Source organism: Flavobacterium sp. W22_SRS_FP1 (assembly GCF_052113685.1).
Lineage (GTDB): Bacteria > Bacteroidota > Bacteroidia > Flavobacteriales > Flavobacteriaceae > Flavobacterium.
Genome location: NZ_JBGQOE010000009.1, coordinates 57672 through 115342, shown reverse-complemented (window position 1 = coordinate 115342; position 57671 = coordinate 57672). Strand labels below are relative to the sequence as shown.

Annotated in this window: 35 protein-coding genes and 2 tRNA genes (1 of these 37 only partly in view); 16 read left to right on the top strand and 21 right to left on the bottom strand. The window is 34.5% G+C overall.

Annotated elements, in window-relative coordinates; all coding sequences use genetic code 11:
* Positions 1-99 precede the first annotated feature (99 nt).
* Positions 100-645, bottom strand: a complete 546-nt coding sequence (locus ACEN2H_RS07395) for a hypothetical protein (protein ID WP_441731681.1) — start codon at positions 643-645, stop codon at positions 100-102.
* Between the two features lie 110 nt (positions 646-755).
* Here ACEN2H_RS07395 and ACEN2H_RS07390 point away from each other — a divergent pair, with 110 nt between their 5' ends.
* Entirely contained in the window at positions 756-1667 is a 912-nt protein-coding gene (locus ACEN2H_RS07390) for a helix-turn-helix transcriptional regulator (RefSeq protein ID WP_441731680.1), read from the top strand.
* Between the two features lie 30 nt (positions 1668-1697).
* Here ACEN2H_RS07390 and ACEN2H_RS07385 read toward each other — a convergent pair whose 3' ends face one another.
* The 11 genes from ACEN2H_RS07385 to ACEN2H_RS07335 form a co-directional block, all read right to left on the bottom strand.
* Complete coding sequence (locus tag ACEN2H_RS07385) at positions 1698-2126, bottom strand: hypothetical protein (RefSeq protein ID WP_441731679.1); 429 nt, start codon at positions 2124-2126, stop codon at positions 1698-1700.
* A 5-nt stretch (positions 2127-2131) separates the two neighbouring features.
* Positions 2132-5143, bottom strand: coding sequence for a type I restriction endonuclease subunit R (locus ACEN2H_RS07380; RefSeq protein WP_441731678.1), 3012 nt, complete (start codon positions 5141-5143; stop codon positions 2132-2134).
* Between the two features lies 1 nt (position 5144).
* Positions 5145-6968 carry a DUF262 domain-containing protein gene (locus tag ACEN2H_RS07375; protein ID WP_441731677.1) on the bottom strand — a complete coding sequence of 608 codons (1824 nt, stop codon included), beginning with the start codon at positions 6966-6968 and terminating at the stop codon, positions 5145-5147.
* Positions 6969-7056: 88 nt separating this feature from the next.
* A complete protein-coding gene (locus ACEN2H_RS07370) occupies positions 7057-9081 on the bottom strand; it encodes a hypothetical protein (RefSeq protein ID WP_441731676.1) in 2025 nt (674 codons plus the stop codon).
* 11 nt (positions 9082-9092) lie between these two features.
* On the bottom strand, positions 9093-10391 hold the full coding sequence (locus ACEN2H_RS07365) for a restriction endonuclease subunit S (protein WP_441731675.1): 1299 nt from the start codon (positions 10389-10391) through the stop codon (positions 9093-9095).
* Between the two features lie 3 nt (positions 10392-10394).
* Positions 10395-12113 carry a type I restriction-modification system subunit M gene (locus tag ACEN2H_RS07360; protein WP_441731674.1) on the bottom strand — a complete coding sequence of 573 codons (1719 nt, stop codon included), beginning with the start codon at positions 12111-12113 and terminating at the stop codon, positions 10395-10397.
* Between the two features lie 224 nt (positions 12114-12337).
* On the bottom strand, positions 12338-13045 hold the full coding sequence (locus ACEN2H_RS07355) for a PP2C family protein-serine/threonine phosphatase (protein WP_441731673.1): 708 nt from the start codon (positions 13043-13045) through the stop codon (positions 12338-12340).
* 43 nt (positions 13046-13088) lie between these two features.
* Positions 13089-13664, bottom strand: a complete 576-nt coding sequence (locus ACEN2H_RS07350) for a matrixin family metalloprotease (RefSeq protein ID WP_441731672.1) — start codon at positions 13662-13664, stop codon at positions 13089-13091.
* Positions 13665-13672: 8 nt separating this feature from the next.
* Positions 13673-14074: a hypothetical protein gene (locus tag ACEN2H_RS07345; protein ID WP_441731671.1), complete on the bottom strand. Its 402-nt coding sequence runs from the start codon at positions 14072-14074 to the stop codon at positions 13673-13675.
* 145 nt (positions 14075-14219) lie between these two features.
* The gene (locus tag ACEN2H_RS07340; protein ID WP_441731670.1) at positions 14220-14927 is read right to left on the bottom strand and encodes a hypothetical protein; all 708 of its coding nucleotides are present in this window, start codon (positions 14925-14927) and stop codon (positions 14220-14222) included.
* Between the two features lie 346 nt (positions 14928-15273).
* Positions 15274-16371, bottom strand: a complete 1098-nt coding sequence (locus tag ACEN2H_RS07335) for a tyrosine-type recombinase/integrase (protein WP_441731669.1) — start codon at positions 16369-16371, stop codon at positions 15274-15276.
* Between the two features lie 50 nt (positions 16372-16421).
* Between ACEN2H_RS07335 and ACEN2H_RS07330 the strand changes: the two genes are divergently transcribed.
* The 4 genes from ACEN2H_RS07330 (at position 16422) to ACEN2H_RS07315 (ending at position 39064) form a co-directional block, all read left to right on the top strand.
* Positions 16422-16495, top strand: a tRNA-Met gene (locus ACEN2H_RS07330).
* 709 nt (positions 16496-17204) lie between these two features.
* Complete coding sequence (locus ACEN2H_RS07325) at positions 17205-21755, top strand: LamG-like jellyroll fold domain-containing protein (RefSeq protein WP_441731668.1); 4551 nt, start codon at positions 17205-17207, stop codon at positions 21753-21755.
* Positions 21756-22468: 713 nt separating this feature from the next.
* Positions 22469-27031, top strand: a complete 4563-nt coding sequence (locus ACEN2H_RS07320; RefSeq protein ID WP_441731667.1) for a LamG-like jellyroll fold domain-containing protein — start codon at positions 22469-22471, stop codon at positions 27029-27031.
* A gap of 435 nt (positions 27032-27466) precedes the next feature.
* Positions 27467-39064, top strand: coding sequence for a PKD-like domain-containing protein (locus tag ACEN2H_RS07315; RefSeq protein ID WP_441731666.1), 11598 nt, complete (start codon positions 27467-27469; stop codon positions 39062-39064).
* A gap of 271 nt (positions 39065-39335) precedes the next feature.
* Here the strand turns inward: ACEN2H_RS07315 and ACEN2H_RS07310 are convergent, their stop codons facing one another.
* Complete coding sequence (locus ACEN2H_RS07310; protein ID WP_441731665.1) at positions 39336-39788, bottom strand: DUF4442 domain-containing protein; 453 nt, start codon at positions 39786-39788, stop codon at positions 39336-39338.
* 196 nt (positions 39789-39984) lie between these two features.
* Here ACEN2H_RS07310 and ACEN2H_RS07305 point away from each other — a divergent pair, with 196 nt between their 5' ends.
* The 5 genes from ACEN2H_RS07305 to ACEN2H_RS07285 all read left to right on the top strand — a co-directional run bounded on the left by ACEN2H_RS07305 (position 39985) and on the right by ACEN2H_RS07285 (position 44317).
* Complete coding sequence (locus tag ACEN2H_RS07305) at positions 39985-40440, top strand: DUF4870 domain-containing protein (RefSeq protein ID WP_441731664.1); 456 nt, start codon at positions 39985-39987, stop codon at positions 40438-40440.
* A 149-nt stretch (positions 40441-40589) separates the two neighbouring features.
* Positions 40590-40919: a PadR family transcriptional regulator gene (locus tag ACEN2H_RS07300; protein WP_441731663.1), complete on the top strand. Its 330-nt coding sequence runs from the start codon at positions 40590-40592 to the stop codon at positions 40917-40919.
* Positions 40920-40924: 5 nt separating this feature from the next.
* Positions 40925-42652 (top strand): PspC domain-containing protein, encoded by a 1728-nt coding sequence (locus tag ACEN2H_RS07295; RefSeq protein WP_441731662.1) that lies wholly within the window; start codon positions 40925-40927, stop codon positions 42650-42652.
* Positions 42653-42654: 2 nt separating this feature from the next.
* Positions 42655-43395: a head GIN domain-containing protein gene (locus ACEN2H_RS07290; protein ID WP_441731661.1), complete on the top strand. Its 741-nt coding sequence runs from the start codon at positions 42655-42657 to the stop codon at positions 43393-43395.
* A gap of 88 nt (positions 43396-43483) precedes the next feature.
* The gene (locus ACEN2H_RS07285) at positions 43484-44317 is read left to right on the top strand and encodes a GIN domain-containing protein (RefSeq protein WP_441731660.1); all 834 of its coding nucleotides are present in this window, start codon (positions 43484-43486) and stop codon (positions 44315-44317) included.
* A 106-nt stretch (positions 44318-44423) separates the two neighbouring features.
* Here ACEN2H_RS07285 and trxB read toward each other — a convergent pair whose 3' ends face one another.
* A complete protein-coding gene (trxB, locus tag ACEN2H_RS07280) occupies positions 44424-45371 on the bottom strand; it encodes a thioredoxin-disulfide reductase (protein WP_441731659.1) in 948 nt (315 codons plus the stop codon).
* 134 nt (positions 45372-45505) lie between these two features.
* Positions 45506-45580: transfer RNA gene (locus tag ACEN2H_RS07275), tRNA-Pro, on the bottom strand.
* 442 nt (positions 45581-46022) lie between these two features.
* Between ACEN2H_RS07275 and ACEN2H_RS07270 the strand changes: the two genes are divergently transcribed.
* The 6 genes from ACEN2H_RS07270 to ACEN2H_RS07245 all read left to right on the top strand — a co-directional run bounded on the left by ACEN2H_RS07270 (position 46023) and on the right by ACEN2H_RS07245 (position 51382).
* On the top strand, positions 46023-46790 hold the full coding sequence (locus tag ACEN2H_RS07270; RefSeq protein ID WP_441731658.1) for a ParA family protein: 768 nt from the start codon (positions 46023-46025) through the stop codon (positions 46788-46790).
* Positions 46791-46794: 4 nt separating this feature from the next.
* Entirely contained in the window at positions 46795-47694 is a 900-nt protein-coding gene (locus tag ACEN2H_RS07265) for a ParB/RepB/Spo0J family partition protein (protein ID WP_441731657.1), read from the top strand.
* On the top strand, positions 47694-48254 hold the full coding sequence (locus ACEN2H_RS07260) for a DUF5683 domain-containing protein (RefSeq protein WP_441731656.1): 561 nt from the start codon (positions 47694-47696) through the stop codon (positions 48252-48254). The genes ACEN2H_RS07265 and ACEN2H_RS07260 overlap by 1 nt, the downstream gene beginning before the upstream one ends.
* 47 nt (positions 48255-48301) lie before the next feature.
* The gene (dapB, locus tag ACEN2H_RS07255; RefSeq protein WP_441731655.1) at positions 48302-49030 is read left to right on the top strand and encodes a 4-hydroxy-tetrahydrodipicolinate reductase; all 729 of its coding nucleotides are present in this window, start codon (positions 48302-48304) and stop codon (positions 49028-49030) included.
* Positions 49031-49096: 66 nt separating this feature from the next.
* Positions 49097-50671: a signal peptidase I gene (lepB, locus tag ACEN2H_RS07250; protein WP_441731654.1), complete on the top strand. Its 1575-nt coding sequence runs from the start codon at positions 49097-49099 to the stop codon at positions 50669-50671.
* 87 nt (positions 50672-50758) lie between these two features.
* Complete coding sequence (locus tag ACEN2H_RS07245; protein WP_441731653.1) at positions 50759-51382, top strand: WbqC family protein; 624 nt, start codon at positions 50759-50761, stop codon at positions 51380-51382.
* On the opposite strand, the gene ACEN2H_RS07240 is transcribed toward ACEN2H_RS07245, so the two are convergent.
* From ACEN2H_RS07240 to ACEN2H_RS07215, 6 genes are all read right to left on the bottom strand, one after another.
* Positions 51374-52420 carry an endonuclease/exonuclease/phosphatase family protein gene (locus ACEN2H_RS07240; RefSeq protein WP_441731652.1) on the bottom strand — a complete coding sequence of 349 codons (1047 nt, stop codon included), beginning with the start codon at positions 52418-52420 and terminating at the stop codon, positions 51374-51376. The genes ACEN2H_RS07245 and ACEN2H_RS07240 overlap by 9 nt on opposite strands.
* Positions 52421-52480: 60 nt before the next feature.
* Positions 52481-53344 (bottom strand): rhomboid family intramembrane serine protease, encoded by an 864-nt coding sequence (locus tag ACEN2H_RS07235; protein ID WP_441731651.1) that lies wholly within the window; start codon positions 53342-53344, stop codon positions 52481-52483.
* A 43-nt stretch (positions 53345-53387) separates the two neighbouring features.
* Positions 53388-54134 (bottom strand): rhomboid family intramembrane serine protease, encoded by a 747-nt coding sequence (locus ACEN2H_RS07230; RefSeq protein ID WP_441731650.1) that lies wholly within the window; start codon positions 54132-54134, stop codon positions 53388-53390.
* The gene (gene mutL / locus ACEN2H_RS07225; RefSeq protein ID WP_441731649.1) at positions 54131-55981 is read right to left on the bottom strand and encodes a DNA mismatch repair endonuclease MutL; all 1851 of its coding nucleotides are present in this window, start codon (positions 55979-55981) and stop codon (positions 54131-54133) included. The genes ACEN2H_RS07230 and mutL overlap by 4 nt, the downstream gene beginning before the upstream one ends.
* Before the next feature lie 374 nt (positions 55982-56355).
* Positions 56356-56931, bottom strand: coding sequence for a 6,7-dimethyl-8-ribityllumazine synthase (gene ribH, locus ACEN2H_RS07220; protein WP_441731648.1), 576 nt, complete (start codon positions 56929-56931; stop codon positions 56356-56358).
* Positions 56932-57037: 106 nt separating this feature from the next.
* A protein-coding gene (locus ACEN2H_RS07215) for a tetratricopeptide repeat protein (RefSeq protein WP_441731647.1) crosses the window boundary here: on the bottom strand, positions 57038-57671 show its 3' portion. The gene runs 140 nt beyond the window's last position; only the last 634 of its 774 coding nucleotides appear in the window; its start codon lies off the right edge, out of view; the stop codon is at positions 57038-57040.

Genomic DNA, 57671 nt, shown 5'->3' with positions numbered 1-57671 from the left:
TTCTGAGCTATCGTAAATCAATTTACAGTAAAGTTTAAGTCAAAAAGAAAACAGCCCCTTTGTAGGGCTGTATTTCATATATATCGACTTTCAAAAATATTACTTTATAAACTTTACGAGCTCTGATTTTTTAGTATCATAATCTTCTTTTGAAATTAAGCCCAAGTCTAATTTGTCTTTTGATTTTTTTAGTTCACTTAAAGCTTCATCGCTAGTCATACCATAAGATTTTAATTCACCATTCAAAACAGCATTTTCAAAATCTACATTGTAATTACCAATACCATAAGGACTTTTCGCTTTTAACCAAATAGTAAACCCAGCTCTTCTAGTTCCTGATATTCTAAATTTCATAATTTCAGCTTTCTGACCGCTAACTCCAATTGAAAGCGGTACTAAAGGCATCATTATTCCATCACCTGAGGAAAGAAATGCAAAAGTTTTATTACTAGAAGGAACACCAATTGTGATTTTATCCCCAACTTTATAAATTGAACCGTCTTTTGCAATATACTCCGTAATGTCGCCAGCATAAGATGGTCGCTCTTTGGCATTAGTAATTTCTTCATAAGTAGCCTTGATAGTTTCTTGACCTAAACCAACATAACCAACTAACAAAACCGCACATAGTAATAATTTTTTCATAATAGGTGTTTTTAATTTTTATCAAAGTACCTCTACTATTTTGACAACTAAGGTCAATCGCTTGTTTATGTTGTTTTAATTGACCTAATTTGTCAATAAATTATTACTTCATGCTGAATCAACATAAAATACTTCGAGTTTTACAGCTCATTTCATTACTCAAAAAAGAACCACCTAAGTCAATTAAATTTCTTGCAGGAATATTGGAGAGTACTGACCGAACCGTATATCGCTATTTGGATTTAGTAAAAGAATTGGGATTTGATTTACAAAGAGATTCCCATAACCATTTTTTTATTGTGAGTGAAGTGGATAATGAAACTATCGATTTCACCAATGAAGAAGCCTCACTGCTTAGAGATTTATTGTTGAGTAGTGGAACGAAAAGCAATCTCAAAGATGCTCTTTTGAGAAAAATTTATTTAAAATCTGAAATTGTAATTCAGGGAAATAATTTGCTTAATGCCAATTTAGGAAAGATAGTTTCCGATTTAAGCAAAGCCATAGGTGAACATAAACAAGTAGTATTGAAGAAGTATCAATCGGCTAATTCCAACACCATTACAGACCGTTTGGTGGAGCCAATTAGTTTTACCGACAACTATACTTCATTATGTGCATTTGAAGTGGAAACAGCAAAGAACAAGTACTTTAATATTGAAAGGATTACCGAAGTTGAACTCTTGCAAAAACAGAGTGAATTTGAATCTCAACACCATTTAGATACTCCCGATGCTTTTGGTTTTACAGCTCTGAATGGCTTGCCTTTTGACATAGATATTAGGCTTAATTTAAGGGCTTTTGTGCTACTCAAACAAGAATATCCTACCGTAGTTACATTTGTAAAACAAGAGCCTAAAACAAGTAATTACAGACTAAAAATGAATATTAATAATCCTAAACCTGTTATTCGTTTTGTACTCGGATTACTGGATGATGTAGAAATTATTGGCTCTGTTGCATTCAAAGATTATATAAAGAATTATGTCTTTGCAACTTTAGAAAATAACTATCAGTTTTAATTTTTTACAGTATAATTAGATAATCGAAACTTATTTGAAAATCTTTCCGCTAGTTAAGACTTTAAGTTTATTCATAAATGCTTTAAAATTTCTTGGATAAGCTTCATAACCATGAGATACTAATTTAAAATCATCAATCCAAATAGTACAATCCCAGCCTGTACCATCACAAACTTCATAGTCTTGATATTCGGTGTCCCATGATTTACAGTATCGAGTAATGTATTTGTAAAAATTATTTTTTCGTTCTTCTGAAATAATTAAATCAGCATCTAACGAATCCATTGAAAAAATTGCGACATTTTCAAAATGATAATCATTTTTAAATACAGGATTAATAGTAGTGATTTGACTTTCAGACACATCTGCTCTGTACTCGAAAATTCCTTTTTTATACTTCAAAGAATAACTATCTCTAAAATAACCATCAATACTAAATTCAAATTTCTTTATTTTCATAAATACTACTTAATCAACCTATTATAAACCTTCTTCAACATATAACTTTTTACAATATTCCCAAAATCCTTATCATCCATCATCTTAGAAAATATATCCTGATTTTGTTCCATTCTTGCAATAAGCTTATCCATAAACAAGTCGTCAAAACCAAACTTGAAATTCTCAATTGGATTGCTCTTTGCTTGTTCTGCTAACTTCAAATCGGATGCTAATTCTTCTTCTATTTGGTCAAAGAATAATTTATCAGCGGTATTGAACTCCGTTGAAAATTTCTTATTTAAAACCTCTATTATTTCAGATAAAGCCACTTGGTCTTCTTTGGATAATCTGATTCCAGCTTCACCACCGCCTTCTAATTCATATACACCTTGGTCTTCCATTACAATAGTATTTTCCGCTATCTTTTGAAGTCGGTAATATTCCAATGAAACTTCATCACCTAATTTAAATTTATCCTGTTCGCTTGTTCTTGGTAATTTCTTATAAAGGAATTTAGTATAGGTAAATAGCTTTTCCAAATCTACATCCGAAAACGGCATAATTTGGGTTAAAAACGAATACGTTCTATTGAAGCTTTGAAGTGTGTTTTTAAAATCTTCCTGTGTTATTTCTGTTCCAATTACATTGTCTTTTGAGTTTTCTTTAGGCAATTGTTTGAATCGTTCCACCGCTGGGTCAATATAAGAATTCAACTTGCCTTGCTCTGAAACTGATAGTGTTTTGGCAGATTTGAAAAACACATTACAGAAATTATTGATTTCCGATTCCCAAATCACATTAGCTTTCTCAATCTCTCCTTTTAAATCATACAAATGATTAGGGTCTGAGTTTTCTTTGATGGATGTAAGCTCATAATACGGCTGAAAAGAATTAAGAATATCTTCAGTATCATTAGCAAAATCCAGTACAAATGTGTCCTCTTTTCCAGCACACATTCGGTTTAATCTGGAAAGAGTTTGAACTGCTTTCACTCCAGATAATTTTTTATCTACATACATGGTATGCAATAAGGGCTGGTCAAATCCTGTTTGATATTTATCAGCAACCAATAACAATTGGTATTCATCAGATGCAAATTTCTTTGGGAGCATTTTTTCACTAAAACCATTCAATTCTACTTCCGTTACTCCTTCTGGTGCAAATTCATGGATTACTTTTCCAGAAAATGCGACAATTGTTTTTATATCAGTATATCCTTTTTCTTGGATGTATTTGTCGAATTCCTCTTTGTATCTTACTGCGTGAAGTCGAGAGCTACTCACCACCATTGCTTTGGCTTTACCACCAATTTTTTTTGAAACCACTTGTCTAAAGTGCTCCACCATTACTTCTGTTTTTTGCGATAAGTTATGTGGATGCAACGACATAAACCTTCCAATTGCTCTAGCGGCTTTTTTCTTATTTACTTTGGGGTCATCTTCAATTTCTTTCGATAATTTGAAGTAGGTTTTATAAGTGGTGTAGTTTTTCAACACATCCAAAATAAACCCTTCTTCAATAGCTTGTTTCATCGAATATAAATGGAATGGTTCTGGTTTGCCATTGCTTCCCATTGTACCAAATACCTCAACTGTTTTAGGTTTTGGTGTAGCTGTGAATCCAAAGAAACTTAAATTGGTTTGTTTCCCACGTGCCAACATTGATTTTCTTATTTCATCTTCGGCATCTTCTTCCAATCCTGAATACGCTTCGTCTTTTTCAGCTTCTTCCAATGATTTAGCAGACAGCACTTCTTTCATTTTTTTTGTTGCTTCACCACCTTGCGAGGAATGGGCTTCATCAATAATTACCGCATATTTTCTGGATGGTAGTTCTCCAATTTTATCGAGAATAAATGGAAACTTTTGAAGCGTTGTGATTATAATATTGGAACCAGCTGAAAGTGCATCGGCTAGTTGTTGTGAATCTTTGTCTATTTTCTGAACAACTCCATCTTTATGGTCAAACTGATAAATGGTATTTTGCAATTGGGAATCCAATACTTTACGGTCAGTAATTACAATTACCGAATCAAATATTCGATTGTTTGCATCATCGTGTAGACTGGATAAGCGATAGGATAACCATGCAATTGAATTGGATTTACCAGAACCAGCAGAATGTTGAATCAGGTAGTTTTTACCAGCTCCATTTATTTTTGCATCAGTGGTAGTTTTTCGTACCACTTGCATTTGGTGAAATCTTGGAAAAATGATGGTTTCTTTTTTCTTTTTAACTCCATTCATTTCAAATTCTTCCACGCTTAGGTGAAGGAATTTCCCAATAATATCCATGAAGCTTTCTTTAGTCCAAACGTATTCCCATAAATAAGAGGTTCTGTAACCTTCTTTATTCAAAGGATTTCCAGCACCATTATTGCTTCCTATGTTAAATGGCAAATATCGTGTTCGTTTTCCATCTAATTTGGTGGTCATAAAACATTCATCAGTATCAACGGCAAAATGTACCAGTGTTCTTTTCTTGAATTGAAAGATGGGCTCACTGGCTTCACGGTCATACACATATTGCTTTTTGGCATTGTCAACAGATTGTCCTGAGAATTGATTTTTAAGTTCTATGGTGGCAATTGGAAGACCATTCAAAGACAATACCATATCCAATGAATTCTTTCCAACACGCTCATAATAAAGCTGTCTAGTAACTGATAAATGGTTGGTTAAATACAATGCTTCCGCTTCTGGATTCAGTGTGCTTTCAGGCTTAAAATAAGCCATTTGAAACTTCACACCATAATCTGTAAAACCATTTCTGATAACATCCAAAACACCTCTAAGGTCAATTTCTTTGATTAATCGAATAACTACTTTTTTCTCAATTTCATCTTTGTGGATGTTGTATAATTTCTCCCATGATTTTGGTTGAGATGCTTTAAGGAAGTCGATTATGTATTTTGGAAACAAACCCAATTGTGCATCAAAATCTTCTGAAAACCCTTTAGTATATCCGCCTGTTTCTAGCAATGAAATTTCAATTGCAGATTCAAAAGTTAGCTCTGTATGAATGCCTTTAGCCATTTTAAATTATATATTTTTTAATATTGTCTATATTCCAAATCGCTTTTGCAATTTCAAAGTAAAGATTTTGTCTTTCCTTAATTGTTTCCTTGCTAAAATCACTACTTGAATTGAATTTCAAATTATAGGTTGTTGCAAACTTTAGAAAATTTGGATTGTTTTGGTAACAGTTTTCATTTAGTGAAGAAACTAATAAATTTTGCCCAAAATATTTTGGAAGTTTCTTTGCATATTCCGAATCATTCAAACTTCTATTTATGTCTTGTGGAAGTAGAACCAAATCACCAAACATATTTCTGGTTCTTTGAAATTCTTCTTCTGTATCAAATCCTTCTGAATATCTATCATAATGGTCAACCCAAATATGTTCAATATCGTAAGGGTTTTTAATTGTTCGATTAACATACACATCAAATTTGGTGTCTCTTCCACTTTGTTGTTCAACAAAATGTGTAAGTCTCGCCAATTGATGAAGCATGTATCTTTTTGTCCAGCCACTTAAATTAAATCGGTCTATTCCATCTAGCTTAAATTCCATGACTCTAATTTCATCCGTCAAAATTTCAGCCAATTCTGAAGGTGATTTTCTTCTTATTTTTTTTGCCATCATAAACATAGCATAAGTCATAGCGGAATAATCAAGTGTTTTGAAATTGAAAATTCTAATCGATATGAACTGGTCTAAATAACATGAAACAATTCTAAGTTTAGAATCAATTATGTCTTTAGTGTCATTTTTATTCAAACTAGCTAAAAGTAACAAGGGCTGAAGGGTAAAATTTCTGTCCGCATTATAAAAAATATATTCAAAACCTTCTGTGAGCTTAGTAGAATACTCAGAAATCCGCATATAAGTATTTGAAAATAGTATAAATTCTTTCTGAACTAAATCACTATAATCAATTGATTTTTTCAATCCAATATCACTTGCATTTTCTCTAATCCATTTGTGGAATGCAGTTCCTATTACATCAAAATCCCCTGGTAATGCATTCTTTTTTCTCTCTCGAATTGTTTCCCCATATTGAGACCTAATCCATGTTTTGATACAATCGCTTTCTTGTTCTTTTCCTAGGGCTTTTAAATCTAGCATTCTAGACTTCCATAATTCATTTGCTTTTAAACGTTCATCATTATCAACAATTTCAGATAATAAGAAACCTTTCAACATTTCAGATGCGGTAAGGCTAAGACCACGGTCATTCATTGAAACAAATATCTTGTGAGCATCCTGTTCCGTTTGTGCAACAATTTTGATAAATTGTACATTGTCGATTAACCAATCTTTGAAAAATGGAAGAGCTTCCTCTGGCACAGCATCTGTCATCAATTCGATAATGTCATTATATCTATGCCAAATATTTTGTACACTTTCTGGATTTCCTTCTGGTTCAAAAACTTCATCATTAATTATAGATTCTAAACATTTTGTTCTTTCTTCAACATTAATATTAAAGGTTGTTTTCCCGTATTTTTGAGAATAAATAAGGTTTAAAACTTCTGCTTTATCATTTGAATCTTGTAAATGCTTTGTTACATAGAGAAGCAACAAGCTCAATGATGTTAATCTTTGTTGACCATCAATTATAGCATTCTCATCTTCGGTTAGGACAACTGAACCCATAAAATAATGACCGTATTTTTCAACGTCATTGCGTTCATGAGTTTCAGAATAGTATTCCATAAACTCACCCGTAAGGTCTTCTATAAGCTCTTCAACTTGTTTGCGTTGCCATTGGTATTCTCTTTGATAATAGTGAATGCTGTATTTGACTCCTGTAAATAATTCTCTAATGCTTTTTGGTGCTCCTAATATTTTTTTCATTTTTTTATTATTTTCAAACTTGACAAGGTGATAGATTTATATAAACTAACTTTCAAATAACAAAAGACCACCTATTTTAAATCTGCTATTACTGCTTACTATTTATTTCATTTTGAAGTTCCTCAAATTCTTCAATATTAAAATTGAATTTTTTGTAATTTTTAAAATATTCATTATTTTTCTTAGAAATCAAGTGATTTTCTAGTGCTTTTAAAGGTTTAATTTCCTTTTCAGTTATCAAAAAATAAAAAATAAAAATAAATGTTGGTGTGAAACCTATAAAATACGAATACTTGTCAAAGTTTTTCCAATCTATAAGAAATATAAAAAAATATGCACAAACAAATGATAAAACAAATAAAATGGCTAATATTATCTTATAATAATTGTATTTCTTTTTAGCAATTTTATCAATAGGCTCCTTAATTTTTTTTAAAACTTTAAACTGTTTTGTTTTTTCTATAATAAATAATTCTTTTGATTCTTTTAAATCATTTTCTAATTCACTTTCTGATTCCTCTTTTTTAGCAAGCTTAATTTTTAAGTCTGCATTTTCAGAAGAATGTTGCTCAGCCTTAGATTTAAAATGTTTTTGTTCTTCAATGAATTTATCTAAACTATCTTCTGTAATTACTTGCAACACATCATCAATATTGTCTTTTACTATATCTTCGGGTTTTCTAACATTATTTTTTAAATCGACAAGTCTTGCTTTTACTTGTTCTTCATTTAGTTTTCCCTGTTTAAATTGTTCTTGCAAATCTTCATATTCAAAACCTATTTTCTTATTTAATATAGTAGAAAGAATAATTTGTGATTTAGAAATTATATCAAATGATTTCGGCAAACTGTTTTTGCCAAAACCTTTATTTAATTTAAACCAAAACTTGTTTGTTAAAAAACTCATTGTAGTGGCTAAAGGCACATTTCCTTCTTCTTTTAACAAATCAATCCATGCAACTTTTAAAGTTGTTGAATTACCTGAAAGTAAAATAGCTTTTACATTTTCAAAATTATTTTCAAAAGCTTCCTTTCTATGAATTGAAATATAATTAAGATATTTTAAATATGGGGTAGCATCTCTGTCTAAATCTTTTGAAATTTTCCCTATAAGTTCTTTGCTTACAATGTTATACTTATGATTTCTTTCCGCAAAGTAATCTGAATAATCATCTTCTTCAATTAAGTTTCTTTTAAGTAATTCATAGAAATCTGTTTTCTTAGCTTGTATATCACTTATTGATTTACAACCGTTGATAATTGTAACCATTGCAGTTACACTAGGATTTGGTTTTGAGTTACCTTCAAGTAAATACTTTGCCTTTGTAAAAAAACCTTCAATTTCTATTTTTACGTCTTCAAAATACTTTAGTTTTATAATTCTTTTACCAGCTTTCTGATTAATTTCAGTAATAAATTGTAACAAATCAGAAGCTAAAATTTTATATAATTCTCCATTAAAACCTGCTAAATGAAATAAAATCTCTGTTTCAATATAAATTGTAAATTCAGAATTCCAAGCTCCAAAATTGTTTAAATCATTATTAAATTTTATACCTGAATATAAAATAACCCCTTCTCTAATTTTATCTATTTGTTCCTTAAAATCGCTTTCGCTTTCATGTATTAAAATAAAAGAAGTAATATATTCTAAGCTTTCATTTCCATTTTGCCTGTCTAAAATGTAATTGCAAAATGAGTGTGTTAAAGCTGTCTGTTCTTTTTCATCTAATTTCTTTTGTTTAATTTCCTCTACATACTTTATCAAAGTTTGAATTATGGTTTCGTTTTTCTTCTCGTAATCTTGCTCAAATTCATTGAAATCTTTTAGGATATAGTCATTTGGATTATTTACTGTATAACTTGCTCCAATTCTTGTTAAATTATCAATTCTATTTAGTGAAGTTTTTACAACAGCATTTGGTATATTAAATTCAAAATCATTATTTAGAATTTGAGTTATTTCATCTAACGTGAAATTATAAAGTCCTTTGTCAGAAATAGTTTTTTTCAAATATTCTGCGATAACTCCATATATGTCTTTTCCTAAGTCAAAGAGACCTTTAAATAATGCATAAGAAGCTAATAACTTATTACTGTGTTTATCGTTCATTTTTATAATGATTATGCTCTAATTAAATTTCTAACATCTACCTTACCAGTAACCACTTCACTTATCAAAGCCGTTTTATATTCTTTTAACAACTCGATTTCTTGTTGAGATTTTTTAATTATTAAATCAAATCTATTTAATTCTAATTCTATATGTTCGATTATTTCTTGTTGCTCTTTAGCAGTAGGAATAGGTATTTTTGTTGACTTAACGATTTCCGTATTTAAATTTGGCTGACCATATCCAGCAGCTTCTTCTCTGTATATATTAGTATGAGTCGTAAAGAAGTAGTACATGTAATCTCTTTCAATATTTAGATTTAAAAAAGCTACAGAACCATCATTAATCCCGCCTTTTATAAGAGTTATTCTAGGCACTCCTAAAGTTGCACCACTATTAGAAAGAATTAAAGTTTCGGGCTCTAAAACTCTTGTTTGAATAGCTCCTAATTCTGTTAAAAAGGTATCAGTTGACGTAATGAACTTTCCATTAGCATTAGTCACTTCTTTTACCGTTATCCAAGGTAAAAAATCTCCGTTAAAAAGCAATGGGTCTCCAGCTGGTCTAGGAGAAGCTCCTCTTATTACTTTTGAAATATGACCTATCCTTTTCAATCCCCAATGCTCAGGGATTTCCCCCAGCCATACAATCCCAGAATCTTTCATCTTCACTTTCGGGTCTAAGCCTTTTGTGACAGCTTGATTAATGACCGCAATTCGTTCTTCTTGTAATAAGGTAATAAACTGCTGTTTTTTAGAAATTAAAGTATCTATTTGGGTGGTTTTGTGGTCTAGGTAGTTGGCTATTTGGGTTTGTTCTTCTTCTGATGGAACTAATAATTTAGAAGCCTTTATTAATTCTTGATTTAAAATTTTAGCTCCATATATGTTTTCATTTGAATTGTGAATTAAAATTCTATCTAGTAAATAATAATAATAATTTAAGTTGAGTTTTTCGCTTGGAAAAACAGAAAAAATGGCTTCATTAGTATATATTTCTTTTGTAGTAAATGCCATTTGCCCAACACTTAATTTGAAACTGTAAAGTAAAGAACCTTTAGGTATTATAGTTTTTCCTTTTATAGCAATATCAGTAAGTTTGGTTTTAGATTCAGACACATATTTCCCTTCTAAATCTCGAATAGTTATCCAATCATGTTTGCCATTTTCATAGAATTCATTATTTCCAGTTGAAGGAGTAAAACCTGTATTTATTTGAAAAATTCGGTTAAGTTTATCAACTTCCCAATGACTTGGCACTTCTCCAATCCATTCAATTTCCGAATCTTTATAGCTATCGTATTTCTTCATAATTTATCCGATAACTTCTTTAAGTAAACCATCCGTTTCTTGCTCAATAGCCATGATGTCTTTTCGGATTTCATCCAATGAACGTAGGGGCTTGTAATGGTAGAAATACTTTGTAAAGTTAATTTCATAACCAATGTTGGTTTTGGTTTCATCTATCCAAGCATCTGGAACGTGTGGTAATACTTCCCGTTTCATATAATCTTTCATATCAATTGTCAAAGGAATATTTTCTGTATCTCGCAAAGAAGAATCTACTTTTGGATTTCCTTTTTTATCAGCAACCACTTGCCCTTTGGCATTGCGTTCTGGTCTTTCCACCGTTACTTTGACATAACCAAATTCCTTGTTGTCAAATATCTTGGAATATTCGTTGGGTTTGAAATCGCCATAAATCTTGGTGATTTCAGCTATTTGTTTATTGCTTATTTCGTTTCGTTTATTTCCCAATGATTTGCTCATTTTCTTGGAGAAATCAATGGCATTAATCAACTGTACTTTTCCTTTACGTTCTGTTGGTTTTTTGTTCGATATTACCCAAACATAGGTGCTAATACCAGTATTGTAAAAAAGTTGATTAGGCAAAGCAATTACTGCTTCTAACAAGTCGTTTTCTATAATCCATTGTCGAATACTACTCTCGTTTTTAGTCTTGCTGGGAGAACCCGAAAACAATGGAGAACCGTTGAATACTAATGCCAATCGAGAACCTTCTGGCTTCATCTTGGCCATCAAGTGCATCAAAAACAAGAAAGAACCATCACCAACACTTGGTAATCCAGCTCCAAATCGTCCACCGTGTCCCAACTGTTCGTGTTCTTCTTTTACCTTTTTTGCAAACTTTTCCCATTTCACACCGAATGGTGGATTGGTAATCAGATAATCGAATTTTTGGTCACTCAATTGGTCTTCCGAAATACTGTTCCCTTTTTTGATGTTGGAAGCGTTTTGCCCCTTAATCATTAAATCCGATTTACAAATGGCATAGGATTCTGGGTTTAATTCTTGTCCAAAAACTTCTAATCGGGCATCAGGATTCAGCTCATTTAAGTATTCTTCTGCAACGGATAACATTCCCCCTGTTCCTGCACAACAGTCATAAATGGTTTTGGTGATTCCTTTTTTGGTCAAGATTTCTCTATCGTTCAAGAAAAGGATGTTTACCATCAACTTGATAACTTCTCTTGGTGTGAAATGTTCCCCAGCGGTTTCATTGGAAATCTCAGCAAATTTGCGAATCAGTTCTTCAAACATATAACCCATTTCCATGCTTGAAATATGGTCTGGATGCAAATCGGTTTCTTGAAAACGTTTCACCACCATAAACAACAAATTGTTGTCATCCATCTTGGTAATTTGGTTTTCAAATTCAAATTGTTCTATGATTTCTCTGGCATCTTCCGAGAATCCATTGATATAATTACGCAGGTTTGCTGCAATATTATTTGGGTCAGCAATTAGCTTATTGAAATCGAAATTACTTCTATTGTGAAAATTGTAACCAGCTGCTTTATTGAGTATTGGGTCAAGGTTGTCAATGCTCATAGTCTTCATTTGCTCAAATTTTTTAAGCACAGCATCTTTAGAACTTTCCAGAACACAATCTAATCTTCTTAGAACAGTTAATGGTAATATTATTTTGCCATAGTCACTTTGCTTGTAATCACCTCTTAAAAGGTCTGCAATTGACCAAATGAAATTGGCTGATTCTTTAACGTTTTTCATGTATTGGTAGGTATTTTATAAAAGTTTAAAAGTAGGTATTTTCTTTTTAGCAATCCCTGATTATCAATTCTAAGTTAAAAATATTTTAACAAACAAATTACAGTATTCCTTTTGACAACTAAGGTCAATTAGGTAAAAAGTAGTTTATTATACCCTTAACGGTTTCTAAAGTTAAAAAAATGGTTTAAATTTTTAATGAGTGTTTATTTTTTTAAAAATTTAGCTTAAAAAAAATTAACCTGAAAAACGATAGCCGTGTAATTGTCATTTGAAAATATTTGGCAACTTTTATCAAGCTCATCGATAATCTCGTTAGTCGATTTTGATTCAGAAAACAAAGTTTCTAAATCACTATCAATAAATGATTCAAGTGCTCCATCCGTACACAGCAGAAAATAGTCGTTTTGTTCTATATCTTGTATTAATATTTGGTCTAATTCTACTTGATTTTGAGCACCTTTTATTGATTTGGTCAGCTCATTAGCATCAGGATGAAATAATGCCTCTACAGCGGTCAAAACACCTTTGTTTACGGCTTCACTAACCAAAGTATGGTCATTGGTTTTATATATAATTTTTCCGTCTCGAAATTGATAAACTCGGCTGTCGCCAGCCCATGAAACTAAAATCTTATTCTCTAAGATTTCAGCTACTGCAATTGTGGTTGCCATATAATCCGTAGATGGATTCTTCTTCTTGTAGGAACTTAAAACCTTTTCGGCTTCTTGAACAGCTTCCAAAATAGATTTTGATTTTAATAGTGATTCTTTAACCGTTTCTGCAACTAATTCAGATGCTATTTGACCGTTGCCGTTTCCTCCTAATCCATCACAAACTAAGTAAAATTTTCCCGATTGAAATTGTATAAAATCTTCGTTGATTTCTCTTTTCCCTATTTCAGAAATAAAAGACTCTGATTTAATTGTAATCATTCTTTGGTATGAAATCTAAATAACTGTTTTAAACTTTGTGCTTTTATCTAATTTGGTTCCAACACTTAGAACAAAACCATATTTTCTCCCTGTCAACCTGCTTTACCGTTCCACTAGCACTTGTCATCATACAATCTTTATCATTAGTACAATGTTCTAATCCCAGATTATGCCCAATTTCATGGAGAGCAACTTTTTTTAATCTCTCTAGAAATTTTGCTTTAGGTACGTTCCCTTTTAGTCTATAAGTCGAAATAACACATGTTTTCCCTGGTCTGAATCCCAATCCAAACACACCCCATTCAGGAAAATCATTACTCTTTTTATGTGCAATATCTTTTTCTGTTATAAGTAAGACATTTTCTTTTGAATTACATTTTTTTAAAATTTTTCCCGCTTCGTATCTTGTTCTACTTCCAGCCAAAATATCGGTAGTTAAATTTAGTTTTGACTTAATTACACAGTCATAACCATAAAAGTTATTAACAGAAGTTTTTATATAATCCATGTACTCCTGATTTACATCCCCCAGAGGTCGAATATAAACTGTTTTTGGTTTTGTATTTACAAAGGAAGATGCTAAAAAAAGTATCAGTAATAAAATGGAGATTTTTTTCAATTATTAATTTATTGCTTAATTAATACAGACCCTGCAACAGAAGTCCATTCAATACTATTATTCGATAATTTCCTAAAGGAATAAATTATAGATTGACCATTGGAATATTTTATTTCAGCGGTATAAGTTGTGGATGTAATAGTTTCTGTAACCGTAACTGCATTTCCATATTTTCTGTTCCAATCTACAGATTCTTGCTGACATTGTTTAGCAATTCCCATATTAGTAAAACAAAAATCATTTACAGAGAAACTAAACAAAACTCCAACTGAAATGCTACTTTCTTGACCCCAGTTACCTTGAATCCATGCTGGAGGATGAAAATCAGAATTTGAAGAACTAGTAGAATCATCAGATTTTGAACAAGAACAGACTAGAGCCAACATTAGTAAGATTGAAATTTTTTTCATGTTTTTAGATTTAATTTATTTACAATGATAAGGACTTTAAAATTCTAACCTTTACGGTTTTCCACATTTAAACTTATTTTTTTACAGTTTAGATTAACACTAAATCAATTATTGCTTTGTTAAAGCTGTACATTTATTTTCCAATTCATTTTCTAACAACTATTAGTTTATTATCTTGAGATACAATGTCAATATAATAACTAAGCATACTATCTTTGCTGAAAAGTATACTATCATAATCAACACCTCTTAATTCGAGTTCTTCTACAAATGCATGGTAAATTGCTTTTGTTCTAGCACTAAAATGTTTCAAGCCTACTAGGCAGTTAAAATACTTAGCTAATCTATCTGGAGTAACAAATTCCATATACATTTTGAAGCGTTCATATATTTCTAAATAGTTTGTTTCCTCAACTGGATTTACTTCCTTTTTTCTATATAATATTTTATAGTTTCTTGGAATCTGCTCTATATCATTATTATATTGCCATAGCATCAAAGACTTAGTATGATAGATTAGAATTTGCAGTTGGGCGTATGTATATGTGTTTTTAAATTTACTGTACGTTTCTTTAGTATAATAGGATTGATCTTCCATATACTCGAATAAAAGCCTGTCAAAAAGAAACTTTAATACTTCTTCTATAGTTTTGTCTTTATGAGGAATCTGAAATTTATCAAGTGTGGCAATAATCTCATCCGAATCTGAATAAATTGTTAAACCTACCTTTTCAATTTTTAAAATCTCTTCTGAATTAGAAGATAAAGTTTGCTCTACTTCATCAAAGCCTAAAATCTCTTCCATCAAGGAAAGACTTATTCTGTCTTTATTAATTTTTTTAGAAAACAACATAGCAAGAAGTTTTAATTCGCTACAGAAGTAAAGAAAATAATCGAGATAGACAAGTTTTAGATGGTTTTTGTTTGTGTAATAAACTTTCCGCCTATATTGTAGAGAGGTGTTTTAGAAGCTAATATTCAATGTCGTTTGTTGTAGTTATAGTGTGCTATTAATATATAGTAAAAAAGATAATTTTTTTATTTTTTTTAAAAAAGGCTATTACCTCCTTCCTATGAGATGGACTATACAAGGGAGGTTTTTTACCACCCCCCTATGTATTTATTCTAAAAATAAATTTTAAGATTTTTGAAGTCAAATGATTTTTGAAGTTTCAGAGAATTAAATATATTTTTTTCTACTACAAATCAGGCATGTCTTCAACTGAAAGCTGTTTAATTCCTAATCCCCTCAAATAAGTTAAAGAAACATTAATGCTACTATGTCCCATTACTTGCTGTAATTTATTTAAACTCCCTGTTTTCTCATAAACGTTAATTGCCCCAGTATGTCTAAAGCTGTATAACGTGTTATTTGGTTCAAGTAATTTAGATTTCTTTTTATACCTGCTCCAAAGCGTTTTAAAATAGTCTTCGTTAAAAGAATTTTCGTTATTTGAAAAAATATTTACACCTGAATCACCTTTTTTAAGATGTTTTTGGACAAATAGGGGAATAGGTACAATTCTGTTTTTTTTACCCTTATTTCTAGCTCCTGATAAGCTTATTTGAGAACAATCATTATTAAAATCATCCCATTTTAAATTTCGTATTTCTCGATGCGGTCTTAATAAACAACCATAAGCTAAAAGGCAACATAAATGAAGATTTGTGTTTTCTAAGTAAAGTTCTTCAAAAACTGATTTAATATCTTTTATTGGTTTATGTAAAATTTCTTCTGTTTTTACTAGTTTGATAAATTGAAATGGATTTGTCATCTTAAATTTGATAAACATTTCGGATAATAAAGCTGAATATGTTCTTTTATAATTTAATTGAACACGTTTTGAATTGCTTATATAGTTTATCAAATCCCTTGCGATTAAAGTATCAAATTCACTAAGCATTAAATTACTGTAATTATTACTGTCAATGAATTTAAGTATTTTACTATTTGCCGTTTTTAAATCCTTTTTATAATACGTACTATAGTCTAACTTGATTTTTTGCTCATAAGAACTATTACAAGCTTCAATGAGCCTAATATCTATAGGCTTTACTATCTTATTCCTTTTTTCTTTTACTGGTCTCCAACCTTTTTTTAAACTTTTTGAAAAATAATACAACATTAAGTCTAATTGTTTTTGCTTTTCTTCCACTTTACAAAGATTTGGATTGAAGTTTTCATTAATTGCTTTAGAATTAAAAAAACGGAATCTTTTATCATTATAAGAAAAAGACACGCCAACTCTTCCATCATTCAACTTGAATGCTCTTAAATTTTTAAATTCGTAACTCATTTTTGACACTTTTGTGCCACTTTTAAATAATGCACCCAGTTTTACCATTTGGCGAGGTAGCTCAGTCGGTTAGAGCGCAGGATTCATAACCCTGAGGTCACGGGTTCAAATCCCGTCCTCGCTACGAAAACAAACCCTTAAACAGCAATTGTTTAGGGGTTTTTTAGTTTTATGTTACTCTCAAATAACAAAAAAAAATTAAAAATAATTAATTGAGATAAGTTGTCTAGACTAAACCTCTTTATGTTTTATTTCTTTTATTTTTAAAATTTCTGGTAGCTAACAGGCAAAATATAATGGACGTATTCCTGTTTTATTCATTAGCCGACGAGCTGCGGAAATATAAAGCACATTAAAGCAAATCGAACAATCCTTTTTCTACCCTAAGACTTTTTTATAAGCAAGATTAAAGATAAAGTTACGTACTCTTGATGTGGTAAAATTAAATTTTACAAGAATTTATTGAAGCACCTAAAATTAAAGAAAGGAGATATCGTGGATAATAAACATCAAAAAAAAAATCGTTTTGATCCTATTCATCTTATTTTTTTATTCAATTTTATGTCTTTTATCGGTTTTATTTGCTTTTAAACGGTTTTAAGGTAAGATATATGTATTTTTGGAAGATTAAATAATCAAAACTCTAACCGGACCTATTAAATAAAAATACTAAAACCTCAACGGTTTACACAAAAATTGCGTAACAAATTACCGCGTTGATGAATATCGATTACTAGTTTCTAAAATTAAAAGAAAAAAAACTTTCACTCTAGGAGTCTATGACTAAAATTCTACTTTTTTTGCCTAAAAAATATTTTTTAATAGCTCTTTTGATGAGCATGGCAATCAGCTACTCTAAAGTTTCTCCTTCTAATCTCACGAACACCGCCGCTTTATCATTTTATGATATAAATGACAATATCTTGTTTAATAACACATTCCTTGCAATAAAAATAAAAAGTACATCCTTTACTCGTAATAAAAATTTATCAACAGCGCCTAAGAGCCCAGAAATAAACATTCAAGGTAATGCAACAACAATAGTAGATGGAGACACTACTCCAAGTAGTTTAGATTGGACAGACTTTGGTTCTATGGAAACAACTACAGGAGTAATCATAAAAACTTTTACAATTCAAAATACAGGACAAGCGGACTTGTCAATAGGACCAATAACTATTTCTAATACAGCCGATTTCACAATTGTCACGAGTCCTAACGCTTTGGTTGCTGCTGGAGGCAGTTCAACCTTTTCTATTAGCTTCGACCCTAACACCTTAGGCTTAAAAACGACTACAATTTCGATTATAAACAATGATAGCGATGAAAATCCTTACAATTTTTCTATCCAAGGGACAGGAATCCAAACTTTTTTTGATGGTGATGGGGATGGTGTCGACGATAATTTTGATGTAGATGATGACAATGATGGAATTCTTGATACTACTGAGGAAGCAAATTGTAATAGCGCAAATGGTCATAAAGTAGCGTATAAGTTTCTAAACGAAACTTTTGGCACAGGAGGACGAACTTCAAACTTTACTGCTGCATATAATGCCACAACCACTTATTGTTACGAGGATGGAACTGTAGGCATAAACACATCAGAATGTCCTTTATTGTCATCTAAAATATTAGATGACGGTGAATATACAGTTGTATCTAAAATAACCGGCACAGTAAGCAGTGATCCTGAAAATATTCACGGTGATTTAGCATGGTATAACGGAGAAGATCATACCCCGGACGACATTAACGGAAGAATGGCCGTTTTTAATGCCGCTTTTGATCCGGGCACATTTTACGAAACAACTATCACTGGAGTATTGTCAAATTTACCTATAACATATAGTTTTTGGGTATTGAATATTATGGCACAATCTACTTTTTCTGGCTCGATTTTACCCAATGTAACCGTAGAATTTTATGATTTATCAAACAATTTTCTGACCTCCTTCAATACTGGAAACATTGGCAGATGCGCCGGAAGTACAACAGACAACAGCTGTAGTCAAGGAGTTTGGAAACAATTTACAACTAGTGTCAACCTAGGGAATCTTAACGCTTTTACCATCCGTTTCAAAAACAACGCCCCTGGTGGTGGTGGTAATGACCTAGCATTAGACGACATTTTAATTTCACAAACCTTATGTGATTTAGATAACGATGGCGTTGCGGATATGTTTGACCTAGATGCCGATAATGATGGCATTCCAGATGTAGTTGAAGTCGGCTTAGGCAACTTAAGTAATGGTAAAGGTAAAATAGACGTGCCGTGGGTCGATAGTAACGGAAACGGGCTGCATGATAGTGCCGAATCTGCGGCGGCAATAACTACATTAGATTCTGATGGTGATGGGATACCAAATTATATAGATTTAGATAGTGATAACGACAGTCTTTTTGATGTAGATGAATCTGGTGCCGGAAATACAAATGCTGTTCCAGGCTATGAAAATGGCGATGGCGATATTAACGGAGACGGAGTAGCTGATGGACCAGAATCAGAAACATTTAGGAGCAAAGATGTCAACGGGGATGGAATAGCTGAAGGTTATGGCGATGGAATCTTAGATATTTATGATTACGGTATTGGGACAACAAATCAATACGGAAATTTAGACCAAGGTGTTGCAAATGCCAATCCAGATACTACCTATTTAAAAGATACTGATGGCGATGGAATTCCAGATTATTTAGATTTAACTTCTAATGGAAGTACTTTTGATATTGCAAACACATTGTTGATTTATGACAATAAGACATTGGATTCCAATAACGATGGTATAATTGACGGAACAACAGACATTGACAAAGATGGTATTCTAGATACTTTTGACACTAATGCAGCTCAATTTGGATCACCTAGAGACTTAAACAACAAATTATTTATTGATTTTGATGGTCGCAATGACTATGCCCAAAGCACTGCCATTCTGGGAGGATTAGCTAGCGCATCGCTCATGGCATGGGTAAATTTGAGTGATGATTTCTTAAATGAAGGAGTTGTTGTGGGCCAAAATAATTTTCAAATTCGTATTCGAAACGATAGAAAACTCGAAGTATATTTGAATGGTACATCTACTTATTTTGCTTGGGCATTAGAAAAAAAACAATGGTATAATGTTGCAGCTACCTATGATGGTGCAAACATAAAATTATACCAAAATGGTTCAATGGTAAAAAGTATTGCTTTGACAGGGAATATTACAACAGATCCTTCCCTATTGACCATAGGAAAAAACCCAAGCGCAAAAAACAAATATTTCAAAGGTAAAATTGATGAAGTTCGTGTTTTTAATACAGCCCTAACCGAATCGGAATTACAAAGAATGGTTTACCAAGAAATCAATAATTACAGTTCCGAAATAAGAGGAGAAATAGTTCCTAAAAACATTGCTACCGCACCAGAATCTTTGCCTTTTAGTACTTTATTGGGATATTATCGTTTGGACGTTTACAAAGATAATGTGATTGATGACCTTACTACAATAGCTACAGATCTATCAGGAGCGAGAATCTATAATGTAAAAAACATTCATTTACAAGAGGCACCAATGCCCTTTATTACTTTAAGATCTGAATCTTTTGCCGCTGCGGTAGATGATCCTTCAAAAGATATTCAAGGACTTGATATCATAGATTTTGAATGGTCTATTGTAAAAATCAAACATGACATTACAGAAAACTCAAATTTTGTCAATTTAGGAATGGTTACGGATCCAGGAGTAACTATCGTAATGAATAATGATACTAAAATACAAAACGATTGGTATCTAAAACTGGATGGAAAAATAGATTTAGTAGGAATGTCTCAATTAGTACAAACAACAGAAAGCGATTTAGATGTTACAAGTTCAGGTTCTATAGAACGAGACCAACAAGGGCAATCAAACAAATATAATTATAATTACTGGAGTTCGCCGGTGAGTCCCATAAACACAACTGCTAACAACATGGATTACGCTGTTGCCGCTATGATGAAAGACGGAACTACAGCAATACCTCAAGATATTAATTGGATAGGAGGATATAATGGTGATCCAACACCGCCAATTAGTTTAGCCCGTTACTGGTTATATAAATTTGATAATTATGCAAATGAATACGCAAGCTGGTCACAAATCAATGAAAATGCTACTCTTCGAGTTGGCCAAGGCTTTACACTAAAGGGAAGTGGAGCCAGCACTGGAACTCAGAACTATACCTTTGTTGGGAAACCTAATAATGGGACAATTGATTCAAATACTATTAGCGCTAATCAGTTACTTTTAGCGGGAAATCCCTATCCTTCCGCTTTGGATGCAGAAGAATTTATAAAAGATAATCTAGGCTCCATCGACGGAGCATTGTATTTCTGGGAACATTATACAACTAACACTACTCATGTTTTAAGGGATTATCAAGGTGGTTATGCAGTAAGAAACTTAACGGATGGAGTTCCTCCAGTTTCTCCTGCTTTAATAAGCGGCTCAGGATCTAGCTCAAAAATTCCCGGACGATTTATTCCAGTTGGGCAAGGATTCTTTATTTCAGGAAAATCAGGTTCCATTAATTCAAAAGTAACTTTCCAAAATAGTCAAAGAGCTTTCCATAAAGAGAATGATGTTGATTCGAATACTATGTTTAAAACTAGAGCAAACCATAAAATAAAAACTAATATTAACGACAATGATTCCCTTGTGACAAATAACACTTTTAAAAAAATCCGTTTAGGTTTCAATTCTAATAATGGATACCATCGTCAAGTATTACTTGGCTTTATGAACGAAAATGCTACAAGTGGGATGGATTATGGTTATGAGGGTTATAATTTTGATAATTTCGCTAATGACATGTATTTTCTCAATGGAGTAAATAAGTTAATCATTCAAGGAGAAGGTTTTTTTGATGCAAATAGCTCTTTTCCTATTGGTGTAAAAGCCAATATTGAAGGCAAAGTATCGTTTATGGTTGATGCCTTGGAAAACTTCAGTCCGGACCAATCAGTTTATATTTATGATAGTGAAAATGACAGCTATCACAATATAACAAACCAACCGTTTGAAATTATTCTGCCCAAAGGAGAGAATAAAACTCGCTTTTCTCTAAGATTTACTGATGCAAAATTAGCTGTCAAAGAAGAAGTAATAAATGAAAAAAACTTAGTTATAAGCCATCAAAAAGACAGCAACTCTCTAACAGTTCACAACAGACTAGTAGACAGAAAATTAAATAAAATAACTTTATACAATGTAAATGGTCAAATGATTCTTAATTGGAATTTAGAAAATGAAAAAGATCAAAATATACAACTCTCAATTAAAACGATCAGTTCTGGAATGTACATACTTAAAGTTTATACCTCAAAAGGACAACTAAGTAAAAAAATAATTATACCCTGAAAATTGATCTGAAATTTTCATAAAATAAAAATCTGCATAAAAGGCTGCTTTTTTTTGCTATTTGATGATCTCCATTTGAGCGAAACAAGAAACCTGTTTTGCTTAAGTAAGTAACTTATGTGTAAAAAAGCTCCAAAAAAAAAATTTTTATAAGTCAAAAACGATTCTTAAAAATATCCTCTCTCTATTATTGTTTGGCGTAGATGTTAGGCATAACTCTTGTTTAGCGGCTTTACTTTTCATTTTATTATAATTAAAATTACGCTTCAAAAAATCATACTTAAAATACCTTACTCTTAAGAAAATAACAACTGTACTTCCTCTACTTGAAAAAAGGAAATTAAACTAATATTCAAGTAGTGATTTTACTTGAAAATTCAAATTTTAAAATAGTTCAAGAGATTGGATTTCGTACTGAGTTTGAATCTGCGCAAAAAAAAGAATACTGAATATGTTTTTTATAGTTATCCTTTCTCAACTATATGTAAGATAATTAATATTTTTTTTATGCCATATAATTGAAAATCATGTCACTATGAACAGTAAAAAGCTAAAAAAAGAACGACTTTTACATACTATTCTCCTTACATTTTTACTTTATTTTATGTATTTAAACGGTTTTATATGCTTTTAATCGGCTACTCGTCCATTTCTCCTTACTTTTGATATCAGTAATAAATCAATTGTGAAAAATGTTTAAGCCCCAAATTAACATGAAAAAACTATATTTTGAAAACCCAATGTTTCAATTGTGCTTTTTAATAATGTCATTATTATTTTTGTTGGCACCCACTGAAATGAAAGCTCAAACTTTAACATCTGCGCAGGTTGGATTTTCGCAAAGAACCTCCTCCGCTACGCCAACACAAACCATCTATAATCTCAAAGGTGATTTCACCATGTTAGGGAATACCAACCTAACTCTTGTAAATTACAGTACAACTACTAATAATGAAGGTAATTCGATGAAATACGTGGATATCGATGGTGATCCTTCTACTTTAAATTCTTCTATGGCTACCCTTGAAGCATCTAATTCAGGAGAAAATAGCGCTAACCAAAATTGTTCAACGGTTATTTTTGCAGGGCTATACTGGACTGGAAAATCAAATGACGCGAATGAGACTTTTTCAGTTACAAAAAATTCAGTTACAAAAAATTACGACAAAAAGGTAATTTCCTTAAAAGGACCAGGTGCAACTAATTATACCTCTATCACAGCAAAACCAAAAGGAGTAGATTTCGAAATTCGATTTCCGGGGGCCGCTCAAAGTGGTATTTTTATTGGCTATCAAGAAGTCACTGACTATGTAAAAACACATGGCCCAGGCGCTTATACTGTAGCAGATATTGCCTTAACCGAAGGAACGAACTCAAACCCAGGGTTATCGGGCGGCTGGGTAATGATTGTAATTTATGAAAATCCTATCATGAAAAGTCGTGCAATAACTCTTTTTGATGGTTATGCTTATGTAAACGGACAACGTGCCGGTGGCGGAGAATACGGAACTATTCCAATTTCAGGATTCACCACAGTGGGAGCAGGCCCAGTGAATATGAAACTAGGCGTGATGGCAGCTGAAGGAGATGTAGCTACAAACTCAGGAACTGATTACCTGGCAGTACAAAAACTAAATGCAGACCCAAATGTTTATAACACGACCAACTATTTGACATTAAATCACGCTGGGAACTCCTCTACTAACTTCTTCAATTCCTCTATATTCCCCATACCCGCCGCGGGTAAAAGCGACCCTATTTTACAAAATAATACAGGGGTTGATTTTAGTATGTTTACAATTCAGAATCTAGGAAATTCCGTAATAGGAAATAATCAAACGACTACAAATTTTAGGTTTGGATCCACTTATGAAGTATTTACCATATTTGGTTTCGCAATGTCAGTAGATACCTATATCCCAGAACCCGAAGGTTTTATTTCAATCAATACAATCAATGCTATTTCCAATCCTCCGCAGCCTTATAGTGTATTACCTGGGCAAGAAATATCATATACCCTTGCAATTAAGAACAAGGGTACTGAAGCCATAAACAATAACATAGTGACTATTCCAATATCTAACACCATTAATTTTCTGGTTGGTAGTATCGCTATAACAAAAGATGCGACGGTAACGACGACGAATTCTCCTTATTATGATGCTCCTACTCAATCTATTATTTGGGACATGGGAACACTGCCTTTGCCTTCCGATCCTAATACTTTATTAGCAACACTAACTTTTAAAGTAACTGCAACAGAGGACTGCGCCGTTATTGTTAATAATAGTTGTGATTCTGTAATTTCAGTTAGTGGAACAGTCACTGGTACAGGTGCTGTTTCCGGAGTAGCAGCAACTAAAACAATTTTTAAAGGTTTTGACAATACTACAGGTTGCCAAATTCCAATTACAGAACCTACAATTGTTGCATTAGACACCTCTGGAAGCCCTTGTTTTTATGCATTGGCAGGCCCAGATCAAATCCTTTCTTGTGGAGGAGAGACTGTAAACTTAAACGCAACCTCTGGAACAACAGGTAATTGGACTATTCTAAGCGGCCCTGAGGGTGGAGGAGAAGTGTTTTCAAACAACACCAGCACGAGCTCTACCTTTTATAGCCCTAATGCTGGCGAGTACTTGTTGAGATGGACCACAGGATGCGCAGATACAAAAGATGAAGTTTTAGTGACATTTGTAAATTGTAATATTCTAGATTTTGATGGAATTGATGACAATGTGACTTTTAAAAATAATTACAATTTGAGTTCTGGTTCATTTAGTTTAGAGACTTGGATAAAATCGAATGCATCAAATGGAAACAAGCAAACGATAATTTCGAAACGACAAGGTTCAAGCACAGCCGATGGTTATGATTTAAAATTAGTGAACAATATTATCTCTTTTAATTGGAATGATGGAAACACTATCGAATCCTTACATCCGATAAATACAGATAGATGGTATCATGTTGCAGTTACATTCAACGGTACAAACTATAATTTGTATATCGATGGTATTCCTGTAAAAACAAATGTTGCAGGGAATAACCCTATCCTAAATAATACCGCCAATTGTATTGTCGGAGCAATGGATCAAAGTAGCGGAATCCCTTTTAACTATTTTAATGGATGGATGGACGAGCTCCGTATTTGGAAAGTAGAATTGACAGTAGATCAAATTCGACAAATGATGAACCAAGAAATACAAAACAATGGTGGAAATGTCAAAGGAGCCATCGTGCCACTAGACGTAGCCGGTTTAAGCTGGGCCAATCTTGATGGCTATTACCAAATGAATCCTATAAATGACATTGTTAATGGATATGTTTTAGGCAAAGCCACATCAGCTAAAGACGGAAAATTAAGAAATATTAGTACGCAACAACCAGACACAGCTCCTTTACCTTATACATCCAGAATTAGTAATCAGGATTGGTCAACAGACGACACTTGGACTAATTATCCTGTTTGGGACGCACCTAACGGTTTAGCCATTGATGGATCAACTTGGATAGATTGGAATATCGTTAAAACGGATCACTACATAACCTCCACTGGCAACAAAACAGTTTTGGGTTTATTGGTCAATAGTAACATCTTAAGTGCGGAAAACGATTCGAAAATACAAGTTTCCCATTATCTAAAACTAGATGGAAAAATAGACCTCGTAGGAAAGTCACAATTAATACAAACGGAAGGAAGTATATTAGACGAAAATAGCGCTGGGTCAATAAAAAGAGACCAGCAGGGTCAATCAAACAAGTTTAATTATAACTATTGGAGCTCTCCCGTGAGTTCTATAAATACAACTTCGAATAATACTAATTATACTGTTGCAGGTGTAATGAAAGATGGAACTAACCCCTTATCACCTTCAGCAATCAATTGGGTTGGTGGATATGATGGTGCACCAAGCGCGCCTATCAGCCTAGCACGATATTGGATTTTCAAATTTGATAATTACGCAAACGCTTATGCAAATTGGGTTCAAGTAAGAGAAACTGGATCCATACGTGTTGGTCAAGGATATACTTTAAAAGGAAGTGGAGCGACAGGACCGACTCAAAACTACAGCTTCGTCGGGAAACCAAATAATGGGACAATTGATACAAATACTATTAGCGCTAATCAGTTACTTTTAGCAGGGAACCCCTACCCTTCTGCACTAGATGCGAATGCATTCATAAATGACAATTTAACCTCCATGAATGGTACTTTGTATTTTTGGGAACACTATACTACTAACGACACACATATCCTTAGAGACTATCAAGGTGGTTATGCCCAAAGAAATCTAACAGGCGGGGTCCCGCCAACTTCATCAGGAGTAGACTTTATCAGTGGCTTAGGATCCAGTACCCGGGGTATTCCAAACCAATTTATACCCGTCGGTCAAAGCTTTTTTATATCCGGAAACACAAATCCAACAGGTCCCATCGTTTATAAAAATTCTCAAAGAGGTTTTCATAAAGAGGACGAGACTGATGTTTCAAATATCATGTATAAATCAGCGCCAAAAACTAAGAAAGACAATTCTTTAAATAACAATAATAATGACATTATAGAAAAGGATACTTATAAAAGAATTCGTCTAGGTTATAATTCTAGTAATAATTATCACCGTCAAGTATTGTTGGGATTTATGGAAGAAAAAGCAACTTCAGGTATTGATAATGGCTATGACGGTTTTAACTTTGATAGTTTTACTAATGACATGTATTTTTTGAATAATACGGGCCAATTAATAATTCAGGGAGTTGGCCACTTTGACAAAAATGACGTCTTCCCTATCGGAGTGAAAGCCGATAAAGACGGGATGGTAAAATTCATGATCGATGGGCTTGAAAATTTCGACAAAAACGAAAAAATATTTATTTATGACTCGGAAAATGACAGTTATAACGATATCCAAAAAAACGACTATGAAGTTTTTATTACTAGCGGAGAAAAAAACAATCGCTTCTCACTGTGTTTTGAACAAAAAGGAAAAAAAGGAAAAGAAGAGGAAAATGAAGAAAACATAAAAAAGGAAAACATAAAAATAAGTTATTTTCAGAAAAAAAATATTGTTGAGATAAAGAAAAAATCCTTGAAAACTAAAATTTACAAAGTAACTTTGTTTAATATAGATGGATTACCCGTTGGGAATTGGGATATCGTCGATCAATCGCAACTAAATATCCAGCTACCCATTAAAAATCTAACTTCTGGAATATACATTGCAAAAGTATATACCTCAGACGGTGAACACAGTAAAAAAATTATAATTCAATAAAACAGACGACAAAGTTGAAAACAATCAGAAAACTGCCCAAAAAGGCAGTTTTTTTTTGTTCTTATGTGAACCTAATTGACAGAAAAGAAATGTTAATTTTCAAAAAACTAGTTCCTTATCCACCCAGAAAACAAGTTCATCGGAAAAAAGCATTTACGAGCCAATTATAATTCTTAAATACTTAACTTTAAGATAGATAAGTTTAATTTGTTTTAAGGAATTATCGCTAAACTGGCGGTAATTCATGATAGAATCATCCAACTTGTTTTTTTGTTAAAATTGACAAAAAAAACATGAAAAAAATTACGGTTGATTCATTTTTTTATTGAGCTAGTACTCAAATAAAAAATACTGTTTTGTTCTTGGTACATCAGAGACTTTTCTAAATCATTTTTTACGCAATATTTAATTGTCTGATTCTAAAGTTAAGCTGCCATGAAAAAAAAATACCTTATTATACTATTATTGTTTCTAAGTAGTCTTTATTGTTTTGGGCAGGATTGTGCTGAAAGAACTGTATCGGATGATATAATTTGCATTGGACAAAGCGCGTCAATTATTTTGACTGGTAGTGTAAACTTGCAAGATTATCAGTTAAGAATAGGAAGTACCGTTATTGAAACTAAAACAAGTATAGCTGACGGAGCTGATGTTACTTTTATTGTCGCCCCATCATCAACCACAACTTATAATATCATAGCAGTAGGATGTACTTCCGCTTATACTGATACCTCAACTGTTACTGTAAACCCAAATATCACTCCCTCGGTAACTATTTCAGCCAACACCGGAAATGCTATATGTGCAGGAACTTCTGTCACTTTTACAGCAACGGCAACTAACGGTGGTACAACTCCCTCTTATCAATGGTACGTCGGTACCACTTCAGTTGGATCTAATAGCCCAACTTATACAACTTCTGCCTTAACTAATGGAAATCAGGTAAAAGTGCTTATGACTTCCAGTGCGACTTGTCCCCTTCCTCCCACCGCAACAAGCAATATATTAACGATGACTGTAAATTCCTTACTCGTTCCATCAGTTACTATTTCAGCTACACAAACAACATTTTGTGTTGGAACTGCTGTTACATTTAATATCAATAATTTAAATAATGGAGGACTAAACCCAACCTATCAATGGCGTGTAAACGGTAACCCCGTTGGAGCAAATAGCGCCTCTTTTACTTCAAACGCACTTTCAAACAATGATAACGTTACTGTAGATGTAACTTCTTCTGCCACATGTCCATCTCCTTCGATGGTAACTAGCAACGCTATTCAAGTAACAGTTAATCCAGATGCTGCAATCAGTTTAACGTCTGGAGTCGGAAGCAATAATCAAACTTTATGTGCTAATTCGCTGCTTTCGTATATTGCATTTGCTATTAGCGGTGGAGGAACTGGAGCAGTCGTGACTGGACTACCAGCAGGTTTAACAAGTAGTTTTAGTGGAGGCGTAGTAACAATTAGCGGCACACCCACAGCAAGCGGCTCTTTTACCTACACACTCACAACAACCGGTACCTGTGTCCAAACAACAGCAACGGGTGTTATAACAGTCTATCCTATTGCAGCAATTAGTTTAACATCAGGAGCAGGTTCAAATAATCAAACAAAATGTATTAATGTTGCCATAAGCGATGTCACTTTTGCTATCAGCGGTGGAGGAACTGGGGCTGGAGTAACTGGCCTGCCTGGAGGTTTAATGGGTACTTTTAATGGAGGAACCTTTACCATAAGTGGAATACCTACAGCAATTGGATCTTTTCCTTATATTGTGACAACTACAGGCAGCTGTACTCAGACTACCGCTGTGGGAACAATTACGATAAATCCCGATACAGTCATTAGCTTAACTTCAGGAGCTAGCACAAATAATCAGACCTTATGCGCCAATACTTCACTCACAAATATTAGTTATAGTATAAGTGGTGGTGGAACCGGAGCTACAGTATCAGGGCTTCCCGCTGGAGTGTCAGGAAGCTTTAGTGCAAGCACCTTCACAATTGCTGGAACTCCAACAGTTAGTGGAACTTTTCCTTACACAGTGACAACCACAGGATCTTGTGTTCAAGTAACAGCAACTGGGAGCATTACAGTTAGTCCAGATGCAGTTATCGCTTTAACTTCCGCCGCAGGTACAAATAATCAAACCAGATGCATTAATACAGCAATAAGCACTATTATATTTGCCATTAGCGGTGGGGGAACTGGAGCAATTGTAACAGGATTACCGACAGGTTTAATAGGCGTATTTAATAGCGGTACATTTACAATAAGCGGTACACCCACAGCAGGTGGATCCTTTCCTTATACAATAACAACAACTGGGACTTGCGCCCAAAAAACAGCCACAGGAACCCTTATTGTTAATCCTAATGCAGTAATCAATCTAACATCTGGAGCAGGTACAAATGACCAAACAAAATGTATTAACGTTGCGATAAACACTATCTCATTTGCAGTTAGCGGTGGAGGAACTGGAGCAACTGTAACAGGATTACCTGCGGGGCTTACAACTAATTATAGTGGTGGAACATTTACAATAAACGGTACACCCACAGCAAGTGGCTCTTTTCCCTATACGCTAACAACAACAGGCCCTTGTGTCCAAGCAACAGCAACTGGAACAATTACAGTAAGTCCAGACGCAGCAATTACTTTAACCTCAGGAGGAGGTTCAAACAATCAAACTAGGTGTATTAATACTGCAATTAGTACTATTACATTTGCCATTAGCGGTGAGGGAACTGGAGCAAACGTAACAGGCTTACCAACCGGCGTAAATGGCATTTATAGTGGCGGAACACTTACAATAAACGGAACACCCACTGCTAGTGGCTCCTTTCCTTATACAGTTACAACGACAGGTTCTTGTAATCAGACCACAGCTACCGGAACGATCACTGTCAATCCCGTTATAGTACCCTCTGTGACTATTACATCAACATCTACTTCTATTTGTTCAACCACTGGAACAAACGTCACATTTACGGCAACCCCAGTAAATGGTGGAACTACTCCTATCTATCAATGGAAGAGAAACGGAGTAGATATAACAGGAGCGACAAGTTCTACTTATTCAACTACCTCATTGGCAACTGGTTCAAACATCACAGTTGTAATGACTTCAAGTGCTACTTGTGCAACACCTATAAGTGCTACTAGTAATAGTATTGTTATGACAGTATTTACTAGCGCACCGACTGTAGGAAATGGAAATAATGCGAGTAATAAGCCTTCTGGCCCAATTGCAATCTGTCCTCCAGCCACTGGATTAGTATATAACATACCAGTTAATATGTCAGGTGGAGAAACATATTTATGGAGTTTACCAACAGGGTTTTCAATAACCTCTGGCGTAGGAACTTCTCAAATAACGGTCAGTGTGGCAACAAATGCTACATTAGGCAATAATAATATTACTGTAACAGCTTATAATCCATGTGGAAATAGTGGACCTTCGAGCAATCTAGTTGTTAATGTCAATAGCTATAATGGAGTGACTGTGCCGTCAGCCACACAATCTGTTTGTTCAAATGGTTCAATTTCGGTTGTTGGAACCTTAACCGGAAATGCAACCTCCGGAACGTGGACTGCTCAAAATGGGACTTTTTCAAATATTGTTACTTCTACAACCAATCCGATTTTAGTAAGTGCAACTTACACTCCTGCTATAACAATTGGTAGTGACATTTTAAAGATTACTACTAATACGCCAACCGGTGGTGGATGCCCTAATGTAGCTGGAACAGCTACAATTAATCTAACCGTAAACCAAGCGGTCGCAATATCTTCTCAACCAGTGGCAACGCAAACCTTATGTTCAGGAAGTACAGCAACTTTTAGCGCTAGCGCAACAGGCTCCGACTTAACCTACCAATGGCAAAAAGCAGGAATCAATTTGGTGAACGGCGGTACTATTTCTGGAGCAACCTCATCATCATTATCTTTAACAAATATCACAACAGCCGATGCAGCAAACTATAGAGTCGTAGTTAGTGGAGCTGCTCCTTGCTCGGCAGTTACTTCAAATATTTCGGCCCTTTTGGTAAACCAAATAATTGCCATTGGGACTCAACCAGCAACAAATCAGTCCGTTTGTTCGGGAACACCAGCTAGTTTGAATGTGGTAGCAACAGGAGCTGGTATAACCTACCAATGGAGAAAAGGAACTATTAACCTATCAAATGGAGGTTCCATTTCAGGAGCTACTTCGGCAACTTTAACTATTAACCCAACAGTTACTACAGACACAGCTTCTGATTATAACGTGGTCATTACAGGAACCGCTCCTTGTAACCCATTGACTTCAAATAATGCAGCTTTGGTGGTAAACCAAGTTGTTGCAATAACTGCCCAACCACTAACGACACAAACCTTATGTTCAGGAAGTGCGGCTTCTTTCAGCGTTAACGCAACTGGCTCCGGATTAACCTACCAATGGAAAAAAGGAGGAGTCAATTTGATGAACGGAGGTACTGTTTCTGGAGCAATTTCATCAATATTAACCATGACTAATATTGCCGCTTCTGATGCTGCAAATTATTCTGTAGTTGTAAGCGGAACTGCTCCTTGTTCGGCAGTAACTTCAAATATTTCAGCCCTTTTAGTAAACCAAATAGTAGCCATTGGTATTCAACCTGCAACAACACAAACAATATGTTCAGGAACATCAGCAAGTATTAATGTAGTAGCAACAGGAACTGGTTTAAAGTATCAATGGAGAAAAGGAAGTACTAATTTAACTGATGGAGGTTCTATCTCAGGTGCTACCACAGCGACTTTAACGATAAATCCAACAGTTACTGGTGATGCCGCTTCTGATTATAATGTAGTCATTACAGGAATGGCTCCGTGTAACACTTTGACTTCAAATAATGCAGCTTTGGTGGTAAAGCAAGTTGTTGCAATAACTGCCCAACCACTAACTACACAAACCTTATGTTCAGGAAATACGGCTTCTTTTAGCGTTAGCGCAACTGGCTCCGGATTAAACTACCAATGGAAAAAAGAAGGAGTCAATTTGATGAACGGAGGTAATGTTTCTGGCGCAACTTCATCTACTTTAACAATAACTAATGTTGCTTCGACTGATGCTGCAAGCTATACTGTAGTTGTCAGTGGAACTGCACCTTGCTCGGCAGTTACTTCAAATATTTCGGCCCTTTTAGTAAACCAATTAGTAGCCATTGGTACTCAACCCGCAACAACACAAACTGTTTGTTCAGGAACATCAGCAAGTTTTAATGTACTTGCCACAGGAACTGGATTAACGTATCAATGGAGAAAGGGAACTACTAATTTAACTGATGGAGGTACTATTTCAGGTGCTACCACAGCTACATTAACTATAAATCCAACAGTTAGCGGTGATGCGGCTTCTGATTACAACGTAATAATTACGGGAGCTACACCATGCACACCCTTGACTTCAAATAATGCGACATTGGTCATTAACCAAGCAGTCTCAATTATAACCCAAGCTCTAGCAACCCAAACTTTATGTTCAGGAGGTACAGCCACTTTAAGCGTAAATGCAACGGGTGCAGGCTTAATATACCAATGGAGAAAAGGCAGCACTAATTTGGTAAACGGAACCAATATAGCTGGTGCGACCTCATCAACTTTAACCCTCTCGAATTTACAAACTACTGATGCCGCTAATAATTATAATGTGGTAATAACGGGAGCGAGCCCTTGTACTCCGTTAACATCAAACAATTCTATTTTGATTATAAACCGACTAGTAACTATAAATACTCAGCCATCTAATGTAGGTGTTTGTGTTTCCAACCCTGCAACATTTGGCATAGTAGCGAGTGGAGACGGATTAACTTTTCAATGGTATAAAGGCATAATAGGTAGTGGAGTAGCCGTTGTGAATTCGTCTAATATAACCGGTGCTACCACTAATGTTTTAAATTTTGCACAAGCGGCTTTGACTGATGACGGTCCGTATTATGCGATCGTTAGCGGGATAGCAACTTGCTCAGCTATTACTTCTAACCAAGTAACCTTGAATGTTGATCAATCCATTATCATAACATCTCAGCCTATTTCAAAAACTGTTTGTGAAGACACTCCAAATATTAGTTTCTCAGTGATTGCCAATGCTGGCGGCGATCCTTTGACTTATCAATGGAGAAAAAACAGCGTTAACATATTAGGAGCAACAGCGGCTACCTTCACTATTCCAACGGCAACATTGGCGACAGCTGGCACTTACGATGTGGTAATTTCTGGACCTTCAGGATATACTTGCTCCTCGATACAAACTGCAGCAGCAATATTAACAATCAATCCAAAACCAATAGGATCTGCCACTGCTCAAACTATTTGTAGTGGTTCAACAACAAATGTGGTATTAAACTCAACTCTTAGCGGTACAACATTCACTTGGACTTCAGCTATTCAAGCTACTCCAACAAGTGGAACAATTAGTGGATTTAGCGATAGTTCGGGAAATATAATTACGCAAAATTTAACCAATTCAGGAACCACTGCGGGAACTATTCGTTATACCGCTACTCCTACTGCAAACTCTTGTATAGGAGCAGCTTTTACAGTTGATGTTACAGTTAATCCAGCGCCTGTGGGATCTGCCACTGCTCAAACGATTTGTAGTGGTTCAACAACAAACATAGCGTTAAACTCAACTGTTATAGGTACAACATTTACATGGGTTGCAACCGTACAAACTGCTCCAACAGCCGGTACAATTACTGGATTTAGCAATGGTTCAGTAAATACAATTGCTCAAACTTTAAGCAATACAGGCAATACTTTTGGAGTTATTCGATATACCGTTATTCCTACTGCAAACTCTTGTAAAGGAACTGCTTTTACTGTTGATGTGACGGTTAATCCCAATTCAACTATTGTATTATCATCGGCTTCAGGTTCAGATAATCCAACAAATTGTATCAATACCATACTAAATATCAGTTACGCTATTGGAGGCGGTGGAACTAATGCATCCATTACAGCTGGTACACTACCAGCTGGTGTTACAGGTTCATACAATTCTGGAACTAGAGTTTTTACAATCAGTGGTACTCCTTCTGCAGTTGGAACTTTTAGTTATACGGTAACAACACAAGGACTTTGTATTAACGCTTCTTTAAGCGGAAGCATCACAGTAAATCCAGATTCAACGATTAATTTAAACTTAGGTACCGGATCAGATAATCAAACAAAATGTATCAATACACCGATTACTCCTATTAAATACACAATAAATAATGGTGGAACTAATCCTACCATTACATGGAATACAGGATCCCCTAATCTTATAGGGTCATACGATTCTGCTGCTGGCGTTTACACAATTAGTGGTTCTTCCGCGGTAGCTGGAACATTTAATTATACCATATCAACGGCCGGTAGTTGTATTAATAGTTCATTGACAGGACAAATAACTGTCAATCCTAATCCTGTGGGCTCTGCTATTTCTCAAATAATTTGTAATGGTTCAACAACAAGTGTTGCATTAAATTCAAATGTGAGCGGTACAACATTTGCTTGGACTGCGGTAATCCTGAACACTCCAACAGCTGGAACAATTACAGGATTTGGTAGCGGTTCAGGAGCTTCAATTGCACAGACTTTAACCAATTCGGGGACAACATCAGGAAGTATTCGTTATACAGTTACTCCTACGGCCAACTCCTGTCCAGGATCAGCTTTTACAGTTGATGTTACAGTAAACCCAAAACCAACTGGTTCTGCCATTGCACAAACCATTTGTAGTGGTTCGCAAACAAACGTGCTTTTAAACTCCACTGTTAGCGGTACAACATTTACATGGACCTCAGCTATTATTTCTATGCCAACTGGCGGAACCATTTCAGGGTTTAACACTGGTACAACAAGTACAATTGCCGAAACTTTAAGCAATAGTGGTACAACAGCTGGTGTTATACGATATACTGTTGCCCCCTCTGCAAATAATTGTCCAGGAGCAGTTTTTACCGTTGACGTAACAGTGAATGCGCCTACCGAAGGTGGTACGACAACTTTTCAAAATGGTACTAACCAATTTACGGATTGTCATTCAGCCACTGGTCAAATATTTTTAAATGGACAGATAGGTACAATTCTTGGTTGGGAATCTTCAATAAATGCGGGAAGTACTTGGAGCACTCCTTTGGTAAATGTAGATAATGCAACGCTCAATTATACTAATATTCTACAAACTACTCTATTTAGAGCTGTTATACAAAATGCAGGCTGTACAATTGTTAAATCAGCTGCAGCCACATTATTTGTAATTCCTAATATTAAACCATCTCCCGTAACCGCTACACCGTCGACAATATGCAATGGTGAGTCATCAACTCTTGTGTCTCAAAGTGGATACGCCACAAGTCAAAACCTTGCCACAGGAGGTAGCTTCAATAATGCAAATCCTCCTGGTTGGTTAGCTGATGGAAAAGAAAAACTTCCTGCAAGTGGCGACAATACTGTTGCTAATAATTGGTTAGAAACAAATGGTCCAAAATTATTTAGCGGTATAACTTACAATACCAGTGATAACACTAAATTTGCGATTGCTCATGGAAATTTAACATCTACACTTGAAACTCCCGTTTTTAACACTCTTGGCTTAACAGCTGCTTCCTTACAATTTTATCAAGCGTATTTCTTAATGACTGGTGCTAACTTAAAAATAGAACTCTCTTTAAACGGCGGAGCAAATTACAATATCACTTTAAATTCTGGAGTTACTCATAATTATTCCGGTCCGAGCAATTCCGGAGCCGGCAGCTATACTAATTTTGTTTTTACTTCAATAGATTTACAAAGTTATGTAGGACAAACCAATTTAAGAATCAGATTTACATACACGGGAACAACAGCTAGTTCATGGGCGTTAGACAATATCAAAATTCCCGAAGCACCTCCTGGCGCTTTAACTTCACAATGGGTTGACACCAATACGGGCACAATAATAAGTAATACTAATACCACAAATGCGGTAGTATATCCTACAATCACTACTACTTATGCAGTAACCTCCTATCTAAATGGATGCACGAGTTCAGGTCCTGATGGAACAACTTATATAACGGTAACTGTAAATCAAAAACCAATAGTAACCGCAACACCATCACCAGCTACAATTTGTTCTGGAGAAACATATAATATTCCATTAACAAGTTCAGAGACAGGCACAACATTTTCTTGGACAGCAGTTCAAACCAATGTTTCGGGAGCAAGTGCAGGAAGTGGTAATACTATTGCTCAAGTTTTAACAGCAACTGGAACAACAATAGGAACAGTTGTATACACAATTAATTCAACATCAAAAGGCTGTGTGGGAATTCCAAAAGTGATAACCGTTACCGTAAATCCGATAGGGCAAGTAAACCTAATTTCCAATCAGGTATTTTGTGCCGAGAGTGTAATATCTATTCCTTTTGGAACCAACAATACGGGAGGAACCACTGCTTATTCTTGGACTAACAGTTTGCCTTCAATAGGTTTAGCAGCATCGGGGAATGGAAACATTAATTTCACAGCAACTAATTCTGGAACTATCCCTTTAGTCGCTACAATTGTAGTTACACCAGCTTTATCAAATGGAGGGACAGGTTGTCCTGGACCAACCAAGACCTTTACAATAACTATAAACCCAAGACCAACAGCAGCTATTCAAACTTCCCAAATAATTTGCAGCGGGACAACAACCACTTTTAAGGTACTATTATCAGGAATAGCCCCTTGGAATATAACCTATAGCAACGGAATTACACCAACAACAGCAACAACAAGTGCAAATCCTTTCTATTTTAGTATTCCAAATATCACATCAAATAAATCCTATACTATTACAGCATTAACTGATGCAAATTGTGCTGCAAAACCAACAGATTTAACTGGAACATCAGTAGTGACCGTCTTAAATGGCACTCCTGGCTTATGGACAGGCTTGGTAAGTGCAGATTGGTTTGACTGCCTGAATTGGGCTGGCGGCTTACCAACAAGTACAATAGATGCACAAATCCCAACTATTCCTTCCGGAAGTTTTGGCATGCCCATAATTGACAGGAATTCACCTTTTGCAGTTTCTTATAATTATATTGCAAATGCTCGAGATTTAATTATTGCTAGCGGCGCTTCGGTTACGATGGTTGCAACAAATAATTCTGAATTACAAATTAGCCGAGACTGGAAAAATAGTGGGCAATTTATTCCAGGAACAGGAACGGTGACCTTTAATGGAGCCACTTTAAGTCAAATTCAAACCATAAATCTAGGAATCAAAACCAAGGAAACATTTTTTAATTTAAGCACTAATACTTTGGCTGGTGCCAAAGGAATAAGTGTTGTTGATGGATTTAAGCTAACCGTTTCAAATAACCTATCATTACTTAGCGGCGACATCCGTTTAACCGGAGAGGCACAATTAGTCCAAGCCGGAACTGCAGCAAATCCTATTGGTGGAACAGGAATACTTTTGAGAGACCAACAAGGGCAAAAAAATAGCTATAATTATAATTATTGGTCCTCCCCCGTAAGTTCAAGTACTGATTATGCCCATTATTCCATAAGTGGTGTTTTAAAAGACGGAACCGATGTTTCAACAAATCCTTTCAACCCTACAAATATTAATTTCGGTGACGGAGCTTATTTTGCCGACGGAATTGCAACAAACCCTATACGAATCAGCAACCGATGGTTGTTTGCCTATAATTCGATAACACCAGGCACAAACACTGGTTTACAGAATTATTATTTATGGAATGGAATAGGAAATACGGCTCAGATAAAAATTGGTGAAGGATTTACAATGAAAGGTACCGATGGAAGTGCTTCCATTTCAACAACCCAAAATTATGTCTTTGCTGGAAAACCCAATACTGGCACTCTTTCCTTTACTTTAGCACCAAACCAAACCTATTTAGTTGGAAACCCCTATCCATCAGCTCTTGATGCCGATGAATTTATTAAAGACAATTTAAAGGATTGTAATTTATGTAGAGCAACTTCCAATGTCTTTAATGGAGTACTCAGTTTTTGGGATCACTTTGGCTTAACTAGCAATCATTATTTGGCTCAGTACACTGGAGGATACGCAACCTACACCTTAATTGGTGGCCTAAGAGCAATTGCAAACGACCCATTAACAATTAATAATAATAGTCAAGGTTCTAAAATACCAGATCGTTATATACCTGTAGCCCAAGGTTTTTTTATTGCTGCCAAGCCACTTACTATAAGCTCTCCAATTATTGCTGGAGGAACATTAGTAATCAAAAATAGCCAGCGTGCTTTTATGACTGAAATCTCTGGAAATTCACTATTTATGAAATCAAGTTCAAATACTAAAACTAAACTAGACATCAGACCCCAAATAAGACTTGATTTTATTTCATCAAAAGGGGCAAACAGACAGATTCTTGTTGGAGCTGATGTAAATACCACAAATCTTTTTGATATTGCATATGATGCACCACTACAGGATAGTAATCCAGATGATATGTATTGGGAATTCAGCAATGACAAATTTATAATTCAAGGGATCCCCGATTTTAATGTTAATCAGATTATTCCTTTAGGAATAACAATCACTAATCCGGGTTTAGTAACCATTAAAATTGATGTCTTGGAAAATATGCCTAACACAGCTAAAATTTATTTGTTTGACAATCTAACTAATATATACCATGAACTTAGGGATAGTGATTTTAAAATTTCACTTGATATTGGGGAATACAACAACCGATTCTCCTTGCGGTTTTCTGAAAAAACACTCAGCATAGATGAATTTAAATTGCCTGAAGGTATTTTAGTTTATTTTACAAATAATAACAAAATCCTCAACATAGAAAACAACTTTAGCGACAGAACTGTAAACAAGGTCTTTATTTTCAACTTGTTGGGCCAATCCATTGCAAATTGGGATGTAAAAGAAAGAAAACAAAACAAGCTACAAATTCCAATAAAAAATGTAAGTTCTGGGGTGTATATTGTTAAGCTTGGCACGAGTAAGGGCGATTTTAGCACAAAAATAATTATCCAGTAGATAAAGAATTAGTTTGATAGCCAGCCGAAGCTATCATGTATACCTTGATAAGCGACACTAATGTAAGAAATGGCGAAAGGATACTTCTTTGTATTTGATACTTAATCTTTCACCAAAAAAAAGCTCGGGAATAATAGTCCTAACAGAAACAAAGGAATGCTGAGGTAAATAAGAATAGTCTACTTTTATAAAAGAAATGCCGCTAAATTTAGCGGCATTTCTTTTTGAATTCTAGTTTAAACTTAAAATAGAAGTTATTTTCCACGTTTCTTTATTTAACTCTTACACTCCATTCAAAATCCATTTCGGAAACCTGATCTCCTTTTTCATCACTTCCAATAGACTTCATCCAGAACGTTTGTCCCTCTCCTGTTGCAATCGTTTCTTGAATCGCTTTTTCTATGAGCTGTCCATCTTGACAAACGAATGTTATTATTCCTGTTGCCTTTTTCGTAAAATTTCCTTTGTTATTAGCCACTAACATCGAGATTTTTTTACCGCTTTTTTGGATCTCATTTATGACCAAAGCACCTGTTGACAATTCAGCAGCCATTGCCTGAACAGCAAAATACATAGAGTTGAACGGGTTCTTGTTAATCCAACTGTGCTTTACTGACACTACACATTTATTCTCCCCTATCTGCTTTACCCTAACACCACATAAAAATGCAGCGGGTAATTTGAAAAATAGGAATTTATTAAGTTTAGACGCTGTAACATTCATTATTGCTGGTTTTTTTGCTAATGTACAAAAAAAATACTATGCGTACATATAAAATACATTTGTTAAAATTATGTTAACTTATACTACTATGCGATACAAGATACTGTCTTTTAACTATATATTTGTATAAGAAATTACTAGGTAAGCTAATCGAAATTAGTTACGGTTTTTCAATCATCAATCAAAACCAAAAAAAATGGATACAATCACCGAAAAAAATGCAGCTACTTTTACACACTTAAGTTCTTTAACCCAATATTTTTTCCCCTTTGGAAATTATATCTTTCCAATACTAATTTGGACTGCAAAAAAAGACAAGTCAGAGTTTGTAGATCACAATGGAAAACAAGTACTTAATTTTCAACTGAGTTTGCTGTTGTATTCTTTAGTACTTATTGCAATAGCGATTCCAATTTTCATCATCACCATTTTTAGTAATGTCCCTTTTGATGCGATAATCAATGATGACAACTTCGTTATCAATAACTTTAATTTTGACAATAACATGGGCTTATTGACAATAGGAATAATGGCAGTACTGATTTTTGGAGTATTAAAAGTATCCGAATTTTTCTTAATCATATATGCAGCAATAAAAACATCTAACGGAGAACGATTTAAATATCCTATTACTATTCCATTTATAAAGTAACTGCCCTAGCTCTGATGGAAGCGGCATCCTTTTCCTGACATTTTTAGAAAGGAAAAGATATAGCGGACAGCAGGAACAGCTCCTAAAAAAATAACCATCAATCATCAATCACAAAATGAACAGTTTAATCAACTAACAAAAATGAAATTATGAATATTGAAAACACAAAAGCACAGATGCGTAAAGGTGTTCTCGAATTTTGCATCCTATCCGTATTAAAAGAAAAAGACGCATACACATCGGAAATATTAGAAACCTTGAAAAACGCAAAATTATTAGTGGTTGAGGGCACTATCTACCCGCTACTGACCAGATTAAAAAATGACGGCTTGCTTAGCTACCGTTGGGAAGAATCAACCTCAGGACCGCCAAGAAAATACTATGGCCTCACTGAGATAGGAAAAACATTTTTAACTGAACTAAATGGCACCTGGACTGAACTCTCAGACGCCGTAAACCTAATAACAAACCAAAACTAAGAGTCATGAACAAAACTGTAAATATCAACCTAGGCGGCATGTTCTTTCATATAGATGAAGATGCATACCAAAAATTAACTCGTTATTTTGACGCTATAAAACGTTCTCTATCCAATTCTTCTGGACAAGATGAAATCATTAAAGATATCGAAATGCGTGTTTCAGAACTACTAAACGAGAAACAAAAAACCGACAAACATGTTGTGGGTTTAAAAGATGTCGATGAAGTCATTGCTATCATGGGACAACCAGAAGACTATATCATTGAAGAAGACAACCAACAAAATCAATCTTTTAACGATAACACGAGCAGAAAATCGAAAAAACTTTATCGTGATAAAGAAAAAGGAATGATAGGTGGTGTTGCAGCAGGTCTTGGACATTATTTTGGGATTGATGCTGTTTGGATTAGAGTAATACTAATTCTATTAGTTTGGGGCGCTGGAACAGGAGTCTTAGCATATATAATTCTATGGATCGTTATGCCTGAAGCTATAACAACATCCGAAAAACTAGAAATGACAGGAGAACCAGTAAACATTTCGAACATCGAAAAAAAAGTTCGAGAGGAATTTGAAAATGTTTCTGATAAAATAAAGAATGCCGACTACGACAAATACGGCAATCAAATAAAATCTGGAGCAGGAAAAATAGGAAGTTCATTGGGGGATTTTATCCTTTCAGTTTTTAAGGTGTTTGCTAAATTTCTGGGTATCCTATTAATCATAACTGGACTAACTACCTTAATCTTTTTGCTTATTGGAGTTTTCACATTGGGTTCATCTACTTTTATTGATTTCCCTTGGCAAGATTTTGTAGAAGCAGGAAACTTTACTGACTATCCAATTTGGACTTTTGGCTTATTAATGTTTTTTGCAGTAGGCATTCCTTTCTTCTTTCTAAGCATTTTGGGATTCAAACTATTGAGTCCAAATATGAAGTCTATAGGGAACATTGCTAAATACACCTTACTTGCACTTTGGATAATAGCTGTTGCATTAGCAATCTCAATAGGAATAAAACAAGCGTCAGCCTTTGCTATTGATGGGAGAGTTGTTCAAAAAGAGAATATTGCACTACAAACAACTACAGACACTTTGCATATTAAGTTTGTACATAATGACTATTATACCAAAAATGTAGACGACAGAAATAATTTCAGAATAACACAAGATTCAGCGAATACTGATGTTATTTATTCAAATGAAGTGCGTTTTGAAATTAAAAAAACCGACGAGAAACTCCCATACATTCAAATTGAAAAAGAGGCTAAAGGAAAGACACTCTCTGAAGCAAAACAAAGAGCAGCACAAATTAGGTACGGCTATCAGATAGTTGGTAATCAATTAATTCTAGACAATTACCTTTTGTCTGACCTAAAAAACAAATTTAGAGATCAAGAAATTGAAGTTACTTTGTATCTACCTCAAGGAACTTTATTTAAAGCAGATTCAAGTGTACAAAACTATGATAGGTCTAGTGATGAGTTTTTTAATTTACATTACAGTTCTGACAAATATCTATATAAAGTAATGGAGAACAAAGTAAAATGTCTGGACTGTCCAACGGATGAAAACGATTATGACGATGTCGACTACGACGAAGATGACAATACATCAGTAACTATAAATAAAAATGGTATATCGATTACCAAAGACACTATAATAAACAACCAAAATAATATCAAAGAGCTGAAAATAAATAAAGACGGCATCATCATTAAAACTAATTAGTCATGCTAAAAATCATAACAATTATCACAAAGTTTATATTGGTTTTGTTAACTGCATTATTGTTTGCGTCCTGCAACTATACAGTCAATTCGAAATCAATAAAAGGTAGCGGTCATGTTACGACCCAAAACCGAATTATATCAGAAAACTTTAAAAGTATTGAAGTTAGCAATGCTATTGATCTAGTTATCGAACAAGCTGACAAAAAAGAAGTTATTATCGAAGCTGATGATAACTTGCAAAATCACATTACTACAAAAGTAGAGAATGGAGTCCTTATTATTGCTTGCGATTACAATTCCTTTACTGATGTGGAGTCGAAAAAAGTTACTGTTAGAATGCCTATTATAGAAGCGCTCCGTGCTTCTAGTGCATCATCAATTACGAGCTTAAACACTTTGAAGGGAGAAAACATTAGCCTTAGAGCTTCCAGTGCTGCGAATATCAATGTAAAAATAAAGGCAGATAATATAACCAGCAAGTCTAGCAGCGGCAGTACAATTTCGATGGACGGCATGGCTCTAAGCGTAGAGGCTACTGCCTCAAGTGGAAGTAATATCAATGCAAATGAATTATTAGCAAATGAAGTGACTGCAAAATCATCGAGCGGATCGTCAATAGACGTTCACCCTATCGTAAGTTTAAAAGCCAAAGCTTCCAGCGGTAGTTCTATTGAATATAATAACACACCGCATTCAATAGAAAAACAATCCAGTTCTGGCGGCAGTATTAATAGAGACTAACCTTTATACTCGAGAAATTAAGACTAAAATCATTGATCAAAAGTGGATGGTTTTTTTATATTTGTAAAAAACATAATTTACACAAAGAATGAAAAAATACATTGCCATAGTCCTGCTCCTTTTATCAAGCATAATATCATTTGCACAGACAAAAGAAAAAATAAAAGGTTCGAAAACTGTTACAATTGAAGAAAAAGAAATAGGTAATTTTTATAGCCTTGAAGTAGACGATAATATTGAAGTCTATATGGAGAGAGGAGAGACGGCAGCACTGAAAATGGAAGCTGACGATAATCTTCATGACATCATTACAATTGATTTACAGGATAACACATTACGTCTTTCTACTACTAAAGAAGCTATAAGATACCGAAAACTAATAGTAAAGCTCACCTATTCAAAAGATCTAAATTTAGTAACTGCAAGAAATGACGCAACTGTAAATGCAATTCAAGAAGTATTAGTAGACAGCATTACTTTTAGATCATTTGATAATTCTCAGTTGTTTTTAAATGTCAATTCAAAAGACTTCGTTTTACAGTCTGATGATGAGTCCAAAGTAGAACTCAATTTAAAATCAGAAAATTCAAAAATCGAATTAAGTAAGGACGCATCCTTAAAGTCATTAATAGTAACTCAGAACTTGGCTTGTGACTTATATCAAAAAGCGACTGCAAAAATCGAAGGTAGCGCAACCAATGCTGCTTTCAGAATCGATAGCAATTCAAATTTGACAGCAAATAAATTAACGGTAGAAAATATTGATTTAACTGCTGAAGGCTATTCAAGCTGTTCCGTTAACGCAGAAACTAGCATTACTATTGACGCTTCAGGCAACTCAGAAATAGAACTTTTTGGGGAACCAAAAATAGAAGTGAAAAGATTTGTGGACGAGGCTCAAATACTTAAAAAAGTAAAATAGAAGTAATTACTATTTACTAAATAAAAATATTACAAAACTACTTAAAAACAAAAGTCCCGCTTTTTACAAATCGGGACTTTTTTTATAGTAAAATATACAGTTCTAACTATTCTTTAGCAGATAAATATCTCTCAGCATCCAGAGCTGCCATACAGCCTGTACCAGCAGCAGTAATTGCCTGACGATACACATGATCAGCGGCGTCACCACCAACGAAAACACCTTCCACATCAGTTTTTGATGTTCCTGCTACATTTATAATATACCCAGTGTCGTCCAATGAAAGAAAGTCTTTAAAAATATCTGTATTGGGTTTATGACCAATTGCAACGAAGAAACCTGTTGCTTCAATATCAAATGTTTCATCCGTATTTTTATTCAGCGCTCTTACACCAGTAACCACTTGCTCATCGCCTAGAACTTCAATAGTATCATGGTTCATCAAGATAGTTATATTCTCCGTTTTACGTACGCGTTCTTCCATGATTTTCGAAGCTCGGAATTTATCGCTTCTCACTAACATCGTTACTTTTTTACAAAGCTTAGATAGATAATGTGCTTCCTCGCAAGCTGAATCTCCAGCACCCACGATTACTACTTCTTGGTTTCTGTAGAAAAACCCATCACAAACGGCACAAGCAGAAACTCCTCCACCCATCTTCAAATAATGTTGTTCTGAAGGTAAACCCAAGTATTTAGCTGTTGCCCCTGTTGAAATAATCACTGTTTCACAATGCAATTCTTTAGTGTCGTTAATCCAAACTTTGTGCACGTCACCAGAAAAATCAACCTTAGTAGCCCAACCATCACGAACATCTGTACCGAAACGTTGTGCTTGAGCTTGTAAGCCAACCATCATTTCTGGGCCAGTTATCCCTTCAGGATTACCAGGCCAATTTTCCACTTCATTGGTTGTAGTCAATTGACCGCCAGGCTGCATTCCTTGATATAGCACAGGTTTCATGTTTGCCCTAGCTGCATAAATTGCTGCAGTATAACCTGCTGGTCCAGAACCTATAATAAGGCATTTAATTTTCTCGATTGTATCAGACATAATAAGATTTTATTATAATTTTAAAAGAACAAAAGTACGTTTTAATTACTGAAATTTATAACTTGATTTATCACTTTTAGCTATCTCCTAATAACAAAAAAAATCCTTTCTGTCGAAACAGAAAGGATTTTCAGTCGGGGTGGCAGGATTCGAACCTGCGACCTCCTGCTCCCAAAGCAGGCGCGATAACCGAGCTACGCTACACCCCGTAATCGGCTGCAAATATATAATTATTATTTGCTTCTCCAAAACTATTTGGGAAATAAGAAAAAATTTAATTGACCAACAACAACAAACAAAATCATATTATTGGATTAAAAGCCTGACTTCAAGAAAACAATCTTGATTTCTAAAGTAATAATCCGTTTACAGCATTTACCAGATAATAGAAACAAAGCATCGCAGCTGCCACAGTTTTGCTATTTATTGCTCCTATTTCAAGTACAACAGTTTCTTTTCTCTTCACCTAGAAACCCAGTAACCCTCATTATCTTGAAAAGAGTAGCTGAAATAGTATTCTAAAATTACCAGTTGAAAAACAAAAATAAAAACGCCAATTAGCAACTAATCAAGCTTTAACAAATGTTAACAAAATAGATTTTTAGAAACCATAAATAATTGTATTTTTACGGTTCAAAATTTATAACATAAATGGGCAAAATCATTGCGATTGCTAATCAAAAAGGAGGAGTTGGAAAGACTACTACGTCCGTAAATCTAGCTGCTTCCCTAGGAGTTTTAGAAAAAAAAGTACTACTGATAGATGCTGACCCACAAGCCAATGCGAGTTCAGGTTTAGGAATCGACGTGGATAATGTTGAAATCGGAACTTACCAAATTTTGGAACATAGCAATACACCAGCGGAAGCAATCATAAAATGCTCAGCTCCTAATGTAGATATAATTCCATCCCATATTGACCTTGTCGCGATCGAAATCGAATTAGTCGATAAAGAAAATAGGGAATATATGCTTAAAAAAGCATTAGAAAGCATTAAAGACGAGTATGACTTTATCATCATTGATTGCGCACCATCACTTGGGCTGCTGACTTTAAATGCATTGACCGCAGCAGATTCAGTCATAATTCCTATTCAGTGTGAATATTTTGCGCTAGAAGGTTTAGGGAAGTTATTAAATACAATAAAAAGTATTCAAAAAATTCACAACCCAAATTTAGATATCGAAGGATTGTTATTGACCATGTTTGATTCTAGATTGCGCTTATCAAACCAAGTTGTCGAAGAGGTTCAAAAACATTTTAACGACATGGTATTTGACACCATTATTCAACGAAACGTGAAATTGAGCGAAGCTCCAAGTTTTGGCGAAAGCATCATAAACTATGATGCAACGAGTAAAGGAGCTGCTAATTACCTGCATTTAGCTCAAGAAGTTATAAAGAAAAACAGTAAATAGTTTTATGGCAAAAGCAATAAAAAAACAAGCCTTGGGAAGAGGGTTATCTGCGTTATTAAAAGATCCGGAAAACGATATTAAATCCGTCTCAGATAAAAATGCTGATAAGGTTGTAGGGAACATTATTGAGCTTGAAATTGATGCGATTGAAATAAATCCGTTCCAACCAAGAAGTAATTTCAATGAAGAATCATTGAGAGAATTAGCTACTTCTATTAAAGAGTTAGGCGTAATCCAACCGATTACAGTACGAAAATTAGACTTTAATAAATACCAGTTGATCTCCGGTGAACGTCGTTTACGTGCTTCTTCCTTAATAGGATTAACTACAGTTCCTGCCTATATCCGTATTGCAAACGATAATGAATCATTGATTATGGCCTTGGTTGAAAACATTCAACGCCATGATTTAGATCCTATTGAAATTGCACTGTCGTACCAGCGTTTAATTGATGAAATTCAATTGACCCAAGAACAAATGAGCGAACGAGTTGGGAAAAAGCGTTCAACAATTGCAAATTACTTACGCCTATTAAAGCTAGATCCGATTATTCAAACTGGTATTCGTGACGGTTTCATTACCATGGGCCATGGCCGAGCAATTATCAATATTGAAAATCTAGATATTCAAACAGATATCTATCAAAAAATAGTAAGTCAGAACCTATCCGTTCGCGATACCGAAGCGCTAGTCAAAAACTATCAGGATAGCTTAAAACCTAAACCTGCTACAAAAGTAAAAACGTCCTCCTTTGAAATAGATGAAGCACACAAAAAAGCGTTTTCAAATTATTTCGGAAACAAAGTAGACCTAAAAGTAGCTGCTAATGGCAAAGGAAAAATTACGATTCCTTTTCAATCAGAAGAAGATTTAAAGAGAATCATTGAACTAATAAAGGGATAGTGAATAAAATTATTTCAATAGGACTACTTTTTTTTGTTTTAGGAAACGCATCTTTATTTGCCCAAGCGAAAACTGATGCCGTTCTAGGTGCTAAAGACACTTTAAAATCAGTTGATATTGATCCTCTCACACCAGCAAAAGCTGCTTTTTATTCAGCTGTCCTGCCTGGTTTAGGGCAAGCTTACAATAAAAAATATTGGAAAATTCCACTTGTTTATGGCGCCATAGGAACCAGTCTCTATTTTTATTTAGATAATAATAAAAAATACAATCAATATAGAGATGCCTATAAACGCAGGTTAGAAGGTTATTCAGATGATGATTACTCCTATCTTGATAATTCCCGTTTAATCGCAGGTCAAAAGTTCTATCAACGTAACCGAGATTTATCCGCGTTATTTGTTGTCGCTTTTTACGCCCTAAACATCATTGACGCCAATGTTGACGCTGCACTATTACAGTTTAATATTGATGAGAATTTATCACTCAAACCAGTTATTTACCCCAATGATGTAACGTTCAAAACAAATGTGGGTCTAACATTTAATTACAACTTCTAATCTCTTAGCCTCAAAGCTGAATTGAAACGAAAATAAAAACAAAAGAAATGAAAATCGCGCTTTTAGGATACGGAAAAATGGGCCAAGTAATCGAAAGGATTGCAAAGGAAAGAGGTCATCAAATCGTTTTGAAAAAAGATGAATATAACACTTATGAAGGTCTTTCGAATGCGGATGTAGCGATTGACTTTAGTATACCGGCAGCTGCAGTGAGTAATATTTCTAATTGTTTCCATGCTAATGTACCAGTAATTTCAGGAACAACGGGATGGTTAGACCATTTTGACGAAATGGTCTCTCTCTGTAAAGAAAAAAACGGAGCATTCATCTCCAGTTCCAACTTTAGTTTAGGCGTTAATATCTTTTTTGAACTGAACGAATACCTCGCTAAAATGATGTCTAAGTTAGAGAGTTATAATGTTAGTATGGAGGAAATTCATCACACTCAAAAACTTGATGCACCTAGTGGCACGGCAATTTCATTGGCGAAAGGAATAATAGAAAACAGTAGTTTTACTAATTGGACATTGGATAGTATAAAAGCAAATGATTCAGGCGATAGCGAACAGTCGAAGCAAATCCATATTGAAGCCAAAAGAATTGGAACCGTTCCTGGAACTCATTCCGTAACCTATGATTCAGCTGTTGACACTATAGAAATAAAACACACCGCACACAGCCGAGAGGGGTTTGCACTTGGTGCTGTAATTGCAGCAGAATGGATTGTTGGTAAACAAGGAGTTTTCACAATGAAAGATGTATTAGATTTAAAATAAAATTTCCAGTTTAAGGTCAATTTAAAAACGAAAAACCTTAAACTCTAAATCCTAAAAAATAAAATTATGACACTATATCAATGGTTTGTATTTTTCTTATTTATCCAAATAATCCACTTTATAGGAACTTGGAAATTATATGTGGCGTCAGGGAAGAAAGCTTGGGAGGCAGCAATACCCGTTTATAATGCGATTGTTTTAATGAAAATTATCAAACGCCCTACTTGGTGGACGCTTTTGCTATTTATCCCAATCATAAACCTGATCATGTTTCCGGTAATCTGGATAGAAACCTTGAGAAGTTTTGGCAAAAAATCAAATTTGGATACTTTTTTAGCCATAGCAACATTTGGTCTATATATTTACTATGTCAATTATACGCAAAAATTAAATTACGAAGCAGACAGAAGCTTAAATTCAGAAAATAAAGCATCTAGTACAATAAGCTCTTTGCTTTTTGCCATCATAGTAGCCACATTAGTTCATACATATTTTGTACAGCCCTACACCATCCCAACTTCTTCATTAGAAAAATCATTGTTGATTGGTGATTTCCTTTTCGTAAGTAAAATCAATTATGGCGCTAGAGTTCCAATGACAACTATTGCTATGCCAATGGTACATGATTCGATTCCCTTTGTTAAAACCAAATCATATCTTAGCTGGCCTCTATTGCCTTATTTAAGAATGCCGGCCATTGAAGAGATAAAACGTACGGATATCGTAGTTTTCAACTGGCCTGTTGACACGGTGCATTATTTTTTCGAAGCAAAAGGTACCCCTGGTGTAATAAAACCCATCGATAAAAAATCAAATTACGTAAAACGATGCGTCGGAGTTCCCGGAGATAGTTTATCTATCAAAGACGGACTTGTATATATAGACGGTAAAGTATTGCAATTACCTGAAAGAGCGAAACCTCAATTTTCCTACTCAGTTGCACTAGACGGAAAAACACCGATTGATTTTGAATACTTGTTAAAGGAACTCGATATAACCGACCAAGTATACTATAAAAATAACGATAAAAGAGACACTTTACTTTTTAGAGCACTGACAGCGGCTGGAGCAGCGACGCTAAAAAATGTTTCAGGAATTACAGCAGTAACACAAGAAATATCACAAGGTCCTGAGGACGGCATATTCCCGAACATAAATAAATGGAACAGAGATAACTTTGGCCCTATATACATTCCTAAAAAAGGAGCAACGGTAGCACTTACAACTGAAACCTTGGCCTTTTATAAAAGGATAATCACCGACTATGAAGCGAATGATGATGGAACCAAAAACGATCTTAAAGTAACTGGAAACGAAATTAGATTGAATGGTGAGATTGTAAAAAACTACACTTTTAAACAAAATTACTACTGGATGATGGGAGACAACCGTCATAATTCTGAAGATAGTCGCTATTGGGGTTACGTTCCTGAAAATCATATTGTAGGTAAGCCTGTATTTATCTGGATGAGTTGGGATACTAACGGGAAAGGCCTAAATAAAGTGCGTTGGGATAGGGTCTTCACCACAGTGAGCGGCGAAGGACAACCAGAGTCCTACTTTAAATACTTTTTGTTTTTCCTTGCAGCCTATTTCGTCGGTGAGTTCTTATGGAAGAAAAGCAGAGCGAAAAAAAACTAGTCAAAAGTTTGAAAGTCAAAAGCCCCAAAGTCCTCTAGAAAGTCTTTGCGGCTTTTGACCTTATGACTTTAAAAACTTTAGACAGATATGGACATTGTACTACAACCCACCTACTTTCCTTCCATTAGCCATTTTGCAGCCATGCTTATGGCCGAAAAAATTACGTTTGAAGTAGAGGATAATTTTCAGAAACAGACCAATCGTAACAGAGCTTATATATATAGTCCAAACGGCATTCAGCTATTGAATATACCAATTAAGCATTCGAAATCCGCGCATCAGAAGACGAAGGAAATTCAGATAGATTCAGACTTTGATTGGCAAAAACAACACTTTAAGTCACTGGAAACCGCGTATAGAAGCTCACCATTTTTCGAATTCTTTGAAGACGATATTCGTCCTATTTTTGAGAAAAAACACAAGTTTTTGCTGGATCTCAATTTCGAAACCTTAGATATTGTATCTAAATGTTTGCGAATAAAATTAGACTACTCCATTTCAACTGAATATTCACAAGAGGTCAATCCTAAGCTTATTACAGATTTTAGATTTCTAGCCAACGGCAAAAAAGACACTTCCGCGTTTGAAAAATACAAGCAGGTCTTTGATGACAAACATGGTTTTATCAACAATTTAAGCATTCTTGATTTACTATTCAATGAAGGTAAATTTACAGTTGACTACATAAAAGACCAACGACTTTTACTCTAAAGACAATTTTGCCATAATGGGATAATGATCTGAATTATCGAAATTAGAAAAGCTTTCAAACTTTTTGACAGTCATCTTTTCATCTGCAAAAATATAGTCGATTCTTGTTGGGTAGTACTTGAACCTATAAGTCTGTCCAAACCCCTTCCCAGCCTCTTCAAAACTATCCTTTAGCGTACCTTTTATATTTCTGTACACATAAGAAAACGCGCTGTTATTCATATCACCACAAATAATAATTGGGTATTCACATTTCTTTTCATGCTCTTTAAAAATCTCTGCCTGCTGTTGTTGTTGTTTAAAAGCCTTAGCTATTCTCTTAAGTAAAATTTGAGATTTATCCTTATTCATGACATCAATGTTTTCAGAAATCTCATTTACATCTGGAGTAATTTTTATTGACTGCAAATGCATATTATACACTCTAATAATGTCCTTTCCTTTTTTAATGTCAGCATAAATCACATTGTTGTTGGAACTAGGAAACACAATATTTCCTTGACTAATAATTGGGAATTTAGAGAAAATAGCTTGACCAGTCTTAATTTTATTCCCCTCCATCAAGATGTATTTATAACGATACAACTTTAAGTCAATGTCTGATGACGCTGAAAATTCCTGAATGCATAAGATATCTGGGTTTTTATCATTGATAAATTCTAAAATTATTCCCGGCACATCCTCTTTATCCAGCCATTTAAACAAATTAAATAGCCGAACATTATAGCTCATTACGACAAAGTCCTTGTTATCCTCTGGGATTTCTTTTGAAGAAAATTTATAAAATTTATTGATAAAAGTAATACCCATCAAAAGTACCAGACCAGATAGAAACATTCGCTTTTTAAACTGAATGGCCCAGTACAAAAAGAACAAACCATTCAATAAAAAAAACAGCGGCATAAACAATGTGAGCACAGATAATATTGGAAATATTTTAGGCGCCAAAAAAGGCAACACATAAGCAATAAAAGTAAGTGTTACTAGAAGAACGTTCAAACCAAACATCCCTTTATTGAACCATGAAAGGTTTTTCATATTGCTTTCTAATCAGTTAAAAACACTAATTCTTATATCCGTAAAAATCGATTGCAATTTTTATTTTCCGGCTTTGAACAAAAATTCTTTTTCTTCTTTATTTAGACTATCATAGCCCGATTTACTTATTTTATCCAAAATCTCATCGATCTGTTGCTGAGCTTTGTCTTTTGTAATTATTCTAGAAGTTCTATTTTCTACTGGTTTCCCATAATTTTTATGCACTTTTTTGAAAGGTGTCGATGCCGGCTTCTTAAAAGAACTGGAAAAGAAATCAATTACCCATGAAACATTTTTACTTAAGTCGGTACCGTTTTGCAGTAACTTGATAAAAACGAAACCAAATAAAGCTCCCGCTAAATGAGAAATATGCCCTCCAGTATTGTCTAAACGAAACTGCATTAAGTCAAGTATCAGTACTACTGCCGTAATATGCCATAGCTTTACATTCCCAATGAGCAATAATCGCACATTCATTAAAGGCTGGTAGGTAGTGACCGCGACCAATATTCCCATAATTGCTGCAGAGGCCCCCACGATCGATGCACTCAAATTTAAAACATAATAAGCTGTTACGAATGCTATACCTGCAAAAATCGCACTCAAAACATACACTCCTAGTAACTGCTTTTGCGTAAAAAAAGTTAAAAAATACGAACTGGCAAAATTAAGAATTACCATATTAAAAAGTAGATGAAAAAAACCGTCATGCAAAAACGAATAGCTTAAGAACGTCCATGGTTTTGCTATAAAATTCGAAGGTTCGGTAGACAAAGCTACCCACGTTGGAAAATTAAACGATCCTACACTAGATTGATAAAAAAACAGCAATGAAACTAGAAAACAACCTATATTCCAATAGATTAGCCTATGAGCGATACCTCCTAATTTGTACTGTGATTTTAAGTCGTCTAAAATATTCATATTTTGAGTTTAGAATTCATTCCAAATACATTACTTATTATATTTAATTCCAACGGTTATCATTAAACTGATTTTTTTTCCAATACCACATGATTAAAAAACCAAATAATGCGCCACCGACATGTGCAAAATGTGCAATACCGCCGCCACCAAAAATCGATTGACCGGAGATTCCTAAATATAAATCTACTAATACTAAACCTGGTACAAAATATTTTGCTTTAATTGGCACGGGAATGAACAATAAAGCCAGCTCAGCATTAGGAAACATAAAAGCAAACGCAACTATCACACCATAAATGGCCCCCGAAGCTCCTACTACTGTCCCTAAAAAAGCACTGGTAAAATCTCCAAACTGAGAAACCGTCATAATCTCCCGCCATTGCGTATTAATTTTGCCTTCATTTAAAAGTTGCAAAACCTCTGCTTTGGCAAATCCATTTTCAGCCAGTATATTAATTCCTTCACTGAAATAATAATAGTTTATTCCCGTATGAAGTAATGCGGCACCTAAACCACAAGATATATAAAAGAATAGAAATTTCTTGCTTCCCCAAATGCTTTCCAAAGCGGAGCCAAATGAATATAAAGCAAACATATTGAAAAAGATGTGCATGTACCCTCCGTGCATAAACATATGTGTGATGGTTTGCCAATACTGAAAACCTGCATTTTCAGGGAAATACATAGCTAACATTTTGTAAGCGCCATCTCCCACAACTTGTGTTCCTATAAAAAACAAGATGTTAATTATAATTAATTGTTTTACCGTTTCGGTTACGTTTCTCATATTGCGAATTTTTTATCTAAATCTTCCACACGCATGGTGATGAAAGTAGGTTTTTGAAAGGGGGAAACATTGGGCTCTTTACAGGCAAAAAGTCCATTTACCAAGTTTTCCTGCTCCTTCACTGTTAACACTGTTCCTGTTTTTACAGCCAAACTTTTGGCCATAGATTTTGCTATTGTATCATTTTGACTGAAACTACTCTCGGGAATACCATCCTGCAAATCGCTCAACAACTGTTCCAACACCAAAGAGACTTCACTTTCTGTGACATTTACTGGGATTCCAGAAATAACAATATGGTCCTTCATTGTTTCCTCAAAAACAAAACCAGTATTAACTAGTGAGAGTTTCAAGTCTTCGATAAGCTCCATCTCAGCTGAGGAAAAGAACAAGTCCAAAGGGAATAATAATTGCTGACTTGATGCTTGATGAACAGTCATATTGGTCAAAAATTGCTCGTATAAAACACGCTGATGTGCCCTTTGCTGATCTACAATAACCATTCCTGATTTTATCGAAGAAACAATATACTTTTTGTGAATTTGATAAGCACTGTGAACAGTTTGCTCGACTTCTCCATCATTGAATAAAGAACCGGTCACTTCTTCACTTTCGAACGAAAAATCTGTATTAACGATACTAAATTCTGAATCTTGTTTCAATCCAACATATAAGCTTTCCCAATTTGCAGTGGGTTCCGGCTTCTTATAACCGGAATAATGTTTATTGACTTTATCATCTGAAAAAGGGTTGAAGCTACCGTCAACTTGAATCGTAGGTGTAGCTCCTTGTAAATCTTTATAGTGATAAGGCGTATCTAAATTTGAATCCCGATCAAAATCCAAAATCGGCGCAACATTAAATTGCCCTAAACTATGCTTAATAGAAGCCCTAAGAATAGCGTATAATGCATGCTCATCATCAAACTTTACCTCCGTTTTAGTAGGATGAATATTGATATCGATCGTATTTGGCGGCACAGTCAAATATAAAAAATAACTCGGTTGTGCGCCATCTTTCAAAATACCGTCATAAGCAGCCATTACGGCATGATGCAAGTAACCACTTTTTATATAGCGATCATTGACAAAGAAAAATTGCTCTCCTCTATTTTTTTTGGCAAACTCAGGTTTACTAACAAAACCCTGAATAGTCACCATCTCGGTTTCTTCTTGAACCGGAACAAGCTTTTGATTAGTTTTACCAGAAAATATATTGACAATTCGCTGTCTCAAGCTAGAGGCAGGCAAATTAAACATTTCACTACCATTATGATAAAACGTAAAATAAATGTTGGAGTGTGCTAAAGCCACACGTTGAAACTCATCCACTACATGGCGGTATTCAACCGTATCCGACTTTAAAAAGTTTCGACGAGCAGGTATGTTGAAAAACAAGTTTTTAACCGCAAATGAGGTTCCTTTTGGCAAAACGGCTACCTCTTGTGATATGAACTTGCTTCCTTCAACGACAATTTGAGTGCCTAACTCCTCTTGATCTTGCTTGGTCTTCATTTCTACATGAGCAATCGCAGCGATTGAAGCCAATGCTTCCCCGCGAAAACCTTTGGTATGCAAAGAAAATAAATCCTCGGCCTTACGAATTTTTGATGTAGCATGACGTTCAAAAGACAAACGTGCATCAGTAACGCTCATCCCCAAACCGTTGTCTACGACCTGAACTAAGGCTTTTCCGGCATCTTTTATAATCAATTTAATATCAGTAGCTCCAGCATCTACAGCATTTTCAAGTAATTCTTTGACAACTGAAGCTGGTCTTTGAACCACTTCTCCAGCAGCAATTTGGTTGGCAACATGATCAGGAAGTAGTTGAATTATACTCGACATTAAAAGAAATATATTAAAAAATTAAAAAAGCAAAAGTGCACAAATTTAATGAAAATCTATTGGGTTTTATTATTAATGTAATTTAAAAAAATAAAAAAGCACGTACAGAAACCGGCTCAATTTACACTGAACAACTACCCATTTTGAAATGCGTTGATTAGCTATTTTCTATCGAAAAATAAAGCATCCGCTTTGTAAACCTATACAATTCAAATAAAAGTAGACAACAGTAATCAAAGCTGTATATAAAAATATAATACAGGAGTATTAAAAGTGCACTGTCTAGATTAAATCTATGAACCAAATAAAAAAAACCTACCCAAATGGAATGGTATAGGTTTCTTATTGTTGTAAAATATAGCGGAATTTAGTGTTTATTCCTTGAGTTCTAAATGCGATCCTTCTTCTAGTTGCACAGCACCCGCGGACAATAAAGGCCCATTAGGTTTTTGATGCGTTAAAGAGGCCTGTTGACGAATGAAAGCCATTTTAATAGCAGAAATGGCGGCTTCCGTGCCCTTATTCCCATGAATCCCGCCACTTCTATCAATAGACTGTTGCATTGTATTGTCAGTAAGAACACAAAAAATAACAGGAATGTCACTTTGTACATTCAAATCTTTTATTCCTTGCGTCACCCCTTCACAAACAAAATCAAAATGCTTGGTTTGTCCTTGAATTACGCAACCTATAGCAATTACAGCATCAACATTTTGAGTTTGCAACATTTTTTTGCAGCCATAAATAAGTTCAAAACTCCCCGGAACATTCCAGCGAATAATGTGCTCTGCTGGAACTTCGTTTTCCAAAAAAGCCTCATGAGCACCGTTATACAATCCTTCTGTTATATTGTCATTCCATTCTGCCACCACTACTCCAAAACGAAAATATTTCGCATTTGGAACAGTATTTTTGTCATAAACAGATAAATTTTTATTTACGGTTGCCATTTGATTGTAGTTTTTTGATTTAAATTTTAATTTGCAATACTAAAGATAGAATTTTGAATCAACAATCTAAAATCTAAAACCAGTAATTTTTTTTAAATCATTTTTACTATTGTGCCAATCCAATCAGAACATCTACAGACGCAGCCTCTGGACTTGCGTCAAAATTTTCCTTAATATCTGTGAAATATTTCAGCGCATCTTCCTTCTTACCTAATTCTAAAGCCGTCTTACCAGCTTTTAACAAGAAACGCGGCGTAGTAAAATCATTCTTGTTTGCAGCAACTGCTTTTAAATAATTATCTAAAGCCTCTTGTGGCTGTTTATTTTGCGAATAAGCATCTCCGATCGCTCCTTTTGCTAAAGCACCTAAAACAATATCCTCAGATTTAAACTTACTTAAATAATCAATCGCTTCAGTATACTTACCTGTATTTAAAAAAGCAATCCCCGCATAATAATTAGCTAGATTCCCTGCGTCAGTACCTGAATACTCATCTGCAATTTTGATAAATCCAAATTTACCTTCAGAACCATTTAACGATAATTTATATAGTGAATCACTGGCAATGCCGTCAGTAGCTTGTTGAAAATTTTGTTGCGCTACAAACATTTCGTTTGCCGCTTCCACTTGCTTTGGTTCAGCAATAAACTTTTGATAAGCCAAATAACCTATCGTGATTAAAGCGACTGCTCCTACAATACCAATAATAAAATTCTGGTTTTTTGCCACAAAAGCCTCT

Bases quoted from the DNA above. Each gene is read 5' to 3' on its own strand.
- ACEN2H_RS07335 (WP_441731669.1), bottom strand. From the start codon at position 16,371: ATGAGTTACGAATTTAAAAATTTAAGAGCATTCAAGTTGAATGATGGA.
- ACEN2H_RS07285 (WP_441731660.1), top strand. From the start codon at position 43,484: ATGAAAAAATACATTGCCATAGTCCTGCTCCTTTTATCAAGCATAATA.
- trxB (WP_441731659.1), bottom strand. From the start codon at position 45,371: ATGTCTGATACAATCGAGAAAATTAAATGCCTTATTATAGGTTCTGGA.
- ACEN2H_RS07395 (WP_441731681.1), bottom strand. From the start codon at position 645: ATGAAAAAATTATTACTATGTGCGGTTTTGTTAGTTGGTTATGTTGGT.
- ribH (WP_441731648.1), bottom strand. From the start codon at position 56,931: ATGGCAACCGTAAATAAAAATTTATCTGTTTATGACAAAAATACTGTT.
- ACEN2H_RS07245 (WP_441731653.1), top strand. From the start codon at position 50,759: ATGGACATTGTACTACAACCCACCTACTTTCCTTCCATTAGCCATTTT.
- ACEN2H_RS07380 (WP_441731678.1), bottom strand. From the start codon at position 5,143: ATGGCTAAAGGCATTCATACAGAGCTAACTTTTGAATCTGCAATTGAA.
- ACEN2H_RS07365 (WP_441731675.1), bottom strand. From the start codon at position 10,391: ATGAAGAAATACGATAGCTATAAAGATTCGGAAATTGAATGGATTGGA.
- ACEN2H_RS07340 (WP_441731670.1), bottom strand. From the start codon at position 14,927: ATGTTGTTTTCTAAAAAAATTAATAAAGACAGAATAAGTCTTTCCTTG.
- ACEN2H_RS07355 (WP_441731673.1), bottom strand. From the start codon at position 13,045: ATGATTACAATTAAATCAGAGTCTTTTATTTCTGAAATAGGGAAAAGA.
- ACEN2H_RS07295 (WP_441731662.1), top strand. From the start codon at position 40,925: ATGAACAAAACTGTAAATATCAACCTAGGCGGCATGTTCTTTCATATA.
- ACEN2H_RS07315 (WP_441731666.1), top strand. From the start codon at position 27,467: ATGAAAAAAAAATACCTTATTATACTATTATTGTTTCTAAGTAGTCTT.
- dapB (WP_441731655.1), top strand. From the start codon at position 48,302: ATGAAAATCGCGCTTTTAGGATACGGAAAAATGGGCCAAGTAATCGAA.
- ACEN2H_RS07240 (WP_441731652.1), bottom strand. From the start codon at position 52,420: ATGAAAAACCTTTCATGGTTCAATAAAGGGATGTTTGGTTTGAACGTT.
- mutL (WP_441731649.1), bottom strand. From the start codon at position 55,981: ATGTCGAGTATAATTCAACTACTTCCTGATCATGTTGCCAACCAAATT.
- ACEN2H_RS07375 (WP_441731677.1), bottom strand. From the start codon at position 6,968: ATGAAAAAAATATTAGGAGCACCAAAAAGCATTAGAGAATTATTTACA.
- ACEN2H_RS07235 (WP_441731651.1), bottom strand. From the start codon at position 53,344: ATGAATATTTTAGACGACTTAAAATCACAGTACAAATTAGGAGGTATC.
- ACEN2H_RS07360 (WP_441731674.1), bottom strand. From the start codon at position 12,113: ATGAAAAACGTTAAAGAATCAGCCAATTTCATTTGGTCAATTGCAGAC.
- ACEN2H_RS07385 (WP_441731679.1), bottom strand. From the start codon at position 2,126: ATGAAAATAAAGAAATTTGAATTTAGTATTGATGGTTATTTTAGAGAT.
- ACEN2H_RS07305 (WP_441731664.1), top strand. From the start codon at position 39,985: ATGGATACAATCACCGAAAAAAATGCAGCTACTTTTACACACTTAAGT.
- ACEN2H_RS07390 (WP_441731680.1), top strand. From the start codon at position 756: ATGCTGAATCAACATAAAATACTTCGAGTTTTACAGCTCATTTCATTA.
- ACEN2H_RS07300 (WP_441731663.1), top strand. From the start codon at position 40,590: ATGAATATTGAAAACACAAAAGCACAGATGCGTAAAGGTGTTCTCGAA.
- ACEN2H_RS07265 (WP_441731657.1), top strand. From the start codon at position 46,795: ATGGCAAAAGCAATAAAAAAACAAGCCTTGGGAAGAGGGTTATCTGCG.
- ACEN2H_RS07325 (WP_441731668.1), top strand. From the start codon at position 17,205: ATGAGCATGGCAATCAGCTACTCTAAAGTTTCTCCTTCTAATCTCACG.
- ACEN2H_RS07345 (WP_441731671.1), bottom strand. From the start codon at position 14,074: ATGAAAAAAATTTCAATCTTACTAATGTTGGCTCTAGTCTGTTCTTGT.
- ACEN2H_RS07290 (WP_441731661.1), top strand. From the start codon at position 42,655: ATGCTAAAAATCATAACAATTATCACAAAGTTTATATTGGTTTTGTTA.
- ACEN2H_RS07370 (WP_441731676.1), bottom strand. From the start codon at position 9,081: ATGAACGATAAACACAGTAATAAGTTATTAGCTTCTTATGCATTATTT.
- ACEN2H_RS07320 (WP_441731667.1), top strand. From the start codon at position 22,469: ATGAAAAAACTATATTTTGAAAACCCAATGTTTCAATTGTGCTTTTTA.
- ACEN2H_RS07230 (WP_441731650.1), bottom strand. From the start codon at position 54,134: ATGAGAAACGTAACCGAAACGGTAAAACAATTAATTATAATTAACATC.
- ACEN2H_RS07310 (WP_441731665.1), bottom strand. From the start codon at position 39,788: ATGAATGTTACAGCGTCTAAACTTAATAAATTCCTATTTTTCAAATTA.
- ACEN2H_RS07270 (WP_441731658.1), top strand. From the start codon at position 46,023: ATGGGCAAAATCATTGCGATTGCTAATCAAAAAGGAGGAGTTGGAAAG.
- lepB (WP_441731654.1), top strand. From the start codon at position 49,097: ATGACACTATATCAATGGTTTGTATTTTTCTTATTTATCCAAATAATC.